Raw genomic sequence first — 55881 nt, 5'->3', positions numbered from 1 at the left:
AGACCCATCGGATCGATCGACCATGACTCGCCATCGGGAATACCCATGGCGCGGCCCAGCAACAACGTGCCGTAGGTGGTGCTCGACAGCCCCACAACCGCGTAGCGATTGAACAGCGCATCGGATGAACCAGAGGCCGAATTGAAGCCGTTCTCGAGGTTCATCACGGCAGACAGCCCGCCGCCCAGATCCTCGGAGCCCTTCAGGCCCCACATGCTGGTCCCCCACTGGTTGCCGCCGTACTGCAGGTTGCTGGCGGTGCCGTTGGCGGTCGCAATCTTGTTCGTGTAGTCGAGGCCGCCACCAACGCGGCCATACAGCGTGACACTGCTCTGTGCGGCGGCCAGACCGCTGGTGGCAGCCAGCAGCACCGCAGCGGCGGCCTTGGCCACCGTGGTCATCCGAAGGGATGGGGTCTTGGTTTGCATTGCTTCCGTCTCCTCAATTTGGCGTTGTCTTTGTGCGTTGCGAGCCGATTCTCGTGGCGGGCTCGGACAGGAGAATGGGCAGGATTGACAGCGCTGTCAATGTAGGGACTTGCCCTAGTTTTTGGCCAATGCGCGTCGCGGCAAGGCATTGGGGAAATGACGCGTGCTGCTCCAGCCCCTAGGGCAAATCCCGAGATTGACAGCGCTGTCAATTTTGACCATTCTGCAGTCCCAACCGGCGCGTGAACCGGATGCCCGTGCCGACCAAAGCGCCCCTCGTGCGTGATGGCGACGAATCTTCATGTGCGCCAGCCGCCCTTGCGGCTAGCCACACGAGCCGTCGATGTACTACCGTCCTAATCTGCTGTACATCTGCATCCGGACGGCACCAGCCAGAACAAGAACGCGTTCATGATCGGGCTGACAGCCGGCATAGCGTTCTGAATGACAACATCAATGAAGAAGGAGACCTACATGCTTTCACGCGTACTGAACACCATTGCCGCCGCGGCGGTCCTGACCTTCGCTGCCACCTCGGCCCACGCCAGCAAGGAAGCGCCGGTGATCGGCTTCTCGATCGACGACCTGCGCGTCGAGCGCTGGACGCACGATCGTGACTACTTTGTCGAATCGGCCAAGAAACTGGGCGCGACCGTCAACGTGCAATCGGCCAACGCCAACGAAGCCAAGCAGATCGCCCAGATCGAAAACCTGATCTCGCAGAACGTCGACGTGCTCGTGATCGTGCCGTTCAACTCCAAGGTGCTGGGCAACGCCATTGCGAGCGCCAAGAAGAAGGGCATCAAGGTCGTGTCGTATGACCGCCTGATCCTGAATGCCGATGTGGATGGCTATGTGACCTTCGACAACGTGAAGGTGGGCGAGCTACAGGCACAGGGCGTGGTCAAACTGGCCCCGAAGGGCAACTACTTCCTGCTCGGCGGCGCATCGACCGACAACAACGCACGCCTGCTACGCGAAGGCCAGATGAAGGTGCTCAAGCCGTACGTCGACAAGGGCGACATCAAGATCGTCGGCGAGCAATGGACGCCGGAGTGGGACCCCGCCAAGGCGCAGAACATTGTTGAGAATGCGTTGACCGCGAACAACAACAACATCCAGGGCATCGTCGCGTCCAACGACGGCACGGCCGGTGGCGCAATCCAGGCGCTGTCGCGTCAGAAGCTGGCAGGCAAGGTGCCGGTGTCGGGCCAGGACGCTGACCTGGCCGCCGTACGCCGCGTGGCCGAGGGCACGCAAGCCATGACGGTCTACAAGCCGATCAAGCAGATCGCCGCCACCGCTGCTGAAATGGCCGTCGATTTCGTCAAGGGCACCGCGCCCAAGTTCACCACCAAGCTGAACAACGGCAAGAAAGACGTCGACACCATCCTGCTGACGCCGACGCTGCTGACCAAGGACAACCTGGACGTGGTCGTCAAGGACGGCTTCTATACCAAGCAGCAGATCTCCGGCAAGTAAGTCGAAGCCGGTCGCAGTGATATGCAGTTGTCGTCAGTCGTAGTGCGTAGGAGGCAGCCATGAGCAGTAACGGCACCCTGTTCGAGATGCGCAACATCGTGAAGTCGTTCTCCGGTGTGCGCGCGCTCGACGGCGTGAGCCTGGCAGTCAAGCCAGGTGAATGCGTCGGTTTGTGCGGGGAGAACGGCGCCGGAAAATCCACCCTCATGAAGGTGCTGTCGGGGGTCTACCCCTACGGCACCTATGAAGGCGAGATCGAATGGGAAGGTCAACCGCTGCGCGCGCATTCCGTGCGCGACAGCGAGCGTGCAGGCATCGTCATCATCCATCAGGAACTGATGCTGGTGCAGCAGCTCTCCGTCACGGAGAACATCTTCCTCGGCAACGAGATCACCAAACCCGGCGGCCGCATGGACTACGACGCCATGCACGCCAAGGCCGAACAGCTGCTCGCTCGCCTGCGACTGACCGACGTGAACGTGGCCGCGCCCGTGATGAATTACGGTAGCGGCCACCAGCAGCTCTTCGAAATTGCCAAGGCACTGGCCAAGAACGCGCGCCTGCTGATCCTGGACGAACCGACGTCGTCGCTGTCGGCCAAGGAAATCGAGGTGCTGCTGTCCATCATTGAAGACTTGAAGCGCAGCGGCGTGGCGTGCGTCTACATCTCGCACAAGCTAGACGAGGTCAAGCGCGTGTGCGACACCGTCACGGTCATCCGCGACGGCAAGCACATCGGCACGCGGCCCGCCGCTGACATGACCATCGACAACATCATCACGATGATGGTCGGCCGTGAAATGACCTCGCTCTTCCCCAAGGTGGAACACACCGTGGGCGATGTAGTCATGGAAGCGCGCAACGTCACCTGCTGGGACGTCACCAACCCCAACCGCAAGCGCGCGGATAACGTGAGCTTTGCCGTGCGCCGTGGCGAGATCCTCGGCATTGCCGGCCTGGTGGGTGCGGGGCGCACAGAGATGGTGTCCGCGCTGTTCGGCGCCTACCCTGGCCGTTCCAGCGCTGAGATCACGATGGAAGGCAAGCCGATCAAGGTCGGCTCACCGGCCGAAGCGATCGCCAACGGCATCTGCCTCGTCCCCGAAGACCGCAAGCGCCACGGCATCGTGCCGCTGATGAGCGTGGCCGAGAACATCACGCTCGCCACACTGGCGCAATACGCGCGCGGCGTACGCGTGGACAAGGGCGCAGAGCTCACCACGGTCGACCGCGAAATCAAGCGCCTGCGCATCAAGACCGCCAGCCCCGCGCTGTCGATTGCCAGCCTCTCGGGCGGCAATCAGCAGAAAGCTGTCGTCACGAAGATGGTGCTGGCGATGCCGAAGGTGCTCATCCTCGACGAACCCACGCGCGGCGTCGATGTCGGCTCCAAGTACGACATCTACAAGATGATTGCCGACCTGGCCGCCACCGGCGTGGCGATCATCATGGTCTCTTCCGAAATGCCGGAGATCCTGGGCATGAGCGATCGTGTCCTGGTCATGGGCGAAGGCCAGTTGCGTGGCGACTTTATCAACCGGGGCCTGACCCAGGAGCGCATCCTGGCCGCTGCCATCAATGCTGAACCGCAGCCCCAAGCTGCCTGATTGTCATGTCCAATATCCTGCAATCCCAAGTCGCCCGCCAAGGCGGTGCCAACGGCCCGCGCCTCGACAGCCGCGCCATTCAACAACTGTTCGTGCGCTACAAGGTGCTGGCCCTGCTGCTGGCCGTGGCGCTCATCTGGATCTTCTTCCAGTTCCAGACCAACGGCACGTTCCTCAAGCCCAACAGCATTTCCAACCTGTTCCTGCAGATGTCGGTAACAGGCATGCTGGCCTGCGGCATGGTGTTCGTCATCATCGCCGGGGAGATCGATCTGTCCGTCGGCTCGCTGCTCGGCCTGCTGGGCGGGCTGGTCGCCATCCTTACCGTCAACCTCGGATGGAACACGTGGCTGGCGGTGGGCACGGTGCTCGTGGCCGGTGCGGCCATCGGCGTGGTCAACGGTTTCATCACGACCAAGCTGCGCGTGCCGTCGTTCATCGTGGGCCTGGGCGGCATGCTGGCCTTCCGTGGCCTGCTGCAGTGGAGCACGGACAGCGTCACCATCGCCCCCGTGCCCGATGACCTCGGCAACCTCGCGCAGAGCTTTGTGCCGGCATCGCTGGCGTGGTCGCTCGCGGCTGTCATCGTCGCCGGTTCGGTTTTCCTGACCGTGCGCCGCCGCCGTGACCGTGCGCGCCTGTCGCTCTCGCTGACACCGCTGTGGGCTGATGGCTTGAAGCTCATCGCCATCGCCGCAGCCTCGTTCGGCTTCGTCGCCGTGCTCAACCAGGCCAGCGGTGTGCCGCTGCCGGTGCTGATCCTGCTGGTGCTGCTGGCCATCTTCTCGTACGTCGCCACGCAAACCGTGTTCGGCCGTCACGTCTATGCAGTGGGCGGCAACATGGAAGCCACGCGCCTGTCTGGCGTGAACGTGGGCCGCGTCAAGCTGCTGGTGTTCGTGCTGATGGGCCTCATGTGCGCCTTCGCCGGCATCATCACCACGGCGCGCTCCGCAGCGGGTTCGCCCTCCGCCGGCGTGGGCGGCGAGCTCGACGCCATCTCCGCCTGCTTCATCGGCGGCACCTCCATGCGCGGCGGCTCGGGCACCGTGTACGGCGCGCTGATCGGCGCCCTCGTCATGGCCAGCCTCGACAACGGCATGCAGCAAATGAACGTCGACGCCTCGTGGCAGATGATCGTCAAGGGCGGCGTGCTAGTGCTCGCGGTGTTGATCGACGTCCTGTCCGGCTCCAACCGCGGCTAACAAGCAAGCACAAACACACGCCGAACCCGGCACCAACACAAGCACACAGACGGTTTGGCTGTTGACGTTCTTGCCCTAGATGGCGCCTTGAATTTGTGTTGCAGGGAGGAAAAAGAAGGGAGGCTTGTCTGAGCGCAGCGAGTTTGCCTCCCTTCCCTCCCTGCGACAGAAATTCAAGGAGGCTTTCGCCATCTCGGGCGCGCCTTTCTTTGCTTACTTTCTTTGGCAAGACAAAGAAAGTGAGTCGCCCCCGGCAGGGGGTGAAACAGGGGATGGACCACCAGTCCCAAGCTCCAACCAAACACACAAGCAAAATCCAACACCGTGGCTGACTACCAAACCCCTGCTCGCGTACTCGTCACCGGCGTAGCCGGCAACCTGGGCCGCAAGGTCGTCGAGGCCCTCGCTTCTGCCCCGTGGTGCACGTCCATCATCGGCGTCGACTGGGTCGCCCAAAACGTCGAATTCTCCCCGCAAGCCACCGAGCGCTTCCAGTGGGTCACCGCTGACCTCACGCAAGCCGATGGCGCATGGACGGACCTGCTGAACAACGTCGACGCCGTCATCCACCTGGCCGCCATCCACTCCACGCCCGATGCGACGTGGGAGCAAGCGCTGGCCTCCTACGGCATGACGCTGAACGTACTGCAGGCCGCCGCCACACACGGCGTGCGCCGCTTCGTGTTCGCCTCGTCCAACCACGCGATGGGCGCGTACAAGGACCAACCGCTCGCCGGTACGATCGGGCCCGGCAAGCTGCTCGCGGAACTGTCCCCCGCCCCCGGCACGCGCTGGCACAACGGCATCGAAGAGGTCTACTCGCTAGCCTACGGCACGTCCAAGGCGATGGGCGAACGGCTGTGCAAGGCCGTGGGCGAAGTGTCCGCCGCCAACGGCGGCAAGCTGTCGATCGTGTCGCTGCGCATCGGCTGGGCCCTGCCCGACGAGAACGACCCCAACGACATCAACCACTCCGGCACCGCCGACACGCCCGTCCCCACCGAGTTGCCCGACGAAGCCAGCCACGTCGCGCTGCGCTGGTTCCGCAACATGTGGCTGTCGAACGATGACCTGCGCCGGTTGTTCCTGAGCGCCGTCACCGCCGACCCCGCGCGTTGGCCGGCACCCGCCATCGTCGTGAATGGCGTGTCGAACAACAGCGGCATGGATTGGGGCCTAGAGACCGGGCGCGAGCTGCTCGGCTACGACCCGCAGGATGATCTGTACGCGCTGCTCAAGCAGCCCGCGTAAGCCCAACGCACCACACAGCCCGCCCGGCAGATCAATGCGGCGGCGGGCAAGTCGATTCCCGGATCACGAGTTCGTACTGCAGGTTCTCGTGCACCGAATGCAGCTTCAAGCCCGGCAAATGCGGTCGGTGGATGGCGACCAGTTGCTCCACCGCCGCGTGCGCCATCGCCTGGATCGGCTGGCGCACGGTGGTCAGCGCCGGCCAGAGCTGGCGTGAGAGCGGCGTGTCGTCGTAGCCGCAAATGGAGAGTTCTTCCGGCACCTTGATGCCGCGCGCTTGGGCCACGCGCAACACACCGGCGGCCATGTCGTCGTTGCCGGCAAAAATGGCGGTTGGGCGTGGCTCACAAGAGAGCAAGCGTTCCGCGCAGGCCATGCCGGATTCAAACGAGTGTTCGCCTTGCTCGACCAGCCGTTCGTCAATGGCAATGCCGGCCTGTGCCATCGCATCGCGGTAGCCGAACACACGCTGATACGCGGCGCCGTGGTCAGGGTCGCACACCACGAAGCCGATGCGGCGGTGGCCCAGGCCGATCAGATGCAGCGTCATGTCCCGCGCGGCGGCGCGGTCTTCGGTATTGACGGATAGGCCCTTATGCTCCCGATCGGACGGCGCGAGGCGCACGTAGTCAATGCCGGCCTCATCGAGCGCCGCAATCAACGACGTCACGTCTGACACCGGCGGCGTGAGGATGATGCCGGCCAGCGCACGCTGGCGCGCACCTTGGATGATCTGCTCGGCGAGATCCGGATCGCGGTAGTTGCAGGGCGTGAGCAGCAGGCTGTAGTCGAGCGCCTGGCAGGCTTCGAGCGCGCCGTGCTGGATGTTGACGATGTAGTTGTCGGAGGGGTTGTCGTAGACCAGCGCGATGATGTCGGAGCGCTTGCTGGCCAGGCGCCGGGCGGCGGGGTTGGGCCGGTAGTCGAGCGTCTGCATTGCCTCAACCACCTTGGCGCGCGTCTTCTCGCTGATGTTGGGCTCGTGATTCAACACGCGCGAGACGGTCTTGATCGACACGCCCGCATGCGCGGCAACATCATCGACGGTGACACTGGTGTTGCCAGTGCGGGCGCTGCGCTTCATGGTCTGGCGAGTGTGGTTCTAGAACACAGGACGGGCGCTGAATAGGCGCCCGTCATGCGTTCGATTCTACCGCCAACCACTGCGCTGCGCGGCCGAAAAAAACTAACGCGCACTCAGCCCGGAGCGGCCCATCGGCAGCCGCACGATGCCCTGTGCCAAGCTCACGCCCAGCAGCACCAGACCGCCGCCGACCCAGTGATAGCCGTGCACAGTCTCGCCCAACAACACCGCTGCCATGGCGGCTGTAAACACCGGCATCAGATTCATCAACACCGCCGTACGCTCACTGCCGATGCGCTTGAGGCCCTGCATCCACAGGTACGACGCCACGATCGACGAGGCAATGCCTGCAAACACCACCAGCGCGATACCCCTGGCGGGAATCGCCAGGCTGTGTGCCGTCATCGCGACCGGCACGAGCATCACCACCGCCATCAACACCTGCACATACAGGTTCAGCCACTGTCCGAACGGCAGCGCCCAGCGGCGATAGAGGATGTTGTACAGCGCGTACGCGGTCGCCCCGGCAAGCACCAGCACATCACCGTGGTTGATACCGCCATCGAACAGATTGGCCGGCTCGCCGCGCCCAAGGAGATACAGCACACCCAGCAACGACACCACCACGCCCGTCACCGCTTGCATACCCACTGGCTGACGAAACACCGCCACGTTCAGGATCAACCCCAGCATGGGGATCAACGCGCCGATCACGCCCATGTTGGTGGCGCTTGTGCTGTGCGCCGCGTAGTACGCCAGGCACTGGTACATCACCATGCCCAGCAGTGCCAGCACCGCAAACCGGCGCCACTGTGCCAGCACTGCCGCGCGCTGGCGCCACAGCGGTCGCGCACAGAACGGCGTGAGCACAACGGCCGCCAGCAGCCAGCGGTACAGCGAGATGGCCGCCGGGTTGACCACGCCGGCCGCGGCTTTCGAAACGATGGTGTTGGCAGCCCAGATCAGCACCGCCAGCAAGGGATACAGCACAGGCACAACGGCCTCCTCGAACAATCGAAGATGGCAGTGTAGTAATGTCTGATTCAGAACATATACTGCAAATCAGACAATCTCACCCCTCGAAGGCGACAACGTGCATACCGCTTCCGCCTACCGCGAAGCCGACCTGCGCGTCCCCAAAGACGCGCCGTTCTATTTCCGCTACAGCACCTACGAACCCGAAACCGCCGTCGAACTGCATACCCACCCGTGGGGCCAGCTCTGCCGGATCAGCCTGGGCCTAATGGAAGTCATGGTGGAAACGCGCAAGCTGACGGCGCCGGCGGAGTACCTGATCTGGGTGCCTGCCAACGTCCCACATTCGGCGTCGATTCGGCAGGAGACGGATTCCGTCTCGGTGTACGTGGCCGAGCCGTTTGCCGAGCACCTGCCTCTCGCGAGCTGTCTGATTTCACAAACGCCGCTGATACGCGCGCTGTTTGATGACTTTGCCGTGCGCGGCGTCTCGGTCATGCGTGACGAGTGGGACCTACGTCAATTCGAGTTGCTGATCGAACTGCTTGCGCGAGCTGATCGCACCGACAGCTACCTGCCTGACAGCACCGATCGCCAACTCGAACCAATCCTGCTTGCCATTCGCCTGGACCCAGCCGACAACACCACGCTGCAGGCCTGGGCCGAACGCGTACACAGCACCGAACGCACACTGGCGCGCCGCTTCCAGAGCGAACTCGGCATGAGCTTCGTGCAATGGCGCAACCGCGTGCGCCTGCTGCGCGCGCTGGTGTGGTTGAAGGAAGACCGCTCGGTGCAGGAAATTGCCCTGGCGCTAGGCTACGGCACACCCTCGGCGTTTATCACGATGTTCCGCAAGCAGGTTGGGTGCTCGCCCGAGCGCTATCGACGGCAGATGTGCGGCGAGGGCGAGCGCCCCGCCGCGTAGGTCACCACCAAGCTCAAGCGACCGAGTAGCCGCCATCCGCCACCAGCGAGTGGCCCGATACATAGCTCGCGTCATCCGACGCGAGGAAGGCCACGATGGTCGCCATTTCCTGCGCACTGCCGAATCGGCCAGCGGGTGTGCCGGCGGCAAAGTCGTGCATGGCTTCGTCCGACGGCCAGATGCCGCGATGGTGGAACGGCGTTTCGATCAGCCCCGGCGCCAGCGCGTTGACACGCACGCCACGGCGGAACCATTCAATGGAGGCCGTCTTCGTCATCCCGATCACGGCGTGTTTGGTGCCGATGTACAGGCCCGCGTTCTCAAAGCCGATCACCCCACCCATCGATGCGTTGTTGATGATGCTGCCTGCGCCTTGGCGGAGCATCACTTGGGCCTCGTACTTCATCGAGTTGAAGACGCCGCGCACGTTGGGGTCGAACACCTTGTCGTAGGTGGCATCCGTCTGCTCGGTGAGCGGCGCGAACACGCCTTCGGTGCCCGCGTTGTTAAAGGCGATGTCCAGGCGCCCGTACTTGGCGACGGTGAAATCGACCATCTTGCGGATGTCGTCTTCGCGCTTGACGTCCACTTCAATCGCGGCCGCTTCGCCGCCTTGCGCGCGGATCGTCTCCACCAGTGCGTCGAGCTCGGGCTTGCGCCGTGCGGCCACGACCACCTTGGCGCCGCGCTTGGCCAGCTCAATGGCCGACGCGTGCCCGATGCCCGAGCTGGCGCCCGTCACCAGGGCGACCTTGTCTTTCAGTTGTGTGGATTGCGTGGTGGTTTGCGTTGCTGCGTTCATTGCCGGCTCCTTGCCGTGAGTTCTGATGATCTGGCGCTCGCTGCATCGTCCAATTGATCCGCGCTGCCAGGCGTGGAGCCCATTATGGGTAGACCTGCACAGCAAATAAATGGAATAATCCGGCAAACAAAATTCCTATTTTTGGAACGCCAAAAACCACCATGCAAGACCGCCTCGAACTGCTGCGCATCTTCGCCACGGCCGCCGGTGCACCGACGTTTCGCGAGGCGGCAGCGCGGCTTGGTGTATCGCCGCAGGCCGTCACACGGGCGGTGCGCGAGCTGGAGGACACGCTGGGCGAAACGCTCTTCCACCGCAACACGCGCAGCGTGCAGATCACCCGCTACGGGCAAGACCTTGCCGCGCAAGCCCAGGCCGCATTGCAGACCGTCGATGGCCTGTTCGATCGTTCCTCCGCCAAGGCGACGGAGGCGAGCGGCATCGTGCGTGTCACAGCGACTTCGCACATGGGGCGCACCTATGTCATGCCCGTGCTGACGGCGCTGATGCAGCAACACCCGGGCCTTGTCGCAGACCTTCGCCTGTCGGACGTACCTTCCGCCGTGGTGGATGAGCAGATCGACGTGGGAGTACGCATTGGCTTCATCGGGGACAACCGCTTCGTGGCGCGCTCGGCCGGTAGCGTAGCGCTATGGGTGGTGGCCGCGCCCGCGCTGCTTGCCCGTGTGGGCGAACCCAAGACGCTCGATGCGCTGCTGGAGCTGCCCATCACCACACTCATCAACCGCAGCGATGGCCGCGCCTGGCCGTGGGCCTTCCGCGACGACACCCAGCTCCAGCCTCACCGCACCGCCTTCGTAACGGATGATCCGGAAACGGAAATACAAGCAGCCTGTGCGGGCCTCGGCTTCACGCAGACCACGGAGTACCTGGCGCGCGCGCACGTGGAGCGCGGCGAACTGGTACGCGTGCTGCGGCGGTTCGAGCCCCTACCTTGGACGCTCCACGTCTATCGCCCACAGCGCGGGCCGGTACCCACGCGGGTGCGGGTGGTGTTCGATGCGTTGGCCACGCAGCTGAAGGCGCTCTGCGCTGGCTGAACACGCGCGACGGTGCGCCGCAGCAACTGAAAACAATGGTGAGAAGCGGCACCGCATCAGCGTTTGCGGCCTGCGGTGTCCTTTAGAATCCGCTCTGTTGCAGATTTGGAAGCCCTCATGCGTACACCTCGGTTTGCATCCGCCCGGATGCTGGGCAGCGCGCTGGCGCTGAGCACCTTCGCACTCAGCGGCTGCAGTTCGCTGATGTCGGAAGGCACCACCGCGGCGGCGGGTATCGGTGGCGCGGCCATCGCCGCCAAGGTGACCGACAACGCCGCCGTGGCCACCGGCATCGGCCTGGGCGTGCAAGCCGGTGCACGCGCCGCGCTGCAGCACAGCCAGCGCGTCGTCCACACCGAAACCCAAGACCACATCGCGCAGATTGCCGGCGCCTTGCCCGACAACACCGTCGGCAACTGGCAGATCAAGCACCGTATCCCGCTGGAGCCCGATGAACGTGGGCGCGTGGTCGTCACGCGCTCCATCAACGGGCCGCTGGTCAATTGCAAGGAGATCCTCTTCACCGTGGACGGCGCCGGCAAAGACAACGACAGCGGCGCCGCGCAGGTGGACTTCTTCATCGCCTCCATCTGCCATGACGGCAAGCAGTGGAAATGGGCCACGGCAGAGCCGGCCACCGCGCGATGGGGCTCGCTGCAATGAGCCGCCTCGGTTGGCTGATTGCTGTTAGTGCTGTCGGCGCCGGACTGCTGGCCGGGTGTTCGTCCGTCGGGCCGCTGACTGGCGCGGCGGCGGGTGTCGCCACGGGCACCGTCACGGGTAACCCGGCGGTGGCGTATGGGGTGGCCGTGTCCGTCAACGCCGCGACCGACGCGTCCATCAAATACGCCATGCGCCGCTGGACCGCCAGCGAGCACGACGCACTCGCTACGGCCGTCGGCCGCCTGAGCGACGAGACGCCCTCGCTCAACTGGTCTTTGGAGCGCCTGATGGGCGTCACCAAGGCGCACGGCACGGTGGTCCTCGTGCGCACGTTCACCACACCGCTAGCCACGTGCCGCGAAGCCATCCTCACGGTGGAAGACACCGGCACCACGCCAAAGGTCGCCCCCGGCTACACCATCTACGCCTGCCAGAACGGCAACGCGTGGCAATGGGCCAATGCCGAACCCGCCGTGCCACGCTGGGGCAACCTCCAGTAGCGGGACCGCCGTTTCGCTAGGCCGTCCTCTCTGGGCCTTTCCTTACGCCCCGTGGGGGCTCGGCTTGTTCTCGCCAATGAGAATCATTATCATCTACGATCTTGATTCCATTGAAGACTGCCATGCACGGTATTGCCCTCCTGCTCGGGCTGCTGGCTGCGGGCTGCCTGTATGCGGCCGCGCCCAATCAAGTGCTGCTCGCACCGGCATCGCCGCTGCGCGGGCGCGTGCTGTGTAGCGTCGCCGCTGCACTGTCGTCCATTGCCGTGGTGCTGTGGAGCGACGTGCTCGGCTGGGCAGGCGCGGTCGTCGCTGTGGTGCTGGTGGTGACGGGCGCCCTGTCGCTCTGGCCGATGGCGGGGGCGTGGATGCAGCGTAATCGCGCCACAAGCGAGGCGCGCCCATGACCGGCATCGGCACCAAGTGGCTGGCCGGCGTGGTGCTGGGGCTACCGTTGTCAGTCGCGCTGTGCACGCTGGCCATCGTGTGGCTGCCGGGCGGCTGGGAAAGCGGCGTCATTGGCGCGCTGCTCGCGTGCCTGCCGCTGTGGGTGGTCATCATCAGCGGAAGCACGCTGTTTCCGACGAGCGCACGTGCCTGGACCGTGCTGGCCGCCGGTAACGCGCTGTCCCACAGCGTGCTGTGGTGGTTCCTGCTGCGATGAAAGCCGCGACCTTGCGTCTGTACCAGACGCTGCATACCTGGGTGGGCCTGATGGCCGGCTGGGCGCTGTTCATCGCGTTCTTCGCCGGCGCGATCACGGTGTTCCACGAAGAGCTGCATGCATGGCAGAACCCGCTGCGCGCTCACCATGGGGGCGCAGCCGCATCGATCACCATCGCCTCCGCCGACATCGACCACTTCGTGGGCGCGCTGGTGCGCACGCACCCGGCTGCTGCCGCCAGCGCCTACGTCATCCTGCCCAATGAGGGCGAGCCCGACTTCTCCGCCTACTGGCAGAACAGCAAAGGCGATTGGCAGATGACGACCGGTACCAACCTCGCGGCCGGCAAGACCTCGCCAAAAGACTTGTCGATCGAACCGATGCAGGGCGAGCTGGCCAACTTCCTGAACCGGCTGCACTACTCGCTGGGGCTGGAAACACCGGGCATGTATTTCATGGGGGCGATCTCGGTGCTGTATGGCGTGGCGCTCATCTCGGGTGTGCTGCTGCATCTACCGCGCTTGAAGAAGGACCTGCTGGCCGTGCGCCCCGGGCGCAACCTCAAACGCTTCTGGATGGACATGCACAACGTGCTTGGTCTGTTCAGCCTGCCCTTCCATTTGATCTTTGCGATCACCGCGCCCGTGCTGTGCCTGAGCGTCGTGCTCATGGCGGTATTCAACACGGTGGCACTCAACGGCAAGCTGTTTGATGCCGTGCCACGCGTCACCACGGCGGCCGGTACGGTCGCTGCCGCCAACCGCGCAGCGCCCGTGCTGTCCGCAGAAAGCCTGCTGGCCCGCGCACGAGAAGCTACCGACACCAACTTCATCGTCAAGTCCATCCACTACCAGCATATTGGCGACGCCAACGCCGTGGCAGAAGTACGCGGCAGCAGCACGCGCGCCGTGGGCGACTATGGCTCGGTGGCGATCCGCGCCGCCGCCAGCCAACCCGACAGCGGCAAGGTGATCGGCAACCAGACGTCCGATGCGCGCGACACCAACCACGCCATCTACAGCCTCGTCTACGGCCTGCACTTTGGCACCTACGGCGATGTCGCCTTGCGCCTCGCCTACCTCGTAATGGGCCTGGCAGGCGCGTTCGTCTTCTACTCCGGCAACTTGCTGTGGATCGAATCGCGCCGCAAGCAGCGCTTGGCGGATCAACCGCGCGTACATCAACTGCTGGCGCGCGCCACGGTGGGCGTGTGCATCGGCTGCTGCGTGGGGGTAATGGCGACCTTCCCGGCGGCGCTGCTGTGGCCCGGCCAATCGGTGGGCGTGACTTATTACACGGTCTTCTTAGCGGCGATGGCCTGGGCGATGCTGCGGCCGCCCGCGCGAGGCGCGGTGGAGCTGCTCAGCACCGCTGCGGTGGCCGCCTTGCTCGCCCCCATCACCAATGCCGTTGTGACCGGCGACCACCTGCTGCGCACGATGGCGCGCGGCGACTGGATGGTGGCTGGTTTCGACCTGGGCGCACTGGCGCTGGCGTGCGGCTTTATCGGCCTGGCACGCGCCACGCTGCGCCGGGCGCGCAGCGGTGCACCGGATTCCGTCTGGGCCATGCCAGCGCCTGAAACGCGCGCCAGCAACGGCCTGCCGCACATGGCCAGCAAGCCGTAGCGCCACCCGCCTCACCCAAAAAACCACAACACCCGCACAGAACCTCGTGCATGCCGCTCGCCGGCACGCGCGGGACTGCGCACGCCCATCCACAACGTTGATCCAGGGGAGCTTGATCATGCGAGCCGCTTTACCACGTGCTTCACGCCGTTCCACCGTCCGCCCGCGCACCACGCCGATGGTGCGTCCGTTGGTGCGTCAACTGGCGCTAGCCTTCGCCGCCATCAGCACGGGTGCGCCCGCTTTGGCGCAACAGGCGGACACCCAAGTCGACTTGCCCGCCACGCAAGTCACCGCCGGCAAACCCGCTGCCTACGGCGCCAAGCAAGCCAGCACCGGCGCGCTGGGTGACAAGCCTCTGCTCGACACGCCGTTCTCCATCAACGTCGCCACGCAGGAGCTGATCCAGAACCGCCAGGCGCAGACCATCGGCGACGTGTTCAAAGGCGATCCGTCCGTCACCGCCAACAACGACGGCTATATCGGCGAGGCCTCAAACATCACCATCCGCGGCCTGCAGCTCGACCTGCTGGAGGGCTACAAGATCGACGGCCTGGCCGTACCCAACTGGGGCAGCGAATTCCCGCTCGAACATTTCGAGCGCGTGGAACTGCTCAAGGGCTTGTCGGGTTTCATGTATGGCTTTGGCACACCGGGCGGCATCGCCAACTTTGTTAGCAAGCGGCCGACGAATACCTTTGGCGGCAGCGCCAGCTTCGGCTTCACCAGCGGCGGCACACTCAAGGAGTCGATCGACCTGGGCGGCCGCTTCGGCCCCACCAAAGCGCTGGGCGCGCGCGTGGGCGTGGTGCATGAGGAAGGCGATACGTTTGTCGACGGCGGCCATATCAAGCGGGATTCCGCATCGCTCGCGCTCGATGCCCGCATCACGCCCGATCTGCAGTGGTCGTTCGACGGGCTGTATATGCAACGCAATGTGCAGGGCGCCTACTACGGCATCATCCCCGGCCAGGACTTTGGCGTGCCGGTGAGCGAATTTGTGCGCACGCCGCGCGCCATTGACGGCAGCCAGCGCGTGGCCTCGCGCGGCTCGTATTACGAGACGGAGATCAAGACCGTCGGCACCGAACTGAACTGGGCCGCCACGCCCGACTGGAACGTGCGTGCGGCGTATCGCTATGCGCAGCAGAACCGGGGCAACGCCGACAGCGCCATCCAGCTGACTGATAACGCGGGCAACTTCAGCGAACTGCAATACGGCTCGTACCAGCGCTACCAGTATCAGCAAGCCCAAGTCATGGCGGACGGCAAAGTGCGCACCGGCACCATCGAACACGAACTGGTGCTGGGCACCTCATGGCAAAGCCTGACGCAAGCCAATGGTGGTTTTGCTTCGACGTTGCTGGGCACAGGCAATCTGTATGACCCGTCGGCGTTTGTCTCGACCGGAGCATCACTGTTGCGGGTGCCGGCATCCGACGGGTTGTACCGCACGTCGAAGATCAACCAGACCGCCGTCTTTGCCAGCGACACGATCAAGTTCAACGCGCAGTGGTCGGTGCTCGGCGGCTTGCGCTACACGCGCTTCAACCAGACCGGCTACAACAGCGATGGCAGCGTCTCGGCCAAGTACGATCGCACGCCCATCACGCCCACGCTGGCACTGATGTTCAAACCCGTGCAGCCGATGACGCTGTACGCGAGCTATGTGGAGGCGCTCGAAGCGGGCAACAGCGCGCCCACCACGGCCGCCAATGCAGGTGCGGTGTTCGCGCCGCTCAAGAGCAAGCAGATTGAAGTGGGCGCCAAGGCGGAACTGCACGATTGGACCTTCGGCGCGGCGCTGTTCCAGGTGCAGCGCGGTCTGGCGTATCTGCGGCCGGACAACATCTACACACAAGATGGCGAAACCCGCTTTCGCGGCCTGGAACTGACCGCGCGCGGCAAGCTTGCGCGGGACTGGACGTTGCTCGGCGGCGTGCTCTTCATGAACTCGGAGAACACGCGGGCCGACGCGTCCGTGGTGGGCAAACGCGCTTACGGGTCGCCCCGGTTCAAGGCAACGGCCTATCTCGAATACGCGGTGCCGGTAATGCCGGGGCTGGTGCTGTCCGCCGGAGGCCAGTACGTCGGCAACGCGGCGCTGGAAGCCGATAACAGCAACATCGTGCCCGGGTATCACACCTTTGATATGGGCGCGCGATATTCCACCAAGGTGGGCGGCAAGCCCGTGACGTTGCGCTTCAACGTCGACAACCTGACGAACGAGAAATACTGGCTGCCAAGCTGGGGCTTCATTCTTGTGCAAGGGGCGCCGCGTACCTTCCGGGCGAGTGCGACGGTCTATTTTTGATTTGGCCGGCGGCCTGACAGCAAACGTTTTCCATTCCATCTCTGGTATGCCGGCACCGTTGCGTGCCGACCATTCACCGCCCAAAAACGGGTTGATCCGGGCTAACAATCGCGCACTTTCCGCCTACACTCGGCAATTAAGGAACATGAGTTTCCCGCCGATAGCTATAGTCGGTCTGCACGATTAATCACCTGCCACGGGTACCCTGGCGCACCCGAATCGGAGCTGGGATGAGCTGGAAGCAACCGCCAACTTCAGGCAGCACATTGCGACGCCTGCGCCCACTGCTGTCACCCCTCAACGTTGGGGTCGTGGCCTGCTTGGCGATCGTGTGGTGGTTTACGTACGACCAACTCGCAAAAGAGCGGGATCGGTTGATCGTCAACGCCGAGACCCGCACGCGGCTCGAAGCCCAGGCCTTTGGCGAATACTCGCTGGGCAGCGCGCGGCGTCTATCGGAATTCCTGCTGGACCTGCGCGCAAGCTGGCTGGCCGGCCGCGATGTGTTCGAGCGCGTCATCCGCGAGCGGCAGGACGTGGTGCGCGACCTGACCTTCCAGGTAGCCGTCATCGACGCAAACGGCTTGCTGGTCTATACCTCCATCGGCCCTGTCACCGATCATCTCGACCTCAGCCAGCGCCAGCATTTCCGCGTGCACAAAGACGCGCCGGGGCGCGACGCCCTGTTCATCAGTGACCCGGTCCAGGGCAAGGTGTCGAAGAAATGGTCGATCCAGTTCACGCGGCCGATTCTGCAAGACGGCCAGTTCGCGGGCGTGATGGTGGTGTCCGTCACGCCGGACCAGTTCGCCAGCTTTGCCAACACGCTGACGATCGGCAAAGACGGAGCCGCGAGCATCATCAAGGAATCCGGCCAGGTGATCGCGCGCGTGCCCGACCTGGCTGCCGGCATCTCTCAGGCGCCGCGTACACGCCGATTCGACCAACCCGGTGCGCCGCAGTCGGGTAGCTACCGGGTCGTCTCTGGTATCGACGGTATTGATCGCATCATTGGCTACCACCACGTGCCGGAGATTGCGCTGTACTTCCTGGTGGGCGAATCGGTGGCGTCGGTGCTGGCGCCGTATCAGCGCTATCGCCGCATCGCCCTGGCCGAGGCCGCGGGTTCCACGCTGCTGATCGCGCTGTTGTATGGAACGCTGCGCCGCTCCGTGGCCGAACGCCGGCGGCATATGGAAGACATGCGCCTGGCCTCGCTGGTCTATGGCTCCAGCAGTGAAGCGATGATGGTGACCGCGCTCGACGGCAAGGTGAGCGACATCAACCCAGCCTTTACCGTCACGACGGGCTATACCGCGCAGGATCTGAAAGGCCAGCCCAGCGATGTCATTCGCTCGGAATGCAATGACCGCACCGTGGTCGACGCCATGCTCGCAGCCGTCGACACGAAGGGCACGTGGAGCGGTGAATACCTCATCCGCCGCAAGGATGGCAGCGAGTTTCCGGCGCTGCTCACCATCGACACGTTTGCTGGCCACCCCCAAGGTGAGGCCAGCCGCGTGGTGCTCATCCACGACATGACAGAGAAAAAACGCGCGGAAGAAGTCATCTGGCGGCAAGCCAACTTCGACACGCTCACGGAGCTGCCCAACCGCCACATGTTCTACGCCCGCCTGCGCCAGGAGATCGCCCAGGCGCGGCAGGCCAACGCTTCGGTGGCGTTGCTGTTCATTGACCTGGACCGCTTCAAGGAAGTGAACGACACGCTTGGCCACGACCAGGGCGACCTGTTGCTCAAGGAGATCGCGCGGCGCATCTCTGCCATCGTGCGCGGCACCGACACCGTGGCCCGCCTGGGCGGCGACGAGTTCACCATTATCCTGCCCAGCATGCCGGACGCCGGCGCGGCCGCGCCCATCATCCACAGCCTGCTCGCGCGCATTGCGACCCCCGTGCGCTTGGGCGAAGAAAGCGTGGAAGTGTCGGCCAGCATTGGGCTGGCGCTGTTTCCGCGCGATGCAGATAACGCCGAATCCTTGCTGGTGCGGGCCGACCAGGCCATGTTTGCAGCCAAGAGCGCGGGGCGCAACCAATGGGCCGTCTTCACGCCGGCCCTGCAACGCGCCGAGCAAGAGCGCCTGCGCGTGACCAGCGACCTGCGGGTGGCCATCGAGCAGAAGCAGCTTGCCGTGCACTATCAGCCCATCGTGGACTTGCGCAGCGGCAAGGTGCACAAGGCAGAGGCGCTCATCCGCTGGACCCACCCGGCGCGCGGCGAGATCGACCCCGCCGATTTCATTCCCGTGGCCGAAGACACCGGGCTGATTGTCGAGCTGGGCAAGTGGGTACTGAACGAAGCGCTGGACCAGCTCACGCGCTGGCACGCCACGCTGGATGCCTCGCTGCAGGTGTCGGTCAACAAATCGCCGGTGGAGTTTCGTGCGCACCAGGCGGGCGGCGAATCCTGGCCCACGGTCGTGCAGCGCCGTGGCATCCCGCCGCACAGCCTGGTGGTGGAGATCACCGAAGGCGCGCTGATGGAAGACAGCGCCGAGGTGGTCGAACACCTCGGCGATTTCCGGCACGCGGGCATCGACGTTGCGCTCGACGACTTTGGCACGGGGTATTCATCGCTGTCGTACCTCAAGCGCTTTGATATCGACTACATCAAGATCGACCAATCGTTCGTGCGCAGTCTGGCCGACGACCCGAAAGACATCGCACTGTGCAGCGCCATCGTCAGCATGGCGCATGCGCTGCGTATCAAGGTCATCGCCGAGGGCATCGAAACCGAAGCGCAGAAGGCCATCCTGACCGCCGCGGGTTGCGACTATGGGCAAGGCCATCTCTTCTGCCCGCCGGTGCCGGCAGCGGCGTTCGAGGCTTTCGTCCTCGAAAACCAGGTCGCCGTCACCTAAGCGCCGCTAACCAAAGCGCCACGCGCGAGGTCAACGCTGCAACTGATGCGTCAGCCTCCGCGCACCGCATGGGCAAACGCTTGCACCACCTCCGCCGATGCATCGGTGATGGCCCAATAGCCCATGCCGGCGCTGCGCCAATACATCAACTGATAGCCGCGTTCGGTGCGCAATGCGGGTTCGGCATCGCCTCCGGCTTCGGGGCGCACGTACAAGTCAACCGGATGCTGCGCCGCGCGATACACCAACACCGCCACCGGTCGGCCATCGATGTAATCGAGCCGCCCGCCGATGAGCGGAAAACCCCGCGCCGCCAGATCGGTGACGGGGGGCGCGTAGTCGATGCGGCCGTTGAACCACGGCTTGACGGTATGGCGATCGGAGGACAGCACATCCGTCTCACGCGTACCCAACAGCGCGCGCACGTGGCTGGCGGTGATGTCGTGCGCCGTCAGCGCAGCAGTATCGGGCCGGCCAACCAGCACACCAATCCACAACATCATTGCGGCCATCGCGGCCAGTGCACCTGCGCCAAGGCCCCAGCCGATGCCCCTGTTGGGCGTGACGAGCCAGCCGACCCACCGCCGCCATGGGGATTCGCTGCCATGTGTCTGCTGCGGCCGCACTGCAGCCGGCGCGCCCGCTTCCACCTGCACGGCCGCCCACACGCGCGCGGCCAGATCGGCGGGCGCCTTGACGTACAGCGCGGGCGCGCGCAAACCCTGGCGCAGCGCGCGCACCACGGCATCGTCGTGCGCGGCAACCTGGGTGCAGGCGCCGCAGGTGGCTAGATGCGCGTCCATGCGCAGGCTGTCGGCCGCGCCGAGTTCGCCATCGGCGCGAGCAGCCAACAGCGCGCGGATGTCGTCACAGCTCATAGCGGGCCTCCTTGGTGCTATTTCCTACGCCACCCGATGCACGGATGGGCGTCACGTTGGTGCGCGGTGGTGCGTGGTCTTCGGTCAGCAGCCGCGCAAGCTGCTGCCGCGCCCGGGCCAGCCGCGACATCACCGTGCCGATGGGCGCGTCGACCACCGCGGCAATGTCGCGGTATGGCAGGTCCTCCAACTCGCGCAGCACGATCACCTCGCGGTACGGCACCGGCAACTGCGCCAGCGCGGCATGCACGCGGCGGACGTCGTCGATACGGGCAAGCAACGCGGCGGGGTCGACGCCGTAGCTGCCCGCTTCGTCGCCGGCCATGTCGGCCGTATTGGCCATTTCGTCATTCCAAGGCTGTGCCGGGGCCTGCTTGCGGCGCGCGCATTCCGAGAACCACGTGTTGCGCACGATGGCCAGCAGCCACGGGCGGCCGTCTCCGCCGCGGAATCCGCCAAACAGCCGGAACGCGCGCAGGCAGGCTTCCTGGACGATGTCATCGGCGTCTTGCGCGTCGCCCGAGAGCCAGCGCGCCAGGTTGTAGGCGGCATCGACATGCGGTAGCACCGCCTGCGCAAAGCGCTGGGCGTCGGTCGGCAGATCGAGCGGTGAGTCTGACAGGTCGGGCATGGCGGCCTGGAGGCAGTTGACCTCCGTATACCGGGGTGCAATCCAGTTTATTCCCGCGCCGAAGAAATGTTGTTGAAACGCGCGTTTCTTCGTGTCTTGAGGGAATAAGCGCCCGCCCCGGCCGGTATGACAGACAGGACCGGCGCGCGCTCCTCGCCATCGCGCTGGATCAACGACCTAGTTCAGCTAATCGTTCAGCGAACTACCGCAGGGGACACCCCATGAGCAAGCAACCCGGACGACGGCAGTTCCTGCAACTGGCCGCGGTCGGCGGTCTGGTCTACGCCTCTGGCCTACCCGGCTGGCAGGCGATGGCCGCGACCACCCGTGCCGCCGGCGCCAAGCAAGACGATTTCTACTTCGTGCAGCTATCGGACACCCACTGGGGCTTCAAGGGCGCGCCCAACCCCGATGCGCAGGGCACGCTACCCAAGGCGATTGCCGCCGTAAATGCCCTGTCGCCCGCGCCGGATTTCGTCATCTTCACGGGCGACCTATCCCACATCAGCGACGACCCGGATGAGCGTCGCAAGCGCCTGCGGGAATTCCGCGACATTGCTGCGCAGATCAAAGTGCCGGTCGTGCACTACATGCCCGGCGAGCATGACGCCTCGCTCGACAACGGCGCCGCCTACATCGAACTGTTCGGCCGCACGCACTATGCGTTCGACCATAAGGGCGTGCACTTCATCGCCATCGACAACGTGTCGGACCCATCGGCCCGCGTGGGCGACGCGCAGCTCGCGTGGCTGGCAGCGGACATCCGCTCGGTGCCCGAGCACACGCCCATTGTCGTGTTCACGCACCGTCCGCTGTTCGACTTATACCCGCAATGGGACTGGGCCACGCGCGACGGGCAGCAGGTCATCGACCTGCTCATGCCGCACCCGAACGTGACGGTGTTCTATGGGCACATCCATCAGGAACACCACCACATGACTGGGCACATCGCACACCACTCCGCGCGCTCGCTGATGTTCCCGCTGCCTGCACCACCCGCGCCGGGTTCGCAGGCCAAGCGCAACCCGGTGCCGTGGGATGCCGCACAACCGTATCGCGGCCTGGGCTGGCGCAGCATCACCGAGCAGGGCAAACAGGACGCAGCCACCTGGGCGCTGGCTGAGCAACCCATTCAAGCCACCACAACCAAGACCCCGGAGACCACCTGACATGCCCGCCAATCTCACACTTACGCACAACCCCAAGCGACGTCTGGCGCTGCGTCAGTTCACCGTGCTGGCGGCCGGTGCCGCGCTGGCCTGTGTAGCCCACGGCGAAGGCCCGCAGGTCATTCGCGTGCACGCGCGCAAGTTCACTTTCACGCCCGACAAGATCACCCTCAAGCGCGGCGTGCCCGTGGTGTTCGAGTTGACCGGTCAGGACATCCTGATGGGCTTTGCGATTCCGGATTTCAACGTGCGCGCAGACGTCGTACCGGGGCAGACGGTACGGCTCGCGCTCACGCCCGATAAGACGGGCACGTTTGATTTTCTGTGCGACATCTTCTGCGGCTCTGGGCACGAGACGATGAATGGGACGCTGACTGTGACGTGAGGCAAATGTGATTGCGTCAGCAACGCCCTGGCAGCTCAGGGCGTTTTCCTTGGGTGATCCGCCGCGAATCAAACGGTCGGCTCGTTCTCCTGAACCTCACGCCGCGCCTCGGCCTCGACCTCCGAATTCGGCTCACCATCCCGAGTCGCAATCAACGCCTTCGGTGCCATCGCGATCAACGGCAGGATCAGCGCATACACGGCGGTGGTCGCCATCACGCAGTACGCAAACCCATACGTGGGGCTGCTGTTGTAGATGTGCGAGCCCAGGAGATCGCCCGCCCGCGCGGAGAGCGCGAGCACGCCGTCCACCAGCATCATCAACGTACCCTGCAAGCCCGGCGGGCAAGACCGCATGGCGAGGTCAAAGTACGCGGCCGTTGCCACACCACCCATCAGCCCGATGGGTGCCGCCAGCACGAGCGCGAGGTCGGCCGAGTGAATGAAGGCCAGCGGCACCATCTGCGGCACGGCGATGATTGTTCCCCACCACAGCAGCTTGTTCAGCGCCACACGCTTGCACAGCACGCCATACAGCAGGAACGTCGGGATGAACGCGGCCGCGAAGATCCCGTTGTAGTACGAATAGACGGCGTCGGAAGCGTGCAGCGTATTCGTCAGATAGAACTGCAGCGGTGTGGCTGCGCCTGGCGCGAAGTTCCACACAAAGCAAATGAGCACCGCGGGGTAGACGGCCCGATGCCTCGCCAGCCGTCGGACATTCGCCATGAAGTCTGCACCTCGGGCCTGCGGTGCCTCATACGCATGGCCGAACACGGAAGCCGGCTTCCATAGCGCAAGCAGTGCCACCAATAACGCGAGTGCCGCCGCCAGAAAAAACGCCTGTCTCGGGGCGAGATGATCGGAGATGTATCCAGAGGCAAACGCACTTGCCACAACGGGGAGCGTGCTGACCACGTTCAGCAGTGCGCTCAGCCGCCCCGACATGCGCTTCTCCTGGCCCACCAGTGCAATCAAGCCCTGATACGCCGCGGCGACAAATCGGGACGACAGCATGGCCAGCAGCATCCCCACCATCAACGCCGGGTACGAGAGCCCCGACAATGCCATCCCGATGAGCGCCGCCGCAGTGGCCGGTGCGAACAACAGAAAGAAACCGCGATCGCGCAATCCCAGCGGATTCCATTGGTCACGCGCAAGGCCAAACACAAAAGCGACGTACACCGGGATGCCCGTCACCAACCGAAACATCGCAATCTGCGCCGCCGTAGCATGCAACTGGTTCTTGAGCAGATACGACGTCTGGATATCCACCAGATAACCGGCCGGTGTCGCCAGCGTAATGAACAGGGTCAGGCAACCGAAATACAGCAGCGTCTGGTCGCGGCCTTCTGAACCACCGTGCCGGCAGGCGACTGCTTTAGAAAAGCCGGATGACTTCGTTGCCACGGCACGCACCCCCAAGAGTGACAACTCCATGGCAGCATGCGCTGCGCAGCGACGCGGGGTCAACACGACTCATTCGAAGAGATGAGCGCCTGCGCCGTCGATACATCCGCATGGACCATTAGCCATCGGGCGCCTACACCCCCATGCTAGGATGGCCCTTCCCCCGGCAGCCGCCCCCTCCCATGACGACCATCTACGCGACCCTCGGCGTACAGCCGGACGCGACTTTGGACGAAATCAAGCGCGCCTACCGCCGCGCCGCGATGAAGTGGCACCCCGACCGCAACCCTGGCCGCGAAGCCGAAGCGTATGCGGCGTTCCAGGAAATCCGCGAGGCCTACGCCATCCTCTCTGACGCCGAACAGCGCCGCGTGTACGACGAAGTCTTCGCGCAAGAAATGCAGCGCTGGCAAGCCGAACGCGAAGCGCAGGAAGCCCAGGAGCGCGAAGCGCAACGCGAACGTGAGCGCATTGCGCAAGAGCACTACGAGAAGATGGTCGCCATCGCCATGCGCTTTGCAGACGACGGCCACAACCGCGACACGCTATTCGGCGTGCTGCTCGGCCGGGATTGCGAGACGGAACTGGCTGCGCGCATCGCGGATAGCGTGTGGGCGATGCAGGAGGCACGGCGAGCGAGTGTGTCGGTTGCAGACGCGCCTGACACCGAGGCGACCGCAACCTCCGATGAAGCGTTGGGGTCAAAGGCTGACGAAGCGACGACGCCCCAGCGGCACACCAGTGCGTTCGAGTCGTTCTGGCAGGGGTTGTTTGGCTTGCGGCAATAGCAGTCGGAGATTGCAGCTCACCGCGCGCCCAACAACCTGCACTCCGCCGACAACGCCAACAGATTCGGATCCCGCTCCCGATTCCGCTGCATCACCAGCACGATGTGCTGGCTGACCGCATAGCGCGCCGCCAGCGGAACCAGCTGCACCTTGGGGCTGAAATCCGCCACACGGCGCGGCAGCAGCGCATAGCCGATACCGCCGCTCACAAGGTTCATCAGCGAAAAGATATCGCCCACGCGCAGCGCGATCTGCGGAGCAAAGCCGGCCTTGTCGAAGGCGGCCATGAAGTCGTGGTACGTGGCGAAGTCATCGCCGAGTGCGACGAATTTTTCATTGCGTACCGTCTGCAAGTCGATCTCCGCCGATGCGGCATACGGGGAGGCGAGCGGCGCGGCAAAGAGAATCTCGTCATCGAACATCGGCACGGTCAGCAGATCGGGATTGCGCAGCGGCTCACCCAGTGCAATGACGATTGCGTCGAGTTGGCCGTCTTCCAGTTTGGCCAGCAGGCTGCGGTTCGAACCCAGCGTGAGTTCGATGTCGAGTGCGGAGCGGCGCGTCTTCAGGCCCGCAAAAATGCGCGGTAGGGTGCCGACCGTCATCGAATAGAGCCCACCGATCTTCAGCGTCGTCGACGAAAACCCCGCCGCCTCGCGCGTGCGGCGCACACCGGCTTCGCATTCGGCCAGGATGCGTTCCACATGCTCGGCAAACACGTAGGCGGTGGACAGCGGGATCAGCTTGCGGCCGTCGCGCTTGAATAGCGGGCAGCGCAGTCCCTCTTCCAATGAATGCAGCGCGCGGTGCACGCTCACCGTGCTTTGCCCGAGTGCTTCGGACACGCGCGCCATGTTGCCCAGCGTCATGAAGGACTGGAACACCTCCAGCTTCTTCAGGGTGATGTCTTCATCGATTGCCACGGCAGGGTCTCCTCCGCGCACGTTCTGTGGGTGCGCTGCTATCAGATTTACCCATTGTTTCATTAACTTCAAGTTAATGAAACCGCGCCTAGGTTGATTGAAGTGCACCTTTTTCCGGCCTACGGTACAGGGCATCAAATCAAACACGGCTGGAGACGCCACCCATGCAACCGATGCCCACCCAATCGGCAAACGGGGTCAATGCACCCATCCCGCCCCAGTGGCGGCGGCGGCGCGATGAAAAGGAACGCCGCCTGACCGCCGCCCAACGCATCGCCAACGGCAAGGTCATCCCCACCAGCGATATCGTCGCCGCGCTGGAAGCGCTGCTCGCCCCGGGCGACCGTGTCGTGCTGGAGGGCAACAACCAGAAGCAGGCGGATTTCCTCTCGCGCTCGCTGGCCAAGGTGAACCCCGAGCGCCTGCACGATCTGCACATGATCATGCCGAGCGTGAGCCGCGCAGAGCACCTGGACCTATTCGAAGCCGGCATCGCGCACAAGCTCGACTTCTCGTTTGCAGGGCCGCAGAGCCTGCGCATCAGCCAGTTGCTGGCCGACGGGCTGCTGGAAGTTGGCGCCATCCACACCTACATCGAGCTGTATGCGCGACTGGTGGTGGACCTGATCCCTAACGTGTCGCTGGTGGCCGGTTTCAAGGCCGACCGCCAGGGCAACATCTACACCGGCCCGAGCACGGAAGACACGCCCGCGCTGGTCGAGCCCGCCGCATTCTCGGATGGCATCGTCATCGTGCAGGTCAACGAGATCGTCGATGACCCGGCGGACCTGCCGCGCGTCGATATTCCCGGCTCGTGGGTCGACTTCATCGTGCAGGCCGACAAGCCGTTCTACATCGAGCCGCTGTTCACGCGTGACCCGCGCCTCATCAAGCCCGTGCACGTGCTGATGGCGATGATGGCCATTCGTGGCATCTACCAGCGGCACAACGTGCAGTCACTCAACCACGGCATCGGCTTCAATACCGCCGCCATCGAGCTGATCCTGCCGACGTATGGTGAACGCCTTGGCCTCAAGGGCAAGATCTGCCGCAACTGGACACTCAACCCGCACCCGACGTTGATCCCCGCCATCGAATCGGGTTGGGTGGAAAGCGTGCATTGCTTTGGCACCGAGCTGGGCATGGAACGCTACGTGGCCGCGCGCCCCGATGTGTTCTTCACCGGGCGCGACGGCTCGTTGCGCTCGAACCGCATGCTGTGTCAGTTGGCCGGGCAGTACGCGGTGGATCTCTTCATCGGCGCGACGCTGCAGGTGGATGGTGACGGACATTCGTCCACCGTCACGCGCGGCCGCCTGGCTGGCTTTGGCGGCGCGCCCAACATGGGCCACGACCCGCGCGGCCGCCGTCATGCCACGCCCGCGTGGCTCGACATGACGGAGCCCGTGACGATGCTGGAACGCGGCAAGAAGCTCGTCGTGCAGATGGTCGAAACCTTCCAGGAAGGCGGCAAGCCGACCTTTGTCGATACGCTCGATGCCGTGTCGGTCGCCAAGCAAAGCGGCATGCCGCTCGCGCCCGTCATGATCTACGGCGACGACGTTACCCACCTGCTGACCGAAGACGGCATTGCCTATCTCTACAAGGCGCGCTCGCTGGAAGAGCGGCGCGCGATGATCGCGGCGGTGGCCGGCGTCACCTCCATCGGCCTGCGGCACGATCCGTCCAAAACCGAGCAGATGCGCCGCGATGGCCTGATCGCCTTGCCAGAAGACCTCGACGTGCGCCGCAGCGATGCCAGCCGCGAGCTGCTCGCCGCCAAGAGCATCGCCGACCTGGTGGAATGGTCCGGCGGCCTGTACGACCCGCCTGCACGCTTCCGGAGCTGGTAATGGAAAAGACCCTGAACCGGCCCCTGCCCGCCAGCCCAAAAGCGCGTGCACGCAGGCTTGCAGCGCTCGTGGAATCTGCCCTCATCGACGAGGTGACGCTATCGCCCAAACCCGGTCTCGTGGATGTGCGTAGCAACGGCGCGCATCACGACCTCGACTGGACGCTGATGGTGCATTCGGCCCAAACCCTGCGCCCTGCGTTTGAAGCCATGGCGCTGGCCGGCGCGCAGATTGACTCGCCGCTGGCGCTGCGCGAACGCATCGGTCGTCTGGGCCGCGACGGCGAGGCGGCCATGCTCGACGCCACCGGTGGCATCAACACGCACCGTGGCGCCATCTGGGCGCTCGGCCTGCTGGTGACGGCGGCCGCGCAAGCGCCGCATGCGTTGGAGGCAGCCGCTGTGGCGAGTCGCGCCGCACGCCTAGCCAACATCCCCGACCGCTTCGCGCCCGTCTCCACCGGCCACAAGGGCGAACGCGCATGCAACCACTACGGCGTCGGCGGAGCCAAGGGCCAAGCGTGCGCAGGCTTTCCGCACGCGATCAAGGTGGCATTGCCTGCGCTGCACCAAGCACGCGCGGCAGGCCTGCGCGAAGACCACGCACGCGTGGATGCCCTGCTGGCCATCATGGCCACGCTGGACGACACCTGCGTGCTCGCACGCGGTGGTGCTGATGCATTGCGCGTCGTGCAAACCGGGGCGGCAACGGTACGCGTGGAAGGTGGTCTTGCCACGTCGCAGGGCCGCCGCGCTTTCCGCTTGCTCGAACAAGACATGCTGGCACTGCACGTGTCTCCCGGCGGTGCCGCCGATCTGCTGGCCGCCACGCTATTCCTCGACCGCCTGCCCGCGCATGTACACGAACATGCGCACGCATCCGACATCGCATCCGCTCATCAGGAAACCGAACATGGAGCAACTTGATTTCCAATTCACCGGCGGCGCACCCGCCGGCCGCCGTGCATATGCTGGCGTGGTCGGCTCTGGCGACCTGGAAGTGCTGCTGACCCCCGGCAACGCCGGCCAGATCGACGTGGCCATCACCACCTCTGTCAACGGCATGAGCGCCACGTGGCAGGCGCAGCTTGCGCGCGTGTTCGGCTCGCATCCATGGCCTGCCGCCAAGATCACCATCAACGACTTCGGCGCGACACCGGCCGTGGTGCGGTTGCGGCTTGAGCAAGCGCTTGAAGCGCTTCAACAGTCGTAAGGAGAAGCCATGTCACGCAACCCGATTGAACGCGACAGCTTTATCGAACGCGATGCGCGCCGCCGCGCCATCGCCCTGCTCGACCCCGGCACCTTCCGCGAGTTGCTCGATCCGTTCGAGCAACTGACATCTCCGTGGCTGCCGCGCCAGGGCATCGTCACGCAAGCCGACGATGGCGTGGTCGTGGCGCGCGGCACGCTGGGCGGACAGCCCGCTGTGGTGCTCGCCATTGAAGGCGCCTTCCAGGGCGGCAGCATGGGCGAGGTGTCCGGCGCCAAGATCGCCGGCGCGCTGGAGCTGGCAGCGGAAGACAACCGCAACGGCATTGCCACCCGCGCCGTCATCGTCTTTGAGACCGGTGGTGTGCGGCTGCAGGAAGCCAACCTTGGCTTGGCGGCCATTGCCGAAATCCACGCAGGCATCCGAGCGCTGCGCGAGTACGGCCCGGTCATCGGCATTACCGCAGGTGTCGTCGGCTGCTTTGGCGGCATGAGCATCGCTGCCGGCCTGTGCAGCTACCTGCTGATGACGCGTGAAGCGCGCCTCGGCCTCAACGGCCCGCAGGTGATCGAACAGGAAGCCGGTATTGAGGAATACGACTCGCGCGACCGCCCCTTCATCTGGAGCCTGACCGGCGGCGAGCAACGCACCGCGACGGGCCTGGCCGATGTCTGCATCGAAGACGATTCCATCGCCATCCGTGCGCAAGTCATCGAGTGGCTGCGCGCCGGCGCACCCAAGCACCAGCGCAGCGAACAGATCGACCTGTACCTCGATCGCCTCGCCGCCGTCGACACCACGCGCCAAGTCACCGCCGAAGATGTGCGCACGCGCTACGGAACGCACGCAGCAAAGGATCGAGCATGAGCCAGACCCCACTTTCCACGCGCGGCACCACCTGGATGCGCGCGCTCGCCAACGGCACGCCCGTCGCCGGTTACGGCAGCACCCTGCAAGTCGTGGATGGCACCCTCGCCGACCAACCCGCGCGCTACATCGCCGTTGTGCCCGATGCCGAAAACCGCTTCCCCCGCGCACGCAATGGTGAAGTCGGCCTCGTCGAAGGGTGGCAGCTCGCGCGTGCCGTGCACGATGTCGTGGCAGCAGATGCCGGTAGCGATCAGAAGCGCGCTATCGTCGCCGTCATCGACGTCGCCAGCCAAGCCTATGGGCGCCGCGAAGAGGCCTACGGCATCCACTTGGCACTCGCCGCAGCAGCAGACGCCTACGCCACCGCACGACTGGCCGGCCACCCCGTCATCGGCCTGATCGTCGGCCGCGCCATGTCGGGCGCATTGCTCGCACACGGCTACCAAGCCAACCGCCTGATCGCACTCGACGACGCGGAAGTGATGGTGCATGCCATGGGCAAGGCAGCAGCAGCACGCGTCACGCTGCGCTCGGTGGCCGACCTGGAACGCCTCGCGCAGGAGATCCCACCCATGGCCTACGACATCGCCAGCTTTGCATCGCTCGGCCTGCTGTGGAAGCTGCTGAAGATCAAATCGGCAGACGCCCCCGAAGCCAGCGACATCGACACCGTACAGACCGCACTCGCAGCAGCGCTGGCCGACATCGAAGCCGATCCGTCGCGCGGTTTGGAGAGCCGACTCGGCGCGCCGTTGCGCAGCGCCTCCGCGGCAGTGCGCAAGCGCCTGCGCGCGCAGTGGAATGCTTAACAAACCAAACAGGAGATAACCCGGCGCCCCCACATGCGCCACGACGGTTTGGCCGTTGACGTACCTGCCCTAGATGGCGCCTTGAATTTCTGTTGCAGGGAGGAAAAAGAAGGGAGGCCTGTTTGAGCGAAGCGAGTTTGCCTCCCTTCCCTCCCTGCGACGGAAATTCAAGGAGTCTTTCGCCATCTCGGGCGCGCCTTTCTTTGCTTACTTTCTTTGGCAAGACAAAGAAAGTGAGTCGCCCCCGGCAGGGGGTGAAACAAGGGATGCACCACCAACAAAAAACCAGACGGCAAAACAACCGCCGCAAAGTTCACCAAGAACAGGAGACAAAACCATGATCATCTACGGTACAACCCTGCTGGCGCTATGCCACATAGCCGGCCTCTTCCTGGGCGATTTACTCGGCCAGGCCATCGGCGTCAAAGCGAACGTAGGCGGTGTTGGCATCGCCATGCTGCTGCTCATCTTCGCGCGCCTCTATCTACACAAGCGCGGCCTGATGCCCGCCGCCACCGAGGCCGGCGTCTCCTTCTGGGGCGCCATGTACATCCCCGTGGTGGTCGCCATGGCCGCCACACAAAACGTGGTGACCGCCATGCGCGGCGGCCCCGTCGCACTGCTCGGCGCAATTGGCGCGGTGGTGGTGTGCGGCATCTGCATCGCCCTCATCAACCGCACCGGCAGCGCAGAAGACCGGCAACCCCTGCCGCCGCTGTCCGAAACCGAACAAGCCAGCGCCTGAGGAGACCCACCATGCTGTCAATGCTAGAAAAAATTCTGCAGCACAACGGGCTGGTTGCGGCGTTTGCGCTGGTCGGCATCGTCATGGGCCTATCGATGTGGCTGTCGAAAAAGCTCACCTTCGGCCGCGTACACGGCTCGGCCATCGCCATCATGATCGGGCTGGTGCTGGCCTACTGGGGCGGCATGCAGACCGGCGGTGAACGCGGCCTGGCCGACCTGAAGCTCTTCGGCGGTATCGGCCTGATGGGTGGCGCCATGCTGCGCGATTTCGCCATCGTGGCCACCGCCTTTGAGGTGCAGGTGACCGAAGCACGCAAGGCTGGGTTGATCGGTGCCGTGTCGCTGCTGCTGGGCACGATCCTGCCGTTCATCGTCGGGGCCTGCGTGGCGCGTGCATTCGGCTACACGGATGCGGTGAGCATGACCACCATCGGCGCCGGTGCGGTCACGTACATCGTCGGCCCGGTGACGGGCGCAGCGCTGGGCGCAAGCTCCGACGTGATGGCCCTGTCGATTGCCACGGGCCTCATCAAGGCGATCCTCGTGATGGTCGGCACACCGTTCGCGGCAAAGGCACTGGGCCTGAACAACCCGCGCGCCGCGATGGTGTTCGGCGGGCTGGCGGGTACCGTCAGCGGCGTATCGGCAGGGCTGGCCGCTACGGATCGTCGCCTGGTGCCCTACGGGGCGCTGGTGGCCACGTTCCACACGGGCCTGGGTTGCCTGCTCGGGCCATCGATCCTGTTCCTGGCAACGCAGGCTCTGGTGCGATGACACATCCGATGCTGCGCGCGCACGATCTGCTGTGGGTGTCGGACATGCCCACAGCGGCAGGTGACGCACCGCTGCCGGATTGGGCGATCGCCGCTTGCCTGCAAGGCGCGCCGGTCGTCGTGCGCCGGGCGCCGCGCGGGCCGGATGGCTCGATTCCGCTGGGCCTGCGCGGCAGCGTACGCAGCGAGCGCTGTGCAGCCAGTGTCCCCGCCAGCGCCATCACGCGCGCAGTCACGCCGGAAGCCCTGGCAGCCAACGTCATGGACATCGCGTACGACACACCCTTGGCCGCACTCCGCACGTTGCGCACGCTGGCGCCCACGCTCAACGCACTCGGATGGGCGTGGGGCCCGACCGGCGGCGCGGGCTTTGCGCTCGCCAGCGGCGTGCCCGTGCTCCATGCGGAGAGCGATCTCGATCTCGTCGTCCGTATGCCGCAGGCCCCATCGATCGAGCAACGCGATCACCTCGCGCACCTATTGAACGAAGCCGAATGCCGCGTCGACCTGCAGATCGACACCGGCCACGGCGGCTTTGCGCTGCGCGAGTGGCTCACCTCGCCACGCCAGACGATGCTCAAGACCGATCACGGCCCTCGCCTCGTCGCCGACCCCTGGAGCGCGTGCGCATGAGCATCCTGTTCATGTTTCCTGGTCAGGGCAGCCAGCGCGTCGGCATGCTGCATGCCCTACCGCCGGATGCGGCAGCCGCGCAAACCCTCGATGAAGCGGGCGACGTGCTCTGCATCGATCCACTCACGCTAGACACAGCAGACGCGCTGCGCTCCACCGTTGCCGTGCAACTCAGCCTGCTGATTGCGAGTGTGGCCGTGGCGCGAACACTCGTTCATCAAGACGCAGCGCCCGACATGGTGACCGGCTTGTCGATCGGCGCATGGCCAGCAGCGGTGATGGCGGGTGTGCTCGACTTCAGCGATGCACTGCGGCTCGTCCGCCTGCGCGCGCAGCTCATGGAAGACGCCTACCCGAGCGGTTACGGCATGGTGGCCATCGTCGGGTTGGGAGAGCCGCAGGTCAGCGGCATCGTTGCGCAGGTCAACTCCGTAACGACCCCCGCCTACGTCGCCAACCTGAATGCCGAGCGGCAGATCGTCGTGGCTGGCAACGATGCGGCACTCGCGCAGGTGGTGGCACGCGCGCAAGCCGAGGGGGTATCGAAGACGACGCGGCTGTGCATGCCGGTGCCGTCGCACTGTCCATTGCTCGACGCGCAGGCCGCCGAGCTGGCCGCTGCCGCTGCAAAAGTCACCTCCCACACGCCGCAGATCACCTACGTGAGCAGCAGCCGCGCGCGGGCGCTCTTCCGCGCTAACGTCATCGCCGAAGATCTGGCCTGGAACATGGCACGGCCCGTACTGTGGCATGACACGCTGCGGCATGCGCTGGAGCGCGGCGCGCGCATGGCGGTGGAAGTGCCCGGCGGCGGCGCATTGGCACGGCTGGCGCAAGGCGTGTTTGCGGACGATGCGGTGCTGGATGTGGGCAAAGGGTTGGATGCGGTGCGGGTGCGGATACAGCGCGCCCGTATATCAGACGACACCGCCCGCTAACGCTCACACCGGCTGCCGATCTTCACGCGGGCTGCAACCGAACTGCTGCCGATACGCCCGCGAAAAATGCGATGGAGATTCAAACCCGCATGCGACGCACACCGCGGTAATCGTCATCTCCGTTTGCTGCACGAGTTCGCGCGCACGCTCCAGCCGCAGCTGCATGTAGAAGCGCGCCGGCGTCTGCCGCAGCAGTCCACTGAACAATCGCTCCAACTGGCGACGGGTGATGTTGACGGCGCTGGCCAGCGCATCAGAAGCAAGCGGCGTTTCCACATGCTGCTGCATCAAACCAATCACCTGAATCAACTTACGGTTGTGCACACCGTAACGCGCAGCAATTTCCAACCGCTGATGGTCTGAGCGCTGCCGAATGCGGTCCACCACAAATTGTTCGGAGATCATCGCGGCCAAATCGGCGCCGTGCTGCTGGCCGATCAGGTCGAGCATCATGTCGATCGATGCAGTGCCTCCGGCACAGGTCATCAAGCGCGCGCCAATCGCGAACAGTTCGTCCGTAGGTTTCAGCGCGGGATAGCGCTCCCGAAATGCGGCCAGCGCTTCCCAGTGCAGGGTCGGTGCATCCGTGGGCGCGAGCAACCCCGCTTCCGCCAGAACAAAGGTGCCCGTATCGATGCCGCCGATGGCAGCGCCTGCCTGCTGCTGCGCGCGCAGCCATTCACCCAGTTCCCGCGTGTAGCAGGCCAGCGGATCAAACCCCGCAATCACAAAGACGTTGCTCACGGGGCCGATCTGCGCGAACGCGGCTTCAATAGCAAACGGCACGCCATTGCTGGCGACCACGCTGTCGCCATCCACGCTCAGTAGATGCCAGTGATAGAGCGCCGGGCGGAAGCGGTTGGCAACGCGCAACGGCTCGATGGCCGACATACACCCCAGCGCCGAAAACCCCGGCAGCAGCAGGAAATGGAACGCTTCCGTCATCGTCGATGGCAAGAATAAGAATTGGCGCATGCAGGCAAGCCGACATGGCATTTCATTGTTCCAGAAGGCTTGTGCGCATTGAAGTGTCTGGCCTCTCATGGTTTTCACGCAGTGTCGCTCACAGGCCAGAACATGTCGCGTGAGGTCGCTTGGCCCGGCATGCGGTTCGGTACTTTGGTGCCCATGGGGTGCCCGCGTTGCGGCACACCCACCCACAACAAGAATGGGGAGACACCATGAAACCAAGCCTGAAGATCGCCGCCGGCGCAGCGTTGATTGCCGTGATGGCCGTGCCGCTGCCGAGCGCCGCGCAAGAACCGGCCGCCTGCCGGGCGGTGCGCTTTTCTGACATCGGCTGGACCGACATCACGCTCACCACCGCGCTCGCCTCCTTGCTGTTCGATGGGCTGGGCTACAAGCCGAGCACCACCATTTCGTCGGTGCCCATCTCGTTTGCGGGGCTGAAAAGCAAACAGATCGATGTATCGCTCGGATACTGGTGGCCAATGCAGCAGGCGCAGATCAAGCCCTTCCTCGATTCGCAATCCATCCACCAGATCGACACGCCGAACCTGTCCGGCGCCAAGGCCACGCTGGCCGTGCCCAGCTATACGCATCAGGCGGGCCTGCAGTCGTTCAGCGATATCGCCAAGTACCGCACCGAGCTGGACGGCAAGATCTACGGCATCGAAAAAGGCAGCAGCGCCAACGCCAAGATCCAGAAGATGATCGACGCCAACCAGTACGGGCTGGGCGGCTTCAAGCTGGTCGAATCCAGCGAGGCCGGCATGCTGGTGACGGTGCAGCGCGCCGTGCGTGAGAAGAAGTGGGTCGTGTTCCTCGGCTGGGAACCGCATGCGATGAACCTGATGTTGCGCATGAACTATCTGACGGGCGGCGACGACGTGTTCGGGCCCAACTTTGGTGAATCGCGCGTCTACACGTTGACCGCGCCCGACTACCTGCAACGCTGTCCGAACGCCGGCAAGCTCATCGCAAACCTACGCTTCACCACCGACATGGAAAACCAGTTGATGCAGGCCGTCATGAACAAGGCCCGGCCCGCTGATGCTGCACGCGCGTACCTGCGCAGCAACCCGCAAGCGCTGGAGGCATGGCTGTCGGGCGTCAAAACCTACGACGGCGCAGAGGGCCTGCCCGCCGTCAAAAAGTCGCTCGGCCTGTAAGCGGCCACAAGACGCATTTCAACCTTTCTGAAGAGGCAAAAGCATGAACCTCGAAGTCATTGTGACGTGCGCTGTCACGGGTGCCGGCGACACTGTTGGCAAGCACCCTGCCATTCCCGTTACCCCCAAGCAGATTGCCGACGCTGCCATCGAAGCCGCCAAGGCCGGCGCCACCGTTGCACATTGCCATGTGCGTGACCCGCAAACCGGGCGCGGCAGCCGAGACCCGAACCTGTATCGCGAAGTGGTCGACCGCATCCGCTCGGCCGATACCGACGTCATCATCAACCTGACCGCCGGCATGGGCGGCGACCTCGAAATCGGCCCGGGTGAAGACCCAATGCGCTTCGGCCAGGGCACCGATCTGGTGGGCGGCCTCACCCGCCTCGCGCATGTGGAGGACCTGCTGCCGGAAATCTGCACGCTCGATTGCGGCACGCTCAACTTTGGAGACGGTGACTTCATTTACGTCTCCACCCCCGCACAACTACGCGCAGGCGCCAAGCGCATCCAGGAATTGGGCGTGAAGCCCGAGCTGGAAATCTTCGACACCGGCCACCTGTGGTTCGCCAAGCAATTGCTGAAGGAAGGGCTGCTCGATGCACCCCCGCTGTTCCAGCTTTGCATGGGCATTCCCTGGGGCGCACCGGCTGACACGGGCACCCTGAAGGCGATGGTCGACAACCTGCCACCCGGTGCGCACTGGGCCGGCTTCGGCATCGGCCGCATGCAGATGCCAATGGTCGCGCAGGCGATGCTGCTGGGTGGCCACGTGCGCGTGGGCCTGGAAGACAACCTGTGGCTGGACCGCGGCGTACCGGCATCCAATGGCTCGCTGGTGCAACGTGCACGCGAAATCATCGAGCGACTGGGCGGCCGCGTGCTCACGCCCGCCGAAGGCCGTCGCAAGCTCGGCCTGCCGCCGCGCGGCGAACGCCTGCTCGACAAGCAGGCGCAGACGCGCGCCGAGTTCGCCTGACCCATCGCCACCCTCACGCACCACATACGAGATGACCGTCCTCACCACGATCAAGACATTCGCCGCCATCGGCACCGGCGTCATTGGTAGCGGCTGGGTCGCGCGCGCGCTGGCCCATGGGCTCGACGTGCACGTCTGGGACCCGGCTGACGGCGCGGAACAACGCCTACGCGACAACATCGCCAACGCGTGGCCCGCGCTCGAACGCGTTGGTTTGAAGCCCGGCGCATCGCCGGATCGCTTGCGCTTCTTCACCACCATCGAAGCGTGCGTCAAAGACGCTGACTTCATCCAGGAAAGCGCGCCCGAGCGCGAATCGCTGAAGTTGGAGTTACACGCGCAGATTAGCGGCGCTGCCAAACCCGAGGCCATCATCGCGTCATCCACGTCCGGGCTGCTGCCGAGCGATTTCTATGCACACGCCACGCACCCGGAGCGCTGCATCGTCGGTCACCCGTTCAACCCGGTGTATCTGCTGCCGCTCGTGGAAGTACTCGGCGGCAAACACACCGCGCCCGAGACCATCGACGCGGCCTTGCAGATCTACCGCGCACTCGGCATGCGCCCGCTGCAGGTTCGCAAGGAAGTGCCGGGCTTCATCGCCGACCGGCTGCTGGAAGCGCTCTGGCGTGAGGCGCTGCATCTCGTCAACGACGGCGTGGCCACAACGGGCGAAATTGACGACGCCATCCGCTTTGGCGCGGGTATCCGCTGGTCGTTCATGGGCACCTTCCTCACGTACACACTGGCGGGCGGCGATGCCGGCATGCGTCACTTCATGCAGCAGTTTGGCCCCGCGCTCGAACTGCCATGGACCAAGCTGATTGCGCCCGAGTTGACCGACACCTTGATCGACCGTGTTGTTGCGGGCACCACCGAGCAGCAAGCCGGGCGCAGCATCAAATTACTGGAGCACTATCGCGACGAGTGCATCATCGAAGTCATCGACGCCATCACCCGCGTCAAGGCACGCCACGGCATGCCGTTCGAGGCCTGACGACATGTCCCACACGACCGTCCACCATGACACCGTGCGCGCGGAATGGGTGGACTACAACGGCCACCTGCGCGACGCGTTCTATCTGCTGATCTTCAGCTTCGCCGTGGATGCGTTCATCGACCGGATTGGGCTCACCGATGCGGTGCGGCGTGCGCGCCAGCGCTCCATCTATACGCTGGAGAGCCACATCCACTATCTGCGCGAGATCAAGCAAGGCGCGCAGGTGCGTGTGGATGCGCGCGTGGTTGCGCACGATGCCAAGCGCATCCAGCTGTATCTGGAGATGTTTGCCGACGACAGAGAAGACGCCGTCGCCATCAGCGAGCAGATGCTGTTGCACGTCGACACGCGCGGCCCAGCTTCCACACCATTTGATGCGGATGTCGCGGAGCGCATTGCCGCGTTCGCAGCGCTTCACGCTGGCGCGCCGACCCCGCCGTATTCCGGACGCGCGATCGCCTTGCCACCGCGGCGCAACTGAAACTCGGAACGGCGCTCCCCGCCCTTCGTATTCCGTCCACCAACGTTCTGACCAGGCTTGCAGTACACGCCTGAAGGGAGGCTCACACCTATACATCCGTACCGAGCAGAGCCAACACCATTGGCCGAATACGAGGAGACCACCATGACAACAACAACGCCCCACTACCGCCTCGCGACGTTGGCCGCGCTGGCGTCCTTTTCCATGCCGCTGCATGCGCAGTCGTCCATCACCTTGTCCGGCACGCTGGATGTCGGCCTCTTCCACGGCGATGACGATACGACGCACGTTGGCGGCATCAGCCGAAGCCATGTGGCGCTGACCGGCACTGAAGACCTCGGCAGCGGGCTGGCCGCCACGTTCAACCTATCGTCTCGCTTCCACATGGACACCGGTGCGCTGGACGACAGCAAATCGTTCTTCGGCGGCGAATCCACCGTCGGTTTGAAAGGCGCTTTCGGGCATGTGCGGTTTGGCCGCGCGCTCACGTCGCTGCGGCAGGAGGATTGGCATTTCGACCCCTGGGTCAACTACGACACCATCGCATCGCCCGCCTGGTGGTTGTGGCACGCCAGCGCCGCCGCCGACCCGAATTTCAGCGCCACGGGCGTCAGCTTTGCGCGGCTGAACAATGGGGTCTTCTACGATTCACCATCGTTCGGCGGCGTCACAACGCACTTGTCGTACGGCGTGGAAAGGCTGGACGGCGACAAGACGCATAGCCTGTCCGGCGCGCTGCTGTACAACAGCGGGCCACTTGCGCTGATGGCCTCCATGGAGCGCACGCCAGTCGACAACCTCGTCGTCTTCCTTGCAGGCAAATACGCCATCGGCCCGCTCGAACTGATGGCCGCCTATGATCGCGAAGCCTTGGCAAACGGCGTCTTGAATCGCTCATACACGGTTGCTGCGAAATACGTGATGGGCGTCTGGACCTTGAGTGCCGGCTATGGGCGGCAGCAAGACTACAAAGCCAATTTCTTCGGCCTGGGCGCCATGTATGCGTTTTCCAAGCGGACCAACGTGTACCTGAGCGCGGGAAACAAAGGCAAGAACCTGTGGGGGCGAGCGAATAGCCGAACCGCGTTCGGCATGGGTATCAACCACACGTTCTGAAACACAAAGGGGTGGACCACGCCAAAGAAAAACGGGGCACTCGGCCCCGTTTCTTTTTGTCCATCGCTCTCAGACGATCAGACGATTTCCCGTGTTTCCATGAACTGGATGTCCGGAAAGCGCTCCTGCGTCAACCGTAGGTTCACGTTGCTCGGCGCCAGGTAGACGTAGTCACCGGCGCCATCGAGCGCCACGTTGTGGCCGGCCTTGTCGATCAGCTTGTCGATGTCTTCCGGCTTGCCCTTGAGCCAGCGAGCGGTGGCGCATTCGTGCGGTTCGAAAATCGCATCGACGCCGTATTCGTGCTCCAGCCGGTGCGCGACCACGTCGAACTGCAGGATACCCACCGCGCCCAGCACGAGATCATTCGATGCAATGGGGCGGAACACCTGCGTAGCGCCTTCTTCGGCCAGTTGCTGCAGCCCCTTCTGCAACTGCTTGAGACGCAGCGGGTTGTTCAGGCGCGCGCGGCGGAAAAATTCCGGCGCAAACGACGGGATGCCCGTGAACTTGAGGGACTCGCCTTCGGTAAACGCGTCGCCCAGGCGGATCGTGCCGTGGTTGGGCACGCCGATAATGTCGCCGGCAAACGCCTCTTCCGTGGTGTTGCGGTCCTGCGCCATGAAGGTGATGGCGTTGTTGATGGCGACCGTCTTGCCGGTCGACACCTGCAGCAGCTTCATGCCGCGCTCGAAGCGGCCCGAGCACACACGCACAAAGGCGATGCGGTCACGGTGCTTCGGGTCCATGTTGGCCTGGATCTTGAAGACGAAGCCGGTGAACTTCTCTTCCAGCGGCTTGACTTCACGCGTCTCGGTCGGGCGCGCCAGCGGCTCTGGCGATTGATCAACCAGCGCGTCGAGCAGCGACTGCACACCGAAGTTGTTCACCGCCGAGCCGAAGTACACCGGACACTGCTTGCCGGCCAGGAACGCCTCTTTGTCGAACGTGTGCGAGGCACCGCGCACGAGTTCGATGTCGATGCGCAGTTCTTCTGCCTGCGAGCCAAGCACGCGGTCCAGCTCGGGGTTGTCGAGACCTTGGATCAGGCCGGCGGTCGCACCTTTCTCGCTGTCGGCGTTCGGATCGAACAGCTGCACCGTGTCGTTCACGAGGTGATACACGCCCTTGAACGATTTGCCCATGCCGATCGGCCACGTCATCGGCGCGCACTGGATCTGCAGCACGCTTTCGATTTCGTCGAGCAGCTCGATGGGCGCGCGGCCCTCGCGGTCGAGCTTGTTGATGAACGTGAGGATGGGTGTGCTGCGCAGGCGGCAGACGTTGAGCAGCTTGATGGTCTGCGCTTCCACGCCGTTCACGGAGTCGATCACCATCACGGCGGAGTCGACCGCGGTGAGCGTGCGGTACGTGTCTTCCGAGAAGTCTTCGTGGCCGGGGGTGTCGAGCAGGTTGACGATGTAGTCGCCGCCCTCGTTCTGGTACGGAAACTGCATCACGGAGGACGTGACCGAGATGCCGCGCTGCTTTTCCATCTCCATCCAGTCGGAGGTGGCATGGCGGTTGGCCTTGCGTGCGCGCACGGCGCCGGCCATCTGGATGGCGCCGCCGAACCACAGCAGTTTTTCCGTGAGGGTGGTCTTACCCGCATCCGGGTGGGCAATGATGGCGAACGTCCGGCGGCGCCGGATCTCCTGTTGCAGCGTACTCACGGGCAAAAACCGAAAGGGAGGGTGAACAATGCGGATGGATGCGCACAGGCCGTGTGCGCGGGCCGGCGGGGTCATCCTGACGGCCTAAGGGGCGCCCGAACGGGCTGTCAACCCAGGGCAGCCGAGATTGTACGCGATCGGCGTCCTTGCTTAGGATCAACTGACCCGACCCGCAAGCAGGGGAAACTCCCTAGGAACCGTCGCCCGGATGGGGGAGACCAACCCATGTCGGAATGCTCCGACAACCCTTTCGGAAACGGTGTTATCGAAGTTGTCATGAAGCTCCCGTATTGTGGAGGCCGTCGTGAAGGCACCGATGTCCGGTGCAATCGATGTGGAAAGAAGTAAAGAAGCAAGGAGTGTAAATCGTGCGTAGTCGAACCCCTGTCGATCCCGCGGTGCAACGCATTCTGGAAACCACCCGCAAGGCGTGGCAACTGGATGCGGAAAGCGTGCGTGCGGCGCGTCAGCAGCGTGCCGCCGACCGCCGCAAACGGATCAAAGCCCTGCCGCAGGACAGCCTGCAGGCACTCGCTGCACTCGCCCTGCAAGCGGAAATCTGGGCAGCGCGCAAAACCGTGGTGACGGTTGGCTAGTCGGATCGTTCCTCACCGTGTCGAGGGCCACAGTCGTGGCCCTTTTCTTTTGGGCGGGATGGGCGGCGTGCGGTGGGGCATGGCGGTTGCTTGTCAGTGGGCGATGCTTACCTCATCCACGGAGGCCCGCATGACTGAACTGACCCCCAAGCCGCCCACCAATAACGGCACAAATGGCGCCAACGGCGCGACCGTCACCACGCTGCATCCGCAGATCGATCACACCGCCCAGCGCGTGAAGGATGCCACCGCCGAGGGCATTGACCGTCTGGCCAGCGTCATTTCCACCGCGCTCACCCAGTTTGACCGGCGCACAGAACAGCTCAAAACCTTGCACGCGAACGTGTCGGAGCAGGCCAGCGGCTCGGTGCGTCAGCACCCCGTGCTGACTATCGGGCTGGCCTTTGTGGCCGGGATGCTGCTGGAACAGTTGACGCGGGACTAAGCCAAATTGAAGCCATGGCTAGCGGCCCTGGCGAGTGCCCTGGGCTGCGTTGGCCGCCAAGGCCGGGTTCAGCAGGGCCGCCTGCGCGGCTGGCCCTGCGGCTTCGTTCTGGCGGCTGCCGAACAGCAGCGCGTACTGGCGCGTGACAAGCGCACCGAAGAAGAAGATCTGCGCGGAGTAGTAGATCCACAGCATCAGCGCCACCACTGAGCCGGCCGCGCCATACGACGACGCGACGGCGCTGCTGCCCAGATACAGGCCGATCAATCGCTTGCCCAAGGAAAACAGCAGCGCTGTCACGGCGGCTCCCAACGCAACATCGCGCCAGGCCACGCGCGTCTCGGGCAGCATCTTGAAAATGGTGCCAAACAGCAGCGCCACCACGGCAAAGGAAAACGCCGACGAGATAGCCTCGGCCACCGGCGCAAAGAACCCGGCCCCCGCCCACAGCGCGCCCCAGAAGCGTTCCACCACCGCCAGCGCCGCGTTGATGATGAGCGACACCAGCAGCAAAAACGCCAGCACCAGGATCAAGCTGAACGACAGCAGGCGTGAGCGCAGCAGCCCCCACAAACCCGGCTGCTGACGCGGTGGCACGTCCCAGAGTTCATCCAGGCTGTCTTTAAGTTCAGAGAACGCCGTGGTGGCGCCTACCACCAGCAGCACCACCGCCGTGGCCGCAGCAAACAAGCCATGGCCAGACCGCTTGGTGGCGGCCAGCACGGTTTCCACCGCAGCCGCGCCCTGCGCGCCGACCAATCCCTCGATCTGTCCGAAGATTTCGCCGCGCGCGGCTTGCTCGCCAAAGAAGAGCCCGGCGATGGAAATCACCAGCACCAGCACTGGCGCCATCGAAAACAGTGTGTAGAACGACAGCGCGGCCCCTTTGCTGGCCGCGCGGTGCACAGACCACTGCCGCACGGCGCCCATCAGCACCTGGGCGGCGCGCTTGAGCACGTCTCGGTTGATCAGGAAAGCGGCCAGGCGCATGGGGTTCCCTTGAAGAAGCGGGCGCGGGCAACAGCAATAGAGCGCCCGCGCCGCCTTCGAGCGTAGCCAGCCTGGCGGGCAGGCGCAACCCAGGGTCTGTTTACATCCGAAACGCGTGCACGCGAGGGGCAGATGGGTCGCAGGGCTAGGCGCGGACGGCGCCGCTTAGCCAGCTAAGCAAGCCGGCCGCAACGACGCCATGCGGCCCATCTGCCTCTCGCCCGAAGGGTTGGCCCGAGCGGGGGCCATCTGCTTTGTCGCCACACCTTGCAAAGGGAATGACCCTTTGCGTCGGCGTCCTTCGCGCATCTGGCCCCCGCTCGGGCCAACGTGCACGCGTTTCGGATGTAAACAGACCCTAGCGCTTAATCGCTGCGGCCACCCAGCAAGCGGCTCAGCAGAAAGCCGGCGCCGAACGCCAGACCAATGGTGGCCAGCGGGTGCGTGCGCGCGCAGTCCACGGCGTCCGCCATGAACTGCTGCTGCGATGCACGCCATTGGTCGCGCTTGGCGGCGGCCTCGTCGAGTGCGGTGGCAGCCGCGTCGGCGGTGCGGTCGATGGCCTGGGCGGCGGTCGCCTTCGCGCGTTGGGCCGCTTGCGCCACGTCATCGCGGATCAGGTTGCCGTTGCCATCGGATTTCGGGAACGGGTTGGTTTGCGACGGTTCCATCGGCTAGCGCTCCTGTGGAGTGAAAAGGGCGTGGGGGTGTGGGGGCATCGGGAAAAAACGAGAACGAGCGACGTCATCCTCGCCCCGCCACCAGGCCCCAGATGAGGCTGACGACAAACAACACCACGAAGATCATGAACAGAATCTTGGCAATGCTCGCGGCGCCTGCGGCAATCCCGCCGAAGCCGAGCACCGCCGCAATTACGGCAATGATGAAAAAGATGACTGCATAGCGCAGCATGGCAACCTCCTGTGCGGTAGGGTGAGCTTGCCGCCGTGAGGCGGTTCCCTCACGGTCAGCAAGCGGCGTACCGCATCAGGTCGTGTACCGCCGATGTGCCTACGTGCCTATGCCTCGGTGGTATGCGCGCGGCCCGAGCCGGCGTCGTCGTCACCGCCGCCATCGCTGTTGTATTCCTCAAGGCGGTTGTACAGCGTCTTCAGGCTGATGCCGAGCAGTTCTGCGGCGCGTTTCTTCACGCCACCACATTGTTCCAGCGTGGCCAGGATGATCTTCTTGTCGGCGCTGGCGAGGGAGGTGCCGACCGGAATCGTCAGCGACGAGCTCGAGGTGGTCTGCGTGCTCGATACCTGCAGCGGCACATTGGCCGTGTCGATACCGGCGTCGTCAGACAGGATGTACGCGCGCTGCACATAGTTGCGCAGTTCGCGCACGTTGCCGGGCCAGTTGTAGGCGCGCAGTGTTTCCATGGCGGGCGGCAGGAAGGCCTTCTTGGTGTTGTTCTGCGCGTTGAGCTGGTCGAGAAAATGCTGCGCCAGCAACTCGATATCCTTGCCGCGCTCGCGCAGGGGCGGCAATTGCAGCGGAAACACATTCAAGCGGTGATACAGGTCCGCCCGCAGCTTGCCGTCGGCGACGGCCTCTTCGGGGTCACGGTTGGTGGCGGCAATCACGCGCACATCGGAGTCGATCTCGCGGTTGGTACCCACGCGCATGAACACGCCGGTCTCCAGCACGCGCAGCAGCTTCACCTGCAGCTCGATCGGCATCTCGGTAATTTCATCGAGGAACAGCGTGCCGCCATTCGCGCGTTCGAAGTAGCCCTTGTGCTGGCGGTCGGCGCCGGTAAAGCTGCCGCGCTCGTGGCCGAACATTTCCGATTCGATCAGGTTGGGCGAAATGGCGCCGCAGTTGACCGGCAGGAACGGTTGCTTGCGGCGCAGGCTCAGATCGTGGATGGTCTGCGCGGCCAGTTCCTTGCCGGTGCCGGATTCCCCGATCAGCAGCACAGTCGCCTCGGTGGGCGCCACGCGGCTGACCTGGTCGTACAGCGTCTGCATGGGCTGCGAGTTGCCGAGCATCTGCCCGAACAGGCCAAGGCGGCGCAACTCGCCACGCAGGCTGCCGATTTCGGCCTTCAGATCGCCCGGGCGCGGAATGCGCGCCAGCACCGACTTCAGCCGCTGGAAGTTGACCGGCTTGACGAGGTAATCCGCCGCGCCCATGCGCAGGGCCTCCACGGCGGTCTCCACGCTGGCGTGGCCGGTCATGACGATGATTTCAGTGCCGGAATGCGGCGCGATGTCCTCCATCAAGTCCATGCCGTTGCCGTCGGGCAGCAGCAGGTCGATCAACACGGCATCGGGGCTGTGACGCGACATCTGAATGCGCGCATCGCGCAGCGACCCGGCCAGCGCGGTGGTGAAGCCTTCGGCACCGACCAGCTCGCCCAGGGCGGCGCGTGCGTTGGCATCGTCTTCGACAATCAGGATATGTGGCATCTCGATGTGGTTGGATGAGCCGGCCGTGGCCGGCGATCAATCTCGGGCCCATGGCGCCATATGTCGCCATGGGGTCCAAGCGGGCGGCAGGTGCAAAAAGTATTCCAACGAATACAAGCCGGCAATCGCATAGCGCAAGCCCGCCCTGTTGCCCTCTTGCCGACACGGAGATCGGTAATTTTTACATCGACCCGTGCAAGAAAAGCATCGGATGCATCACTCAGGCGGCAGGGCCATGGCGAGCGGGGTGTCCTCAGCATAGTTGAGACGACCAACGCTTCGCCACCCGCGAGGGCAAATGGACACGGTACGCCGCCTGGCCGGCGCATATCGATGTGAAATCTGCGCCCCGCAAGCGTCTCAGGCCCGATTCTTGTCAGCGTTTGGCCGACAGGATGGCCGAAACGTCAGCGCCTGCCCGACATACAACGCGCGCGCACGGCCCCGATAATGGCTCAACTTTTCAACACAATGTGACGGGATGACGACGCGCCAAGCCTTCAGGAGCCCGTACCGCTGAGCGGAGGGCTCCGCGCCCAGACATCCCGTCGTGACTGAACACGAGGGAGCCATGTCCTTGAGCGAAGCCTTCGCAGACGAGCGCGCATTGACCACCGGGCGGCTGCCCTGCCCCCCGAGCCTGGCCGACGACGCCGAATTCGCTGACACCGAATTCGCCGACGCCTCCGCCAACCAGCCTGCCGCCAGCGCGGCACCCCAAACCCCAATCACCGTCGCACAGCCGGACTTCGGCCACCTCTATGGCCGTTCGCCGGTGATGCGTGCGCTATACCACCAGATCGGCAAGGTCTCGGGCACGCTGGCCACCGTGTTGATCATGGGGGAGTCGGGCACCGGCAAGGAGCTGATCGCGCGAACCGTGCACGACATGAGCCCACGCGCGGACCAGGCCTTCATTGCCGTGAACTGCGGCGCCATCTCGCCCAACCTGATCGAGTCGGAACTCTTCGGCCACGAAAAGGGCAGCTTTACCGGAGCGGGCCAGCGGCATACGGGCTACTTCGAGCACGCCAGCGGCGGCACGATCTTCCTTGATGAAATTACCGAGATGCCGGCCGAGATGCAGGTCAAGCTGCTGCGCGTGCTGGAGACTGGCGTGTTCATGCGTGTGGGCGGCACCGAGCCGATCCAGACCCGCGCGCGCATCATCGCGGCCACCAACCGCAACCTGATGGAAGCGGTGGCCGACGGCGCCTTCCGCGAAGACCTGATGTACCGCCTGGCCGTGGTGCCCCTGCATGTGCCGCCCCTGCGCGAGCGTGACGACGACATCGAAGAACTGGCCCAGCACTTTCTCGCGCAATTCAACGCGGCGCACCAGACCGACAAGGTGTTCTCGCGCACCGCGCTCGCTACGCTACGCAACCACGCATGGCCCGGCAATGTGCGCGAACTGCGCAATGCCGTGCAGCGTGGCTACATCCTCGGCGAGAAGACGGTGGAACTGGACAACCCGATGTCGCCCACACGTGGCCCCGGACGACCGGGCGGCCCGACCGTGAAGGAAGGCGTGCTGAACCTGTCGGTGGGCGTGACGCTGGCCGATGCACAGCGCGCGATGATTCTCGCCACGCTGGAGCACTTCCACGGTGACAAGCGCCAGACTGCCAAGACCCTCGGCGTGAGCCTGAAGACGCTCTACAACCGCCTCGACCTCTACCAGAGCAACGCGGCCGCCAGCATGGCGGCCTGAAGACTCTCAGTACGCTCAGGCCTTCCCAACACAATGCGTCCGCGCTGACGTTCTAGCGCGGATGCGCTTGTGTGCGCTCGCCCGGATGCTCGTGGTGGCGGCGCTCGTGTGGTGCGGGGGCACGTTGACGCGGCGCGGGCTCGGTTTCCGCCCGCGTGCGCGGCCCCGTTGATAGGACTCGGGTGTGCGACATCGTCATGGCAACCCTCCCGCGTTATTGACCCGACTTGGACGAACCCGGCTGTGAATTGCCGGTGGTGGTTGCTGCATCGTTGCCGCCATGTTGCACGCCGGAATGCGACATATCGCCCGCACTGTTGCTCCCGCCCGGCGGCTTCGCCTGCTTGTGGTGGCGTGGCTTCTTGTTCTTGTGTATCGGCTTGTCGGTATCGCTCCCGCCTGCGGCCGGTGTAGCCTCGCTGCCTGCCATGGGCGTATTGGCCGTGCGGTCTGCCGTGGAAGACGGCGGGTCCGTGCGCTTGCCTGGAGCCTTGGTCGGGTTGCTGGACTCCTGGTTATCGAGCGGGGCGGTGGTTGTCTGCGCCATGGCCGTGCTCATGCCGAGGCTGAGAAGCGCGCTGGCAAGCGCAACGGTCAGGAAACGTGTTCGCATGGTGGTTTCTCCGTGGATGAATGGTGCGATGGTGAACAACTGCGCGCCATGAAAGCGCGCCGCAACGCGTCTTCCATGCACGCATCCGCAGCAACGCATGTACCTGCGATGCCACCTTCCTCCTTCTTCCTGCTTCTTCCGATCTCGCGCATCGATACCGCACTGCAGCGCGCACCCGTGCGCTGCACTGTCATGTGCCGGCAACACGACGCGTATAAAAAACGACATGACCGTGTAGAAACGCCGTGCCAGCCGCCCGTAAAGCCTTGCCGTAGCTGGCTTTGCTGACATGGCACACGCTTTGCATTGCTCGGTGGACATGTCGACGCAAGCGTCGACGCCCACTCACCCAAGGAGGCAAGGCGAATGGTCAAGGCCGCTCTCGAATTGCGTGCGAAGCAGCATCTCGCGCTCACGCCGCGGCTGCAGCAGTCGGTGAAGCTGCTGCAGTTGTCCGCAACCGAATTTGCGCAGGAAATGCAAGAAGCGCTCGCCAGCAACCCGTTCCTGGAAGAGGTCGAACAAGAAGGCACGCAAGCCGAGACGGCGCGCGTGGGCGAGGTGCCCGCTTCGACCGACCTGGATGGCGCGAGCGCAGATCACACGCCCATCGACGAGGCTCCGCTGGAAACCACCACCAGCGCCATTGAAACCGACGCAACGCTCGCCGCATCGGAAGAATTTCCGGCTGACTTCGGCACCTACTACAGCCACGGTGGCACCCACCACGGCGATGGTGAAGACAGCGACATCGGCGAATGGGTGCACGCCATGCCGAGCCTGCGCGAGCACCTGCATCAGGAGTTGCGCAGCTACCGGTTATCGGACCGCGATTGCCTGCTGGCACAGACCGTGATTGAAGCGCTGGACGATGACGGCTACCTGCGCCAATTGCTGACCGAGTTGATGCCGTTGGCCCCGGTGGAACCCGCGCCGACCGAAAAGGAAATGCAGATCGCGCTGGCGCTGGTGCAAAGCCTGGACCCGCCGGGCGTGGCCGCGCGCGACCTGTCGGAATGCCTGCGCTTGCAGATCGAAGCGCGCCCGGCTGACACCGAAGCCGAAGAGCGCATCCAGGAAATCGCCCACGACATCGTGCGCAGCCATTTGCCGCGGCTGGCCAAGCGCGAGTTCACGCAGATGCGCCGCGCACTCGGCTGTACCGAAGACGAACTGCGCGATGCGTGCGCGCTGATCCGCATGCTGGACCCGCGCCCCGGGCTGCGTTTCTCGCAAGCGCATGCGGGCTACATCGTGCCCGATGTGATCGTCGCCAAGATCAAGGGCAAGTGGGTGGCGGTGACGAACCCGGCCGTGGCGCCGTGCGCGCGCATCAACAAGGTCTACGCAGAGTTGTTTGCGCAGACGCGCGGACACCACCGCACGCCGCTGGCGCATCAGCTGCAAGAAGCACGCTGGCTGATCCGCAACGCGCAGCAGCGCTTTGCCACCATCCAGCGTGTGGCCGAGGCCATCGTCGCGCATCAGAAGCACTTTCTGGAATACGGCGAGGTGGCGATGAAGCCGCTGGTGCTGCGCGACGTGGCCGAAGAGCTGGGCTTGCATGAGTCCACCATCTCGCGCGCGACCGGCAACAAGTACATGGCCACGCCGCGCGGCATCTTCGAGTTCAAGTATTTCTTCTCGCGCCAGTTGGCGACGGACACGGGCGGTGCGTGCTCGGCCGCATCGGTACGTGCGCTGCTCAAGGAGATGATCGAAGCCGAAGATGCCGATGCGCCGCTGTCGGATGTGTCGCTCGCCAAGATGCTGGCCGAGCAAGGCGTGATCGTTGCGCGCCGCACGGTCGCCAAGTACCGCGGGCTGATGCGCATTGCGCCGGCAGAAATGCGGCGCCAGGTGTAAGCACACGCCACAAGGACCCGCCTTGCGCAAGCTCCCCATCCACGACCACGCCAACGACGCCACCAGCGCGTCGTTGCATCTGGCTGACGTGACGATGTTCTGGGCGGCGGAAAGCGGCGGCGTCAAACGCTATCTGCGGGCCAAGCACGATTTTCTGCGTTCGACGCATTGGCGGCACACGCTGGTGGTGCCAGGCACGGCCGACGATGCCACCAATGAGATCGCGGTGGTGCCGGGCGTGCCGCTACCGTTGTCGCAGGGCTATCGCATACCGTTGCGCAGCGGACCGGCTGAACAGGCGCTGTGTGCGTTGCAGCCGGACCTGATTGAAGCGGGCGATCCGTATCGCCTGTCGTGGGCAGCATTGCACGCGGGGGCGCGCTTGCAGGTGCCCGTGGCGGCGTTCTGCCACTCCGATCTGCCAGCATTTTTTCGCCGCCTGGGCGGGCCGCCCGCTGAGCTGGCCGCAGCGGCCTATGCGCGCAAGCTGTACCCGCACTTCGATACCGTGTTCGTACCCAGCCGCTACATCGCGCAGAAGGTGGCCGACCTCGGTGTGCAGCGTGTCGAGCTGCAACCCTTGGGCGTGGACACGCGCCTGTTCCACCCGGCGCGGCGCTCGCTGCGCTGGCGCGAACAGCTCGGTCTGCCGCGTGATGCACGCGTGCTGCTGTACGTCGGCCGCTATGCACCGGAAAAGAACCTGCACGTACTGTGCGATGCCGTCGACAAACTGAACGATGGCACCACACTCGTCACCATCGGCTCTGGCCCGACACCGCCGCGCGGCAAGCACGTGCGCGCGCTCCCGTATGAAGGTGATGCACAACAGCTGGCCGCCGCCATGGCCAGCGCCGATGTGTTCGTTCATGCGGGTGACCAGGAAACCTTCGGCTTGGTTGCGCTGGAAGCCATGGCCAGTGGCGTACCCGTGGTGACGTGCGCCGCCGGGGGACTTGGCGAGCTGGTGAAGGACCACGTCGGCCATGCGGTGCCGCATTGCCGCGCAGACGAATTTGCGCTGGCGCTGCACGCCCTGCGGCAACGCGATCCGGTGGCGCTGGCCCATGCCGCGCGCCGCCATGCCATGCAGTACGACTGGCGTGTGGTGTTGCCGCAGTTGTTGCGCCGCTACCTGGCGCTTCTTGGCCGGCAGGCTGCCACGACCGTCGAAAGCACCCACGACACCCGCATGCGCCCGCGCGCTGCACGCAACCGATAAGTTCGCACCATGTCGCGCTACCTCGTCGTCGCCATGCACGATGTCACGCCCGCCACGTGGCCCGCGTGCAAGGTGTTGCTCAACGCATTGGACGAGGTGTGCCCGGTACCCAAATCGCTGCTGGTCATTCCCAACTTCTACCGCGGCCCGACGGCGCGCAACAGCGAGCGCTTCTGCCGTGTCATGACCGAGTGCTTGGCCGACAGCGATGAGCTCGTGCTCCACGGCTATGCGCATCTGGATGACCAGCCGCCGGGTGGCTTTGTCGATCAGCTCATCCGCACGCGCTACACCGCTGGCGAGGGCGAGTTCTCGGCCATTCCGCTGGCGGCCGCACGCCAGCGCATCACCGCCGGTGCGGCGTGGTTTGCCGCCAACGGCTGGCCGCTGCACGGCTTTGTCGCCCCGGCCTGGCTGATGAATGCCGCCACGTGGCAAGCGCTGGATGGCTTGCCGCTGCGTTATACGACCACGCTGCAACGCTTCTACCTGCTGCACCCGAGGCGCGCGCTCAAGGCGCCATGCCTGACTTACAGCGTGCGCTCGCCCGCGCGTCGGTTGGTGTCGCGTTATTACCTGCGTTGGTTGGCGCACCAGCACGCGCAGGCTCCCTTGCTGCGTCTGGGGTTGCATCCCGCAGATGCCGCTTATCCCGAGGTGATTCGCCACTGGCAGGAACTGCTTGCCACGTGCCTGGAAACGCGTACACCCGTTACCAAGAACGGTTTCGCACAGGTGCTGGCGCAAGCGTGGATGGGTGGGCCGGAAACGACAATCCCCAGCCAACCGCAAACCTCGTACTGAGCGTCGCACCAGGGCGCTAGAACAGCCACACCGACAACCCGCCAATGAGCATGCCGAGCCCCGCACCGGCCAGCACGTCGCTCGGGTAATGCAGGCCGAGAATCACGCGCGACAGCGCCACCATCAGCGTGAACGGCGCCAGTGCCAACGCCATGCGCGGGTAGTACGCCGCCATGACGATGCTGAACGACACGGCGTGCAAAGTGTGCCCCGACGGAAAGCTGAACTGGTCGAGCACGCGCCCGCACAGATGGATTTCTTCACACGACAGATACGGCCGCGGCCGGCACACACCGCGCTTGAGCAGGATGTAGATGACAAGCGAAAGCAGCCCCGTCAGACCCATTTGCTTGGCGCACTCCCAACCGGTGTCCCCACCGACCACAGGCAGCGCAGCCATCAGCGCGTACCACAGCATGCCGTCGCCCAAACGGCTGACGCCACGATAGAAACGCATGACCGAGGCATCGCCGGCAATGTGGTTGAGCGCGACGGCAAGCTGCCGATCGCGCTCGCGCCAGCGCTTCCAGTCAGGCCAGGCGTGCGTCGCCATGGTAGGCCTCGCCGGTGGTGGCTGCGTGGTGCACAGCCAGGAGTGCCGCTTCAAAGCCTTCCAGTACGCGTGGCCAGTCGAGCGCTTGCGCGGTCGCGCGCGCGGCGCGGCCCAGGCGCGCGCGCAATCCCGCATCCGCCGCGAGCTGTGTGGCAGCTTGCATGAAGGCGGCGGTGTCTCCGGCGGGCAACAGGCAGCCGTTCTCGCCATTGCGTACGTGCATGCCAGCCGCCGCGGTGTCGAACGCAACTACGGGCAGGCCACTGGCCATCGCCTCCACGACGACATTGCCGAAGGTTTCAGTCAGGCTGGGAAACAGAAAGGCATCTGCCGACGCGTAGTGCGCGGCCAGTGCATCCCCATGCTGCACGCCGGCAAATACGGCGTCGGGACAACGCCGCCGCAGCGCCTGTCGCTGCGGACCATCGCCCACCATCACCAACCGCGCATTCGGTACACGTGCTCGGATGGCATCGAACGCGGCGAGTGCAACGTCCAGGTTCTTCTCCACGGCAAGGCGCCCCACTGTGAGTACGACTGGCGCGTCATCATGAACGCCCCATTGCGCGCGCAGCGCTTCGCTGCGATAGCGGGGTGCGAATCGATCGGCATCGACCCCACGCGTGCTCACGCTTAGGCGCTCAAAACCGAATGCGTGCAGTTGCTGCCGTAACTCGCGTGTGGGCACAAAGGTACGGTCGGTACCGTTGTGAAATGCACGCAGATAGGCACGCACCAGGGTCGCTGCACCATCCCATGCGTAGTGCCGGCCGTACTCATCAAAGCGGGTGCGGAAGTCTGAAGTCACCGGCACACCGAGCCGCCGCGCCGCCTGAATGGCAGACCAGCCGAGCGGCCCTTCCGTGGCGACGTGCACGAGGTCTGGCGCGTGCGTTTGCCACGCGCGTTGCAACCGGCGGCGCGCGGGCAGCCCCATGCGCAGGTCCGGATACAGTGGGATCGGCACGCCGGGCACACGCAAGGTGTCGCCCGTCAGGGCAGGTTGGCCCCCATCAATGGCCTGCTGACGCGGACGTACAAGCATCACGTCATGGCCGCGCGCGCACAGGAACGCCACCGTGCGCGCGGCGGTGAGGGACACACCGTTGAGCTCCGGCGGCCAGGTCTCGGTCACATAGGCAATGCGCATGGGATGGGCTCAAAAAGGGGCTCAACGTTTCGGTTCGTTGCGCGGATGGGCGGGGCGCGCATCCTGACCACGCTTGTCAGCAAGATCGTCCGCGCTGCGGTTGGCAATCTGCCGGTCGCGGTCTTCCTGGTTGGCAGGATGCCGTTCGCGCGCCACGCGCTCTACACCGGGCGTGTTGTGCAGATCGGTATCGAGCTGGCCGCTTTCGACATCGCGAGCGGCTTGCTCGATGTCGGCGCGCGGCCCCGAACGCTGGTCTTCGAGCTGTTCATCACGCGCATGTGGCAACCGATCCGATGCCTTTGGTGCGCCGGTCTCCGGCTTGCCGAGTACGGTATCGACACGCTCGTTGACGCGCTTGGCACCGCCCGATGTCGCGTCGCGATCGTCGCCCTGGTCTGCACCGCAGACGACGGCACCTCGATGCGGATTCATGGCGCCCTCCTGCGGACGAACTGAGGATGACCTGCCCGCCGCAACTGACGTGCCCAGCGCGTGTAATGCGATGCACGACTGCATCACACGCACGCCGTATCTGCGTTGTCAGTCGCTTGCATAACTTCCTTGCCGATGCAGCCACCGCACGCTTCGCGTAACGGTTACATGGGCGCTTGTAACGCTTGCTGCTCAGCGAAAGCTCAATGCCGGTGCACCCGTTCTGGGCGCCGCGTCGGCCGACCACGCAGCCGATCGAACAACCGTTGCGATACGCCGGCGGGCGCGTCCGTCGTACCCAGCAGCGCGCCCAGCGGGCGCAGGTGTTCCACGTGGTCGCACACGACCTTGATCATCGCCGTCACAGACGTCCCCAGCAGCAGCCCCCACACGCCCCACAACCAACCCCACAGTAAGAGCCCGATGTAGACCACGCAGGGGTCCAGCTTGGATGCACGACTCTGCAACCAAGTCACGAGCAAGGTGCCGATCAGCGTGGCCAACAGCAGCGTCGTGCCCGCCACGACAAGCGCATCCGACCACGTCCCCATCTGCAGGTACGCGCCGATGCCGCTGGCCACCGCAATCACGACTGAACCGAGATACGGCACGAAATGCAGCACGGCGGTGGCCATGCCCCACACCGCCGCGTCTTCCATGCCGAGCAACACAAACGCCACGGCCGTCACAAGGCCGAGCACGATGTTGGTCGCGAACAGCACCAGCAGCGAGTATTGGATCTGCGTGCCGATCACGGCCATCATGCGCACCGCGCGCTTCTTCTCGCTCAACGTACGACCGACCGCGCGCACCCATTTGCGCTTGAGCGCCTGCCCCGAAGCGAGCAGGAAATACACGAGAAACGACACCACCACCAACTGGCCCGCCAACGCGAATAGATTGGCCGAGCCGGTCCACACAAACTCGCGCAGCGGCAGCAAGGGGGAATCGGATGGCGCTCCGGGGGCCGTTGGCGAAGCACGTCGGGCAGGCGGAGGGGGAGGCTTGCCCTGTACGCCATCGGTGGCATGTTCCACGGCCGTGGTGACCTTGCGCATCTTCTCGAACGCGCCGCCCAATCGGTCACGCAAGCGATCAACCGATTGGGCCATGCGCTCGGCCGCCACTGGAATGCGCTCGGCCATGGCCGACACGCCATCCTGCATGCCGAAGGCCAGCGCACCACCGGCTACCCACAGGCCCAGCACCACTACTGCGGCCGCCAAGGGTCGCGGCACGTACCAACGCTGCAGGCGCACCACCAGCGGGTTCAACGCAAACGCCAGCACCACGCCAAAGGTGAACGGCACCAGGAACACGCGCGCCCACTGCAGAAACACCAGCGTGCCGCCGATCGCCACCAGCACAACCGCCAGCCGCCATGCAGGCTGATGCATCCCACCAAGCAGCGGGGCGTGCGATGCAGCCTCGTCGACGGACGTTGGGGGAATCGGGCGGAGTGAAGGCAGGTCGGACATGGCAGAGAAAGTGGTGCACCGTCCTCTGCGCAAGCGTCATGCCTTAGCGCTCGTTTGCGCGCCTACCGTACGATCAGATTGCGTAAGGTGCGCACCAAGTCATAGGGGGAGACCGGCTTCACAAGGTGCTCTTGAAAGCCACTGGCCAGTGCGCGTGCACGATCATCGGGCTGGGCAAACGCGGTCAGCGCGACCGCCGCAATGGGTGGGGCGCCCGCCGGCAATTGGCGGCGCTCCCACCCGCGGATCCTCTGCAGGATCGCGTAGCCATCTTCATCCGGCAGCGCGATGTCGCACACCAATGCCTGCGGCCTGGCCTCCACGCCCCACGCATCGAGCTGCGTCATGGCCTCGCGGCCGGAACCGGCGCTGCCCACCTGCGCACCGACCTGGGTCAGCAGCGTTGCCAGCGCGTCGCGCGCGTCCTGCTGATCATCCACCAGCAACACGCGCAAGCCGGCCAGCGACGGCATTGGCCCACTACGCGCAGGGTCATCGGCCAAGGGCGGGGTCAATTCCACACCGGCACGCAGCGGCAGATAGACGGTGAAGGTGGCGCCTTGCTGGTCGCCATCACTGTGGGCATGGACGCGGCCGCCGTGCAGTTCGGTCAGCCGCTTGACCAGCGCCAGCCCGAGCCCGAGGCCACCGGTGCGCCGTGTGTGCGCGCCATCCGCCTGACGAAACGGATCGAACAGATACGGCTGGAATGCCGGCCCGATGCCCCGGCC

56 protein-coding genes (2 of these 56 cut by a window edge) are annotated in these 55881 nt (G+C 64.8%); 36 read left to right on the top strand and 20 right to left on the bottom strand.

Annotated features, from left to right (window positions below; all coding sequences use genetic code 11):
- Positions 1-428 carry the 5' end (the start) of a porin gene (locus ACS7SF_RS22820; protein WP_439894394.1) on the bottom strand. 661 nt of this gene lie to the left of the window's left edge, so 428 of the gene's 1089 nt are visible here — the first part of the coding sequence; the start codon lies at positions 426-428; its stop codon lies off the left edge, out of view.
- A 474-nt stretch (positions 429-902) separates the two neighbouring features.
- Here ACS7SF_RS22820 and xylF point away from each other — a divergent pair, with 474 nt between their 5' ends.
- The 4 genes from xylF to ACS7SF_RS22800 all read left to right on the top strand — a co-directional run bounded on the left by xylF (position 903) and on the right by ACS7SF_RS22800 (position 5973).
- On the top strand, positions 903-1910 hold the full coding sequence (xylF, locus tag ACS7SF_RS22815) for a D-xylose ABC transporter substrate-binding protein (RefSeq protein WP_439894393.1): 1008 nt from the start codon (positions 903-905) through the stop codon (positions 1908-1910).
- 59 nt (positions 1911-1969) lie between these two features.
- Positions 1970-3517: a xylose ABC transporter ATP-binding protein gene (locus ACS7SF_RS22810; RefSeq protein ID WP_439894392.1), complete on the top strand. Its 1548-nt coding sequence runs from the start codon at positions 1970-1972 to the stop codon at positions 3515-3517.
- A gap of 5 nt (positions 3518-3522) precedes the next feature.
- The gene (locus tag ACS7SF_RS22805) at positions 3523-4722 is read left to right on the top strand and encodes a sugar ABC transporter permease (RefSeq protein ID WP_439894391.1); all 1200 of its coding nucleotides are present in this window, start codon (positions 3523-3525) and stop codon (positions 4720-4722) included.
- 324 nt (positions 4723-5046) lie between these two features.
- Positions 5047-5973, top strand: coding sequence for an NAD-dependent epimerase/dehydratase family protein (locus ACS7SF_RS22800; RefSeq protein WP_439894390.1), 927 nt, complete (start codon positions 5047-5049; stop codon positions 5971-5973).
- Positions 5974-6004: 31 nt separating this feature from the next.
- Here ACS7SF_RS22800 and ACS7SF_RS22795 read toward each other — a convergent pair whose 3' ends face one another.
- Together ACS7SF_RS22795 and ACS7SF_RS22790 are read right to left on the bottom strand one after the other, a co-directional pair.
- A complete protein-coding gene (locus tag ACS7SF_RS22795) occupies positions 6005-7057 on the bottom strand; it encodes a LacI family DNA-binding transcriptional regulator (RefSeq protein ID WP_439894389.1) in 1053 nt (350 codons plus the stop codon).
- 102 nt (positions 7058-7159) lie between these two features.
- A complete protein-coding gene (locus ACS7SF_RS22790; protein WP_439894388.1) occupies positions 7160-8053 on the bottom strand; it encodes a DMT family transporter in 894 nt (297 codons plus the stop codon).
- A gap of 97 nt (positions 8054-8150) precedes the next feature.
- On the opposite strand from ACS7SF_RS22790, the gene ACS7SF_RS22785 reads away from it, so the two are divergent.
- Positions 8151-8960, top strand: a complete 810-nt coding sequence (locus ACS7SF_RS22785; RefSeq protein WP_439894387.1) for an AraC family transcriptional regulator — start codon at positions 8151-8153, stop codon at positions 8958-8960.
- Between the two features lie 13 nt (positions 8961-8973).
- Here ACS7SF_RS22785 and ACS7SF_RS22780 read toward each other — a convergent pair whose 3' ends face one another.
- A complete protein-coding gene (locus ACS7SF_RS22780; RefSeq protein ID WP_439894386.1) occupies positions 8974-9762 on the bottom strand; it encodes an SDR family NAD(P)-dependent oxidoreductase in 789 nt (262 codons plus the stop codon).
- Between the two features lie 161 nt (positions 9763-9923).
- Here ACS7SF_RS22780 and ACS7SF_RS22775 point away from each other — a divergent pair, with 161 nt between their 5' ends.
- The 8 genes from ACS7SF_RS22775 to ACS7SF_RS22740 all read left to right on the top strand — a co-directional run bounded on the left by ACS7SF_RS22775 (position 9924) and on the right by ACS7SF_RS22740 (position 19471).
- Positions 9924-10823, top strand: a complete 900-nt coding sequence (locus tag ACS7SF_RS22775) for a LysR family transcriptional regulator (protein WP_439894385.1) — start codon at positions 9924-9926, stop codon at positions 10821-10823.
- A gap of 117 nt (positions 10824-10940) precedes the next feature.
- Positions 10941-11486, top strand: a complete 546-nt coding sequence (locus ACS7SF_RS22770) for a hypothetical protein (RefSeq protein ID WP_439894384.1) — start codon at positions 10941-10943, stop codon at positions 11484-11486.
- Positions 11483-11986 (top strand): hypothetical protein, encoded by a 504-nt coding sequence (locus ACS7SF_RS22765; RefSeq protein WP_439894383.1) that lies wholly within the window; start codon positions 11483-11485, stop codon positions 11984-11986. The genes ACS7SF_RS22770 and ACS7SF_RS22765 overlap by 4 nt, the downstream gene beginning before the upstream one ends.
- A gap of 122 nt (positions 11987-12108) precedes the next feature.
- Positions 12109-12393 carry a hypothetical protein gene (locus ACS7SF_RS22760; RefSeq protein WP_439894382.1) on the top strand — a complete coding sequence of 95 codons (285 nt, stop codon included), beginning with the start codon at positions 12109-12111 and terminating at the stop codon, positions 12391-12393.
- On the top strand, positions 12390-12650 hold the full coding sequence (locus ACS7SF_RS22755; RefSeq protein WP_439894381.1) for a hypothetical protein: 261 nt from the start codon (positions 12390-12392) through the stop codon (positions 12648-12650). Before ACS7SF_RS22760 ends, ACS7SF_RS22755 begins: the two co-directional genes overlap by 4 nt.
- A complete protein-coding gene (locus ACS7SF_RS22750) occupies positions 12647-14278 on the top strand; it encodes a PepSY-associated TM helix domain-containing protein (protein ID WP_439894380.1) in 1632 nt (543 codons plus the stop codon). The genes ACS7SF_RS22755 and ACS7SF_RS22750 overlap by 4 nt, the downstream gene beginning before the upstream one ends.
- Positions 14279-14396: 118 nt before the next feature.
- The gene (locus ACS7SF_RS22745; RefSeq protein ID WP_439894379.1) at positions 14397-16592 is read left to right on the top strand and encodes a TonB-dependent siderophore receptor; all 2196 of its coding nucleotides are present in this window, start codon (positions 14397-14399) and stop codon (positions 16590-16592) included.
- Between the two features lie 230 nt (positions 16593-16822).
- On the top strand, positions 16823-19471 hold the full coding sequence (locus ACS7SF_RS22740; protein WP_439894378.1) for a bifunctional diguanylate cyclase/phosphodiesterase: 2649 nt from the start codon (positions 16823-16825) through the stop codon (positions 19469-19471).
- Between the two features lie 50 nt (positions 19472-19521).
- On the opposite strand, the gene ACS7SF_RS22735 is transcribed toward ACS7SF_RS22740, so the two are convergent.
- A complete protein-coding gene (locus ACS7SF_RS22735; protein WP_439894377.1) occupies positions 19522-20349 on the bottom strand; it encodes an anti-sigma factor family protein in 828 nt (275 codons plus the stop codon).
- Positions 20339-20980 (bottom strand): RNA polymerase sigma factor, encoded by a 642-nt coding sequence (locus ACS7SF_RS22730; protein ID WP_439894376.1) that lies wholly within the window; start codon positions 20978-20980, stop codon positions 20339-20341. The genes ACS7SF_RS22735 and ACS7SF_RS22730 overlap by 11 nt, the downstream gene beginning before the upstream one ends.
- 221 nt (positions 20981-21201) lie before the next feature.
- On the opposite strand from ACS7SF_RS22730, the gene ACS7SF_RS22725 reads away from it, so the two are divergent.
- Both ACS7SF_RS22725 and ACS7SF_RS22720 read left to right on the top strand, forming a co-directional pair.
- A complete protein-coding gene (locus ACS7SF_RS22725) occupies positions 21202-22149 on the top strand; it encodes a metallophosphoesterase family protein (RefSeq protein WP_439894375.1) in 948 nt (315 codons plus the stop codon).
- 1 nt (position 22150) lies between these two features.
- Complete coding sequence (locus tag ACS7SF_RS22720) at positions 22151-22534, top strand: cupredoxin domain-containing protein (RefSeq protein ID WP_439894374.1); 384 nt, start codon at positions 22151-22153, stop codon at positions 22532-22534.
- Between the two features lie 68 nt (positions 22535-22602).
- Here ACS7SF_RS22720 and ACS7SF_RS22715 read toward each other — a convergent pair whose 3' ends face one another.
- Positions 22603-23943, bottom strand: a complete 1341-nt coding sequence (locus ACS7SF_RS22715) for an MFS transporter (protein ID WP_439894373.1) — start codon at positions 23941-23943, stop codon at positions 22603-22605.
- A 182-nt stretch (positions 23944-24125) separates the two neighbouring features.
- Here ACS7SF_RS22715 and ACS7SF_RS22710 point away from each other — a divergent pair, with 182 nt between their 5' ends.
- The gene (locus ACS7SF_RS22710; RefSeq protein ID WP_439894372.1) at positions 24126-24731 is read left to right on the top strand and encodes a J domain-containing protein; all 606 of its coding nucleotides are present in this window, start codon (positions 24126-24128) and stop codon (positions 24729-24731) included.
- 17 nt (positions 24732-24748) lie between these two features.
- Here the strand turns inward: ACS7SF_RS22710 and ACS7SF_RS22705 are convergent, their stop codons facing one another.
- A complete protein-coding gene (locus ACS7SF_RS22705) occupies positions 24749-25654 on the bottom strand; it encodes a LysR substrate-binding domain-containing protein (protein ID WP_439894371.1) in 906 nt (301 codons plus the stop codon).
- 164 nt (positions 25655-25818) lie between these two features.
- Here ACS7SF_RS22705 and mdcA point away from each other — a divergent pair, with 164 nt between their 5' ends.
- From mdcA to mdcH, 9 genes are all read left to right on the top strand, one after another.
- On the top strand, positions 25819-27507 hold the full coding sequence (gene mdcA / locus ACS7SF_RS22700) for a malonate decarboxylase subunit alpha (protein ID WP_439894370.1): 1689 nt from the start codon (positions 25819-25821) through the stop codon (positions 27505-27507).
- Positions 27507-28433, top strand: a complete 927-nt coding sequence (locus tag ACS7SF_RS22695) for a triphosphoribosyl-dephospho-CoA synthase (protein WP_439894369.1) — start codon at positions 27507-27509, stop codon at positions 28431-28433. Before mdcA ends, ACS7SF_RS22695 begins: the two co-directional genes overlap by 1 nt.
- On the top strand, positions 28420-28719 hold the full coding sequence (locus ACS7SF_RS22690) for a malonate decarboxylase subunit delta (RefSeq protein ID WP_439894368.1): 300 nt from the start codon (positions 28420-28422) through the stop codon (positions 28717-28719). Before ACS7SF_RS22695 ends, ACS7SF_RS22690 begins: the two co-directional genes overlap by 14 nt.
- 9 nt (positions 28720-28728) lie before the next feature.
- Complete coding sequence (locus tag ACS7SF_RS22685) at positions 28729-29586, top strand: biotin-independent malonate decarboxylase subunit beta (protein WP_439894367.1); 858 nt, start codon at positions 28729-28731, stop codon at positions 29584-29586.
- Entirely contained in the window at positions 29583-30398 is an 816-nt protein-coding gene (gene mdcE / locus ACS7SF_RS22680) for a biotin-independent malonate decarboxylase subunit gamma (protein ID WP_439894366.1), read from the top strand. Before ACS7SF_RS22685 ends, mdcE begins: the two co-directional genes overlap by 4 nt.
- A gap of 337 nt (positions 30399-30735) precedes the next feature.
- Complete coding sequence (madL, locus tag ACS7SF_RS22675; protein WP_439894365.1) at positions 30736-31143, top strand: malonate transporter subunit MadL; 408 nt, start codon at positions 30736-30738, stop codon at positions 31141-31143.
- 11 nt (positions 31144-31154) lie between these two features.
- Positions 31155-31919 (top strand): malonate transporter subunit MadM, encoded by a 765-nt coding sequence (gene madM, locus ACS7SF_RS22670; protein WP_439894364.1) that lies wholly within the window; start codon positions 31155-31157, stop codon positions 31917-31919.
- A complete protein-coding gene (locus ACS7SF_RS22665) occupies positions 31916-32551 on the top strand; it encodes a malonate decarboxylase holo-ACP synthase (RefSeq protein WP_439894363.1) in 636 nt (211 codons plus the stop codon). The genes madM and ACS7SF_RS22665 overlap by 4 nt, the downstream gene beginning before the upstream one ends.
- The gene (gene mdcH / locus ACS7SF_RS22660; protein WP_439894362.1) at positions 32548-33489 is read left to right on the top strand and encodes a malonate decarboxylase subunit epsilon; all 942 of its coding nucleotides are present in this window, start codon (positions 32548-32550) and stop codon (positions 33487-33489) included. Before ACS7SF_RS22665 ends, mdcH begins: the two co-directional genes overlap by 4 nt.
- Before the next feature lie 3 nt (positions 33490-33492).
- Here mdcH and ACS7SF_RS22655 read toward each other — a convergent pair whose 3' ends face one another.
- The gene (locus tag ACS7SF_RS22655) at positions 33493-34434 is read right to left on the bottom strand and encodes a GlxA family transcriptional regulator (protein ID WP_439894457.1); all 942 of its coding nucleotides are present in this window, start codon (positions 34432-34434) and stop codon (positions 33493-33495) included.
- Between the two features lie 236 nt (positions 34435-34670).
- Here ACS7SF_RS22655 and ACS7SF_RS22650 point away from each other — a divergent pair, with 236 nt between their 5' ends.
- From ACS7SF_RS22650 to ACS7SF_RS22630, 5 genes are all read left to right on the top strand, one after another.
- A complete protein-coding gene (locus ACS7SF_RS22650) occupies positions 34671-35621 on the top strand; it encodes a choline ABC transporter substrate-binding protein (RefSeq protein WP_439894361.1) in 951 nt (316 codons plus the stop codon).
- Between the two features lie 43 nt (positions 35622-35664).
- Positions 35665-36600: a 3-keto-5-aminohexanoate cleavage protein gene (locus ACS7SF_RS22645; RefSeq protein WP_439894360.1), complete on the top strand. Its 936-nt coding sequence runs from the start codon at positions 35665-35667 to the stop codon at positions 36598-36600.
- A 31-nt stretch (positions 36601-36631) separates the two neighbouring features.
- The gene (locus tag ACS7SF_RS22640) at positions 36632-37597 is read left to right on the top strand and encodes an L-carnitine dehydrogenase (protein ID WP_439894359.1); all 966 of its coding nucleotides are present in this window, start codon (positions 36632-36634) and stop codon (positions 37595-37597) included.
- 4 nt (positions 37598-37601) lie between these two features.
- The gene (locus ACS7SF_RS22635; RefSeq protein ID WP_439894358.1) at positions 37602-38081 is read left to right on the top strand and encodes a thioesterase family protein; all 480 of its coding nucleotides are present in this window, start codon (positions 37602-37604) and stop codon (positions 38079-38081) included.
- 144 nt (positions 38082-38225) lie between these two features.
- Positions 38226-39197, top strand: coding sequence for a porin (locus ACS7SF_RS22630; protein ID WP_439894357.1), 972 nt, complete (start codon positions 38226-38228; stop codon positions 39195-39197).
- Positions 39198-39274: 77 nt separating this feature from the next.
- On the opposite strand, the gene ACS7SF_RS22625 is transcribed toward ACS7SF_RS22630, so the two are convergent.
- Complete coding sequence (locus ACS7SF_RS22625) at positions 39275-40870, bottom strand: peptide chain release factor 3 (RefSeq protein WP_439894356.1); 1596 nt, start codon at positions 40868-40870, stop codon at positions 39275-39277.
- A 368-nt stretch (positions 40871-41238) separates the two neighbouring features.
- On the opposite strand from ACS7SF_RS22625, the gene ACS7SF_RS22620 reads away from it, so the two are divergent.
- The gene (locus ACS7SF_RS22620; RefSeq protein ID WP_426399397.1) at positions 41239-41466 is read left to right on the top strand and encodes a hypothetical protein; all 228 of its coding nucleotides are present in this window, start codon (positions 41239-41241) and stop codon (positions 41464-41466) included.
- A gap of 130 nt (positions 41467-41596) precedes the next feature.
- Positions 41597-41911: a hypothetical protein gene (locus ACS7SF_RS22615; RefSeq protein ID WP_439894355.1), complete on the top strand. Its 315-nt coding sequence runs from the start codon at positions 41597-41599 to the stop codon at positions 41909-41911.
- Between the two features lie 18 nt (positions 41912-41929).
- Here the strand turns inward: ACS7SF_RS22615 and ACS7SF_RS22610 are convergent, their stop codons facing one another.
- From ACS7SF_RS22610 to ACS7SF_RS22595, 4 genes are all read right to left on the bottom strand, one after another.
- Positions 41930-42901, bottom strand: a complete 972-nt coding sequence (locus ACS7SF_RS22610; RefSeq protein WP_439894354.1) for a YihY/virulence factor BrkB family protein — start codon at positions 42899-42901, stop codon at positions 41930-41932.
- A 365-nt stretch (positions 42902-43266) separates the two neighbouring features.
- A complete protein-coding gene (locus ACS7SF_RS22605; protein ID WP_439894353.1) occupies positions 43267-43572 on the bottom strand; it encodes a hypothetical protein in 306 nt (101 codons plus the stop codon).
- A 73-nt stretch (positions 43573-43645) separates the two neighbouring features.
- Complete coding sequence (locus ACS7SF_RS22600) at positions 43646-43813, bottom strand: DUF1328 domain-containing protein (protein WP_426399401.1); 168 nt, start codon at positions 43811-43813, stop codon at positions 43646-43648.
- A gap of 107 nt (positions 43814-43920) precedes the next feature.
- Positions 43921-45315, bottom strand: coding sequence for a sigma-54-dependent transcriptional regulator (locus ACS7SF_RS22595; protein WP_439894352.1), 1395 nt, complete (start codon positions 45313-45315; stop codon positions 43921-43923).
- 571 nt (positions 45316-45886) lie between these two features.
- On the opposite strand from ACS7SF_RS22595, the gene ACS7SF_RS22590 reads away from it, so the two are divergent.
- A complete protein-coding gene (locus ACS7SF_RS22590; protein WP_439894351.1) occupies positions 45887-47029 on the top strand; it encodes a sigma-54 interaction domain-containing protein in 1143 nt (380 codons plus the stop codon).
- A 214-nt stretch (positions 47030-47243) separates the two neighbouring features.
- On the opposite strand, the gene ACS7SF_RS22585 is transcribed toward ACS7SF_RS22590, so the two are convergent.
- Complete coding sequence (locus ACS7SF_RS22585) at positions 47244-47642, bottom strand: hypothetical protein (protein ID WP_439894350.1); 399 nt, start codon at positions 47640-47642, stop codon at positions 47244-47246.
- A 366-nt stretch (positions 47643-48008) separates the two neighbouring features.
- On the opposite strand from ACS7SF_RS22585, the gene ACS7SF_RS22580 reads away from it, so the two are divergent.
- The 3 genes from ACS7SF_RS22580 (at position 48009) to ACS7SF_RS22570 (ending at position 51534) form a co-directional block, all read left to right on the top strand.
- Positions 48009-49508, top strand: coding sequence for an RNA polymerase factor sigma-54 (locus tag ACS7SF_RS22580; RefSeq protein ID WP_439894349.1), 1500 nt, complete (start codon positions 48009-48011; stop codon positions 49506-49508).
- Between the two features lie 94 nt (positions 49509-49602).
- The gene (locus ACS7SF_RS22575) at positions 49603-50730 is read left to right on the top strand and encodes a glycosyltransferase (protein ID WP_439894456.1); all 1128 of its coding nucleotides are present in this window, start codon (positions 49603-49605) and stop codon (positions 50728-50730) included.
- A 9-nt stretch (positions 50731-50739) separates the two neighbouring features.
- On the top strand, positions 50740-51534 hold the full coding sequence (locus ACS7SF_RS22570) for a DUF2334 domain-containing protein (protein ID WP_439894348.1): 795 nt from the start codon (positions 50740-50742) through the stop codon (positions 51532-51534).
- 16 nt (positions 51535-51550) lie between these two features.
- Here ACS7SF_RS22570 and ACS7SF_RS22565 read toward each other — a convergent pair whose 3' ends face one another.
- The 5 genes from ACS7SF_RS22565 to ACS7SF_RS22545 form a co-directional block, all read right to left on the bottom strand.
- Positions 51551-52087, bottom strand: coding sequence for a phosphatase PAP2 family protein (locus ACS7SF_RS22565; RefSeq protein WP_439894347.1), 537 nt, complete (start codon positions 52085-52087; stop codon positions 51551-51553).
- Positions 52065-53237 carry a glycosyltransferase family 4 protein gene (locus ACS7SF_RS22560; protein WP_439894346.1) on the bottom strand — a complete coding sequence of 391 codons (1173 nt, stop codon included), beginning with the start codon at positions 53235-53237 and terminating at the stop codon, positions 52065-52067. The genes ACS7SF_RS22565 and ACS7SF_RS22560 overlap by 23 nt, the downstream gene beginning before the upstream one ends.
- A gap of 21 nt (positions 53238-53258) precedes the next feature.
- Positions 53259-53672 (bottom strand): hypothetical protein, encoded by a 414-nt coding sequence (locus ACS7SF_RS22555; RefSeq protein WP_439894345.1) that lies wholly within the window; start codon positions 53670-53672, stop codon positions 53259-53261.
- A gap of 203 nt (positions 53673-53875) precedes the next feature.
- Complete coding sequence (locus ACS7SF_RS22550) at positions 53876-55150, bottom strand: AI-2E family transporter (protein WP_439894344.1); 1275 nt, start codon at positions 55148-55150, stop codon at positions 53876-53878.
- 62 nt (positions 55151-55212) lie between these two features.
- Positions 55213-55881: the final stretch of a PAS domain-containing protein gene (locus ACS7SF_RS22545; RefSeq protein ID WP_439894343.1), read on the bottom strand. It continues 1629 nt past the right edge of the window; 669 of the gene's 2298 nt are visible here — the last part of the coding sequence; its start codon lies off the right edge, out of view — the gene reads right to left on this strand; it ends in the stop codon at positions 55213-55215.

Source organism: Ralstonia sp. 25C (assembly GCF_051904805.1).
Lineage (GTDB): Bacteria > Pseudomonadota > Gammaproteobacteria > Burkholderiales > Burkholderiaceae > Ralstonia.
The sequence above is the reverse complement of the archived record's forward strand: the minus strand, read 5'-3'. Positions and strand labels throughout refer to the sequence as shown.

Coding starts and splice junctions, on each gene's coding strand:
- xylF (WP_439894393.1), top strand. CDS start 903: ATGCTTTCACGCGTACTGAACACCATTGCCGCCGCGGCGGTCCTGACC.
- ACS7SF_RS22810 (WP_439894392.1), top strand. CDS start 1,970: ATGAGCAGTAACGGCACCCTGTTCGAGATGCGCAACATCGTGAAGTCG.
- ACS7SF_RS22805 (WP_439894391.1), top strand. CDS start 3,523: ATGTCCAATATCCTGCAATCCCAAGTCGCCCGCCAAGGCGGTGCCAAC.
- ACS7SF_RS22795 (WP_439894389.1), bottom strand. CDS start 7,057: ATGAAGCGCAGCGCCCGCACTGGCAACACCAGTGTCACCGTCGATGAT.
- ACS7SF_RS22780 (WP_439894386.1), bottom strand. CDS start 9,762: ATGAACGCAGCAACGCAAACCACCACGCAATCCACACAACTGAAAGAC.
- ACS7SF_RS22775 (WP_439894385.1), top strand. CDS start 9,924: ATGCAAGACCGCCTCGAACTGCTGCGCATCTTCGCCACGGCCGCCGGT.
- ACS7SF_RS22770 (WP_439894384.1), top strand. CDS start 10,941: ATGCGTACACCTCGGTTTGCATCCGCCCGGATGCTGGGCAGCGCGCTG.
- ACS7SF_RS22765 (WP_439894383.1), top strand. CDS start 11,483: ATGAGCCGCCTCGGTTGGCTGATTGCTGTTAGTGCTGTCGGCGCCGGA.
- ACS7SF_RS22760 (WP_439894382.1), top strand. CDS start 12,109: ATGCACGGTATTGCCCTCCTGCTCGGGCTGCTGGCTGCGGGCTGCCTG.
- ACS7SF_RS22755 (WP_439894381.1), top strand. CDS start 12,390: ATGACCGGCATCGGCACCAAGTGGCTGGCCGGCGTGGTGCTGGGGCTA.
- ACS7SF_RS22750 (WP_439894380.1), top strand. CDS start 12,647: ATGAAAGCCGCGACCTTGCGTCTGTACCAGACGCTGCATACCTGGGTG.
- ACS7SF_RS22745 (WP_439894379.1), top strand. CDS start 14,397: ATGCGAGCCGCTTTACCACGTGCTTCACGCCGTTCCACCGTCCGCCCG.
- ACS7SF_RS22740 (WP_439894378.1), top strand. CDS start 16,823: ATGAGCTGGAAGCAACCGCCAACTTCAGGCAGCACATTGCGACGCCTG.
- ACS7SF_RS22735 (WP_439894377.1), bottom strand. CDS start 20,349: ATGAGCTGTGACGACATCCGCGCGCTGTTGGCTGCTCGCGCCGATGGC.
- ACS7SF_RS22730 (WP_439894376.1), bottom strand. CDS start 20,980: ATGCCCGACCTGTCAGACTCACCGCTCGATCTGCCGACCGACGCCCAG.
- ACS7SF_RS22725 (WP_439894375.1), top strand. CDS start 21,202: ATGAGCAAGCAACCCGGACGACGGCAGTTCCTGCAACTGGCCGCGGTC.
- ACS7SF_RS22720 (WP_439894374.1), top strand. CDS start 22,151: ATGCCCGCCAATCTCACACTTACGCACAACCCCAAGCGACGTCTGGCG.
- ACS7SF_RS22710 (WP_439894372.1), top strand. CDS start 24,126: ATGACGACCATCTACGCGACCCTCGGCGTACAGCCGGACGCGACTTTG.
- mdcA (WP_439894370.1), top strand. CDS start 25,819: ATGCAACCGATGCCCACCCAATCGGCAAACGGGGTCAATGCACCCATC.
- ACS7SF_RS22695 (WP_439894369.1), top strand. CDS start 27,507: ATGGAAAAGACCCTGAACCGGCCCCTGCCCGCCAGCCCAAAAGCGCGT.
- ACS7SF_RS22690 (WP_439894368.1), top strand. CDS start 28,420: ATGGAGCAACTTGATTTCCAATTCACCGGCGGCGCACCCGCCGGCCGC.
- ACS7SF_RS22685 (WP_439894367.1), top strand. CDS start 28,729: ATGTCACGCAACCCGATTGAACGCGACAGCTTTATCGAACGCGATGCG.
- mdcE (WP_439894366.1), top strand. CDS start 29,583: ATGAGCCAGACCCCACTTTCCACGCGCGGCACCACCTGGATGCGCGCG.
- madL (WP_439894365.1), top strand. CDS start 30,736: ATGATCATCTACGGTACAACCCTGCTGGCGCTATGCCACATAGCCGGC.
- madM (WP_439894364.1), top strand. CDS start 31,155: ATGCTGTCAATGCTAGAAAAAATTCTGCAGCACAACGGGCTGGTTGCG.
- ACS7SF_RS22665 (WP_439894363.1), top strand. CDS start 31,916: ATGACACATCCGATGCTGCGCGCGCACGATCTGCTGTGGGTGTCGGAC.
- mdcH (WP_439894362.1), top strand. CDS start 32,548: ATGAGCATCCTGTTCATGTTTCCTGGTCAGGGCAGCCAGCGCGTCGGC.
- ACS7SF_RS22655 (WP_439894457.1), bottom strand. CDS start 34,434: ATGACGGAAGCGTTCCATTTCCTGCTGCTGCCGGGGTTTTCGGCGCTG.
- ACS7SF_RS22650 (WP_439894361.1), top strand. CDS start 34,671: ATGAAACCAAGCCTGAAGATCGCCGCCGGCGCAGCGTTGATTGCCGTG.
- ACS7SF_RS22645 (WP_439894360.1), top strand. CDS start 35,665: ATGAACCTCGAAGTCATTGTGACGTGCGCTGTCACGGGTGCCGGCGAC.
- ACS7SF_RS22640 (WP_439894359.1), top strand. CDS start 36,632: ATGACCGTCCTCACCACGATCAAGACATTCGCCGCCATCGGCACCGGC.
- ACS7SF_RS22635 (WP_439894358.1), top strand. CDS start 37,602: ATGTCCCACACGACCGTCCACCATGACACCGTGCGCGCGGAATGGGTG.
- ACS7SF_RS22630 (WP_439894357.1), top strand. CDS start 38,226: ATGACAACAACAACGCCCCACTACCGCCTCGCGACGTTGGCCGCGCTG.
- ACS7SF_RS22615 (WP_439894355.1), top strand. CDS start 41,597: ATGACTGAACTGACCCCCAAGCCGCCCACCAATAACGGCACAAATGGC.
- ACS7SF_RS22610 (WP_439894354.1), bottom strand. CDS start 42,901: ATGCGCCTGGCCGCTTTCCTGATCAACCGAGACGTGCTCAAGCGCGCC.
- ACS7SF_RS22605 (WP_439894353.1), bottom strand. CDS start 43,572: ATGGAACCGTCGCAAACCAACCCGTTCCCGAAATCCGATGGCAACGGC.
- ACS7SF_RS22600 (WP_426399401.1), bottom strand. CDS start 43,813: ATGCTGCGCTATGCAGTCATCTTTTTCATCATTGCCGTAATTGCGGCG.
- ACS7SF_RS22595 (WP_439894352.1), bottom strand. CDS start 45,315: ATGCCACATATCCTGATTGTCGAAGACGATGCCAACGCACGCGCCGCC.
- ACS7SF_RS22590 (WP_439894351.1), top strand. CDS start 45,887: ATGTCCTTGAGCGAAGCCTTCGCAGACGAGCGCGCATTGACCACCGGG.
- ACS7SF_RS22585 (WP_439894350.1), bottom strand. CDS start 47,642: ATGCGAACACGTTTCCTGACCGTTGCGCTTGCCAGCGCGCTTCTCAGC.
- ACS7SF_RS22580 (WP_439894349.1), top strand. CDS start 48,009: ATGGTCAAGGCCGCTCTCGAATTGCGTGCGAAGCAGCATCTCGCGCTC.
- ACS7SF_RS22575 (WP_439894456.1), top strand. CDS start 49,603: ATGTTCTGGGCGGCGGAAAGCGGCGGCGTCAAACGCTATCTGCGGGCC.
- ACS7SF_RS22570 (WP_439894348.1), top strand. CDS start 50,740: ATGTCGCGCTACCTCGTCGTCGCCATGCACGATGTCACGCCCGCCACG.
- ACS7SF_RS22565 (WP_439894347.1), bottom strand. CDS start 52,087: ATGGCGACGCACGCCTGGCCTGACTGGAAGCGCTGGCGCGAGCGCGAT.
- ACS7SF_RS22560 (WP_439894346.1), bottom strand. CDS start 53,237: ATGCGCATTGCCTATGTGACCGAGACCTGGCCGCCGGAGCTCAACGGT.
- ACS7SF_RS22555 (WP_439894345.1), bottom strand. CDS start 53,672: ATGAATCCGCATCGAGGTGCCGTCGTCTGCGGTGCAGACCAGGGCGAC.
- ACS7SF_RS22550 (WP_439894344.1), bottom strand. CDS start 55,150: ATGTCCGACCTGCCTTCACTCCGCCCGATTCCCCCAACGTCCGTCGAC.